Annotated in this window: 52 protein-coding genes and 1 CRISPR repeat array (1 of these 53 only partly in view); of the genes, 35 read left to right on the forward strand and 17 right to left on the reverse strand. The window is 54.4% G+C overall.

The features are described 5' to 3' along the window. The 5 genes from accD to ACOSDM_RS05630 all read left to right on the forward strand — a co-directional run. Positions 1–605, forward strand: the 3' portion of a protein-coding gene (gene accD, locus ACOSDM_RS05610) for an acetyl-CoA carboxylase, carboxyltransferase subunit beta (protein ID WP_420723509.1). Its footprint begins 385 nt before the window's first position; 605 of the gene's 990 nt are visible here — the last part of the coding sequence; the start codon falls outside the window, past its left edge; the stop codon is at positions 603–605. A gap of 42 nt (positions 606–647) precedes the next feature. Then, complete coding sequence (locus ACOSDM_RS05615) at positions 648–1,979, forward strand: bifunctional folylpolyglutamate synthase/dihydrofolate synthase (RefSeq protein WP_420723510.1); 1,332 nt, start codon at positions 648–650, stop codon at positions 1,977–1,979. A 68-nt stretch (positions 1,980–2,047) separates the two neighbouring features. Next, positions 2,048–2,560, forward strand: coding sequence for a universal stress protein (locus ACOSDM_RS05620; protein ID WP_420723511.1), 513 nt, complete (start codon positions 2,048–2,050; stop codon positions 2,558–2,560). 129 nt (positions 2,561–2,689) lie between these two features. Beyond that, positions 2,690–3,277 (forward strand): NifU family protein, encoded by a 588-nt coding sequence (locus tag ACOSDM_RS05625; RefSeq protein WP_420723512.1) that lies wholly within the window; start codon positions 2,690–2,692, stop codon positions 3,275–3,277. Between the two features lie 188 nt (positions 3,278–3,465). Continuing rightward, on the forward strand, positions 3,466–4,557 hold the full coding sequence (locus ACOSDM_RS05630; RefSeq protein ID WP_420723513.1) for a glucosaminidase domain-containing protein: 1,092 nt from the start codon (positions 3,466–3,468) through the stop codon (positions 4,555–4,557). A gap of 12 nt (positions 4,558–4,569) precedes the next feature. Here ACOSDM_RS05630 and ACOSDM_RS05635 read toward each other — a convergent pair whose 3' ends face one another. Beyond that, positions 4,570–5,661: a polysaccharide deacetylase family protein gene (locus tag ACOSDM_RS05635; protein ID WP_420723514.1), complete on the reverse strand. Its 1,092-nt coding sequence runs from the start codon at positions 5,659–5,661 to the stop codon at positions 4,570–4,572. Positions 5,662–5,899: 238 nt separating this feature from the next. Between ACOSDM_RS05635 and rimI the strand changes: the two genes are divergently transcribed. From rimI to ACOSDM_RS05680, 9 genes are all read left to right on the forward strand, one after another. Next, entirely contained in the window at positions 5,900–6,403 is a 504-nt protein-coding gene (gene rimI, locus ACOSDM_RS05640) for a ribosomal protein S18-alanine N-acetyltransferase (protein WP_420723515.1), read from the forward strand. A gap of 243 nt (positions 6,404–6,646) precedes the next feature. After that, a complete protein-coding gene (locus ACOSDM_RS05645) occupies positions 6,647–7,078 on the forward strand; it encodes a MucR family transcriptional regulator (RefSeq protein WP_420723516.1) in 432 nt (143 codons plus the stop codon). Between the two features lie 227 nt (positions 7,079–7,305). Further along, entirely contained in the window at positions 7,306–7,749 is a 444-nt protein-coding gene (locus ACOSDM_RS05650) for a Fur family transcriptional regulator (RefSeq protein WP_420723517.1), read from the forward strand. Beyond that, positions 7,746–8,591 carry a GNAT family N-acetyltransferase gene (locus tag ACOSDM_RS05655; protein WP_420723518.1) on the forward strand — a complete coding sequence of 282 codons (846 nt, stop codon included), beginning with the start codon at positions 7,746–7,748 and terminating at the stop codon, positions 8,589–8,591. The genes ACOSDM_RS05650 and ACOSDM_RS05655 overlap by 4 nt, the downstream gene beginning before the upstream one ends. Next, positions 8,566–9,465 carry a lysophospholipid acyltransferase family protein gene (locus ACOSDM_RS05660; RefSeq protein WP_420723519.1) on the forward strand — a complete coding sequence of 300 codons (900 nt, stop codon included), beginning with the start codon at positions 8,566–8,568 and terminating at the stop codon, positions 9,463–9,465. Before ACOSDM_RS05655 ends, ACOSDM_RS05660 begins: the two co-directional genes overlap by 26 nt. Positions 9,466–9,814: 349 nt before the next feature. Then, positions 9,815–11,284, forward strand: coding sequence for a tRNA (N6-isopentenyl adenosine(37)-C2)-methylthiotransferase MiaB (miaB, locus tag ACOSDM_RS05665; protein ID WP_420723520.1), 1,470 nt, complete (start codon positions 9,815–9,817; stop codon positions 11,282–11,284). Continuing rightward, positions 11,281–12,273, forward strand: coding sequence for a PhoH family protein (locus tag ACOSDM_RS05670; RefSeq protein ID WP_420723521.1), 993 nt, complete (start codon positions 11,281–11,283; stop codon positions 12,271–12,273). Before miaB ends, ACOSDM_RS05670 begins: the two co-directional genes overlap by 4 nt. Further along, positions 12,270–12,761 carry an rRNA maturation RNase YbeY gene (ybeY, locus tag ACOSDM_RS05675; RefSeq protein ID WP_420723522.1) on the forward strand — a complete coding sequence of 164 codons (492 nt, stop codon included), beginning with the start codon at positions 12,270–12,272 and terminating at the stop codon, positions 12,759–12,761. The genes ACOSDM_RS05670 and ybeY overlap by 4 nt, the downstream gene beginning before the upstream one ends. Before the next feature lie 20 nt (positions 12,762–12,781). Next, the gene (locus tag ACOSDM_RS05680; protein ID WP_420723523.1) at positions 12,782–13,750 is read left to right on the forward strand and encodes a hemolysin family protein; all 969 of its coding nucleotides are present in this window, start codon (positions 12,782–12,784) and stop codon (positions 13,748–13,750) included. Positions 13,751–13,769: 19 nt separating this feature from the next. Here ACOSDM_RS05680 and ACOSDM_RS05685 read toward each other — a convergent pair whose 3' ends face one another. Both ACOSDM_RS05685 and ACOSDM_RS05690 read right to left on the reverse strand, forming a co-directional pair. Continuing rightward, positions 13,770–14,675 (reverse strand): bestrophin family protein, encoded by a 906-nt coding sequence (locus tag ACOSDM_RS05685; protein WP_420723524.1) that lies wholly within the window; start codon positions 14,673–14,675, stop codon positions 13,770–13,772. 131 nt (positions 14,676–14,806) lie between these two features. Then, entirely contained in the window at positions 14,807–15,112 is a 306-nt protein-coding gene (locus ACOSDM_RS05690; protein WP_420723525.1) for a winged helix-turn-helix transcriptional regulator, read from the reverse strand. A gap of 3 nt (positions 15,113–15,115) precedes the next feature. Between ACOSDM_RS05690 and lnt the strand changes: the two genes are divergently transcribed. The 10 genes from lnt to ACOSDM_RS05740 all read left to right on the forward strand — a co-directional run bounded on the left by lnt (position 15,116) and on the right by ACOSDM_RS05740 (position 26,382). Beyond that, positions 15,116–16,705, forward strand: a complete 1,590-nt coding sequence (gene lnt, locus ACOSDM_RS05695; RefSeq protein WP_420723526.1) for an apolipoprotein N-acyltransferase — start codon at positions 15,116–15,118, stop codon at positions 16,703–16,705. Positions 16,706–16,901: 196 nt separating this feature from the next. Continuing rightward, the gene (locus ACOSDM_RS05700) at positions 16,902–17,348 is read left to right on the forward strand and encodes a helix-turn-helix domain-containing protein (RefSeq protein WP_420723642.1); all 447 of its coding nucleotides are present in this window, start codon (positions 16,902–16,904) and stop codon (positions 17,346–17,348) included. A 192-nt stretch (positions 17,349–17,540) separates the two neighbouring features. Continuing rightward, positions 17,541–18,728, forward strand: a complete 1,188-nt coding sequence (gene metK, locus ACOSDM_RS05705) for a methionine adenosyltransferase (protein ID WP_420723527.1) — start codon at positions 17,541–17,543, stop codon at positions 18,726–18,728. Between the two features lie 25 nt (positions 18,729–18,753). Beyond that, positions 18,754–19,443 carry a tRNA (guanine(46)-N(7))-methyltransferase TrmB gene (trmB, locus tag ACOSDM_RS05710; RefSeq protein ID WP_420723528.1) on the forward strand — a complete coding sequence of 230 codons (690 nt, stop codon included), beginning with the start codon at positions 18,754–18,756 and terminating at the stop codon, positions 19,441–19,443. Between the two features lie 187 nt (positions 19,444–19,630). Then, positions 19,631–20,152: a ribosome maturation factor RimP gene (gene rimP, locus ACOSDM_RS05715; RefSeq protein WP_420723529.1), complete on the forward strand. Its 522-nt coding sequence runs from the start codon at positions 19,631–19,633 to the stop codon at positions 20,150–20,152. 52 nt (positions 20,153–20,204) lie between these two features. Further along, on the forward strand, positions 20,205–21,791 hold the full coding sequence (gene nusA / locus ACOSDM_RS05720) for a transcription termination factor NusA (protein ID WP_420723530.1): 1,587 nt from the start codon (positions 20,205–20,207) through the stop codon (positions 21,789–21,791). 23 nt (positions 21,792–21,814) lie between these two features. After that, a complete protein-coding gene (locus tag ACOSDM_RS05725; RefSeq protein ID WP_420723531.1) occupies positions 21,815–22,546 on the forward strand; it encodes an RNA-binding protein in 732 nt (243 codons plus the stop codon). Further along, positions 22,543–25,110: a translation initiation factor IF-2 gene (gene infB, locus ACOSDM_RS05730; RefSeq protein ID WP_420723532.1), complete on the forward strand. Its 2,568-nt coding sequence runs from the start codon at positions 22,543–22,545 to the stop codon at positions 25,108–25,110. The genes ACOSDM_RS05725 and infB overlap by 4 nt, the downstream gene beginning before the upstream one ends. Positions 25,111–25,152: 42 nt before the next feature. After that, positions 25,153–25,614, forward strand: coding sequence for a 30S ribosome-binding factor RbfA (gene rbfA, locus ACOSDM_RS05735; protein ID WP_420723533.1), 462 nt, complete (start codon positions 25,153–25,155; stop codon positions 25,612–25,614). Between the two features lie 9 nt (positions 25,615–25,623). Further along, positions 25,624–26,382 carry a HesA/MoeB/ThiF family protein gene (locus ACOSDM_RS05740; RefSeq protein WP_420723534.1) on the forward strand — a complete coding sequence of 253 codons (759 nt, stop codon included), beginning with the start codon at positions 25,624–25,626 and terminating at the stop codon, positions 26,380–26,382. A 362-nt stretch (positions 26,383–26,744) separates the two neighbouring features. Here ACOSDM_RS05740 and zapE read toward each other — a convergent pair whose 3' ends face one another. Together zapE and ACOSDM_RS05750 are read right to left on the reverse strand one after the other, a co-directional pair. Next, complete coding sequence (gene zapE / locus ACOSDM_RS05745; RefSeq protein WP_420723535.1) at positions 26,745–27,917, reverse strand: cell division protein ZapE; 1,173 nt, start codon at positions 27,915–27,917, stop codon at positions 26,745–26,747. Positions 27,918–27,997: 80 nt separating this feature from the next. Beyond that, complete coding sequence (locus ACOSDM_RS05750) at positions 27,998–28,789, reverse strand: sterol desaturase family protein (protein WP_420723536.1); 792 nt, start codon at positions 28,787–28,789, stop codon at positions 27,998–28,000. A 114-nt stretch (positions 28,790–28,903) separates the two neighbouring features. Between ACOSDM_RS05750 and ACOSDM_RS05755 the strand changes: the two genes are divergently transcribed. From ACOSDM_RS05755 to fmt, 4 genes are all read left to right on the forward strand, one after another. Further along, on the forward strand, positions 28,904–29,662 hold the full coding sequence (locus tag ACOSDM_RS05755; RefSeq protein ID WP_420723537.1) for a gamma-glutamyl-gamma-aminobutyrate hydrolase family protein: 759 nt from the start codon (positions 28,904–28,906) through the stop codon (positions 29,660–29,662). A gap of 39 nt (positions 29,663–29,701) precedes the next feature. Then, positions 29,702–30,493 carry an exodeoxyribonuclease III gene (xth, locus tag ACOSDM_RS05760; RefSeq protein ID WP_420723538.1) on the forward strand — a complete coding sequence of 264 codons (792 nt, stop codon included), beginning with the start codon at positions 29,702–29,704 and terminating at the stop codon, positions 30,491–30,493. A gap of 97 nt (positions 30,494–30,590) precedes the next feature. Continuing rightward, positions 30,591–31,124 (forward strand): peptide deformylase, encoded by a 534-nt coding sequence (def, locus tag ACOSDM_RS05765; RefSeq protein ID WP_420723539.1) that lies wholly within the window; start codon positions 30,591–30,593, stop codon positions 31,122–31,124. 57 nt (positions 31,125–31,181) lie between these two features. Continuing rightward, positions 31,182–32,126 carry a methionyl-tRNA formyltransferase gene (gene fmt, locus ACOSDM_RS05770; RefSeq protein ID WP_420723540.1) on the forward strand — a complete coding sequence of 315 codons (945 nt, stop codon included), beginning with the start codon at positions 31,182–31,184 and terminating at the stop codon, positions 32,124–32,126. 272 nt (positions 32,127–32,398) lie between these two features. Here fmt and ACOSDM_RS05775 read toward each other — a convergent pair whose 3' ends face one another. Together ACOSDM_RS05775 and ACOSDM_RS05780 are read right to left on the reverse strand one after the other, a co-directional pair. Continuing rightward, positions 32,399–33,562: a GNAT family N-acetyltransferase gene (locus ACOSDM_RS05775; RefSeq protein ID WP_420723541.1), complete on the reverse strand. Its 1,164-nt coding sequence runs from the start codon at positions 33,560–33,562 to the stop codon at positions 32,399–32,401. 143 nt (positions 33,563–33,705) lie between these two features. Then, a complete protein-coding gene (locus ACOSDM_RS05780; protein ID WP_420723542.1) occupies positions 33,706–35,661 on the reverse strand; it encodes an acyltransferase family protein in 1,956 nt (651 codons plus the stop codon). Positions 35,662–35,976: 315 nt separating this feature from the next. Here ACOSDM_RS05780 and ACOSDM_RS05785 point away from each other — a divergent pair, with 315 nt between their 5' ends. The 6 genes from ACOSDM_RS05785 to acs all read left to right on the forward strand — a co-directional run bounded on the left by ACOSDM_RS05785 (position 35,977) and on the right by acs (position 43,484). Further along, positions 35,977–37,590, forward strand: a complete 1,614-nt coding sequence (locus ACOSDM_RS05785) for a phytoene desaturase family protein (RefSeq protein WP_420723543.1) — start codon at positions 35,977–35,979, stop codon at positions 37,588–37,590. Then, complete coding sequence (locus tag ACOSDM_RS05790) at positions 37,587–38,810, forward strand: multidrug effflux MFS transporter (RefSeq protein ID WP_420723544.1); 1,224 nt, start codon at positions 37,587–37,589, stop codon at positions 38,808–38,810. Before ACOSDM_RS05785 ends, ACOSDM_RS05790 begins: the two co-directional genes overlap by 4 nt. A gap of 22 nt (positions 38,811–38,832) precedes the next feature. Then, a complete protein-coding gene (locus ACOSDM_RS05795; protein ID WP_420723545.1) occupies positions 38,833–39,846 on the forward strand; it encodes an amidohydrolase family protein in 1,014 nt (337 codons plus the stop codon). A 50-nt stretch (positions 39,847–39,896) separates the two neighbouring features. Then, positions 39,897–40,565 (forward strand): glutathione S-transferase family protein, encoded by a 669-nt coding sequence (locus ACOSDM_RS05800; RefSeq protein ID WP_420723546.1) that lies wholly within the window; start codon positions 39,897–39,899, stop codon positions 40,563–40,565. A 21-nt stretch (positions 40,566–40,586) separates the two neighbouring features. Further along, positions 40,587–41,348, forward strand: a complete 762-nt coding sequence (locus tag ACOSDM_RS05805; RefSeq protein ID WP_420723547.1) for an SDR family NAD(P)-dependent oxidoreductase — start codon at positions 40,587–40,589, stop codon at positions 41,346–41,348. A gap of 195 nt (positions 41,349–41,543) precedes the next feature. After that, positions 41,544–43,484, forward strand: coding sequence for an acetate--CoA ligase (acs, locus tag ACOSDM_RS05810; protein ID WP_420723548.1), 1,941 nt, complete (start codon positions 41,544–41,546; stop codon positions 43,482–43,484). 210 nt (positions 43,485–43,694) lie between these two features. Here acs and ACOSDM_RS05815 read toward each other — a convergent pair whose 3' ends face one another. Next, positions 43,695–44,156: an ester cyclase gene (locus tag ACOSDM_RS05815; protein ID WP_420723549.1), complete on the reverse strand. Its 462-nt coding sequence runs from the start codon at positions 44,154–44,156 to the stop codon at positions 43,695–43,697. A 101-nt stretch (positions 44,157–44,257) separates the two neighbouring features. On the opposite strand from ACOSDM_RS05815, the gene ACOSDM_RS05820 reads away from it, so the two are divergent. Further along, on the forward strand, positions 44,258–45,220 hold the full coding sequence (locus tag ACOSDM_RS05820; RefSeq protein ID WP_420723550.1) for a LysR family transcriptional regulator: 963 nt from the start codon (positions 44,258–44,260) through the stop codon (positions 45,218–45,220). A 498-nt stretch (positions 45,221–45,718) separates the two neighbouring features. Continuing rightward, a CRISPR array of direct repeats spans positions 45,719–47,206; the repeat unit is 36 nt; unit sequence GTTGCGGTTGGACCGTGTTTCGAAGTCAGCTACACT. Positions 47,207–47,280: 74 nt separating this feature from the next. On the opposite strand, the gene cas2 is transcribed toward ACOSDM_RS05820, so the two are convergent. The 9 genes from cas2 to ACOSDM_RS05865 all read right to left on the reverse strand — a co-directional run bounded on the left by cas2 (position 47,281) and on the right by ACOSDM_RS05865 (position 57,644). Further along, the gene (cas2, locus tag ACOSDM_RS05825) at positions 47,281–47,610 is read right to left on the reverse strand and encodes a CRISPR-associated endonuclease Cas2 (RefSeq protein ID WP_420723551.1); all 330 of its coding nucleotides are present in this window, start codon (positions 47,608–47,610) and stop codon (positions 47,281–47,283) included. Beyond that, positions 47,607–48,515 (reverse strand): type II CRISPR-associated endonuclease Cas1, encoded by a 909-nt coding sequence (gene cas1 / locus ACOSDM_RS05830; RefSeq protein ID WP_420723552.1) that lies wholly within the window; start codon positions 48,513–48,515, stop codon positions 47,607–47,609. Before cas1 ends, cas2 begins: the two co-directional genes overlap by 4 nt. After that, the gene (gene cas9 / locus ACOSDM_RS05835) at positions 48,512–51,703 is read right to left on the reverse strand and encodes a type II CRISPR RNA-guided endonuclease Cas9 (protein ID WP_420723553.1); all 3,192 of its coding nucleotides are present in this window, start codon (positions 51,701–51,703) and stop codon (positions 48,512–48,514) included. The genes cas1 and cas9 overlap by 4 nt, the downstream gene beginning before the upstream one ends. 785 nt (positions 51,704–52,488) lie before the next feature. Continuing rightward, positions 52,489–52,806 carry a hypothetical protein gene (locus tag ACOSDM_RS05840; RefSeq protein WP_420723554.1) on the reverse strand — a complete coding sequence of 106 codons (318 nt, stop codon included), beginning with the start codon at positions 52,804–52,806 and terminating at the stop codon, positions 52,489–52,491. 504 nt (positions 52,807–53,310) lie between these two features. Then, positions 53,311–53,640: a hypothetical protein gene (locus tag ACOSDM_RS05845; RefSeq protein WP_420723555.1), complete on the reverse strand. Its 330-nt coding sequence runs from the start codon at positions 53,638–53,640 to the stop codon at positions 53,311–53,313. A 342-nt stretch (positions 53,641–53,982) separates the two neighbouring features. Next, on the reverse strand, positions 53,983–54,507 hold the full coding sequence (locus ACOSDM_RS05850; RefSeq protein WP_420723556.1) for a hypothetical protein: 525 nt from the start codon (positions 54,505–54,507) through the stop codon (positions 53,983–53,985). A gap of 217 nt (positions 54,508–54,724) precedes the next feature. Further along, entirely contained in the window at positions 54,725–55,087 is a 363-nt protein-coding gene (locus ACOSDM_RS05855; RefSeq protein ID WP_420723557.1) for a hypothetical protein, read from the reverse strand. 658 nt (positions 55,088–55,745) lie between these two features. Further along, positions 55,746–56,213: a hypothetical protein gene (locus tag ACOSDM_RS05860; RefSeq protein ID WP_420723558.1), complete on the reverse strand. Its 468-nt coding sequence runs from the start codon at positions 56,211–56,213 to the stop codon at positions 55,746–55,748. Positions 56,214–56,840: 627 nt separating this feature from the next. After that, positions 56,841–57,644 (reverse strand): hypothetical protein, encoded by an 804-nt coding sequence (locus ACOSDM_RS05865; RefSeq protein ID WP_420723559.1) that lies wholly within the window; start codon positions 57,642–57,644, stop codon positions 56,841–56,843. Between the last annotated feature and the right edge of the window lie 27 nt (positions 57,645–57,671).

Raw genomic sequence — 57,671 nt, forward strand, 5'->3', positions numbered from 1 at the left:
TTGACTTCATGGGCGGGTCCATGGGCATGGCGGTGGGTGAGGGCATGCTGGCTGCGGCCCGTCTGGCCGTGATGCAAAAGGCCCCGTTGATTGCGATTCCTTCCTCTGGTGGGGCGCGGATGCAGGAAGGGTTCCTGTCCTTGATGCAGCTTCCCCGCACGACCATTGCGGTGGAAGAGGTGAAAGAGGCGGGATTGCCCTATATCGTCATGTTGACCGACCCGACGACGGGCGGCGTGTCTGCCAGTTTCGCGATGCTGGGCGATATCCACATGGCGGAACCGGGCGCGCGCATCGGGTTCGCAGGGCGGCGCGTGATCGAACAGACGGTGCGGGAAACCCTGCCCGAAGGCTTCCAAACGGCGGAATATTTGCTGGATCATGGCATGGTCGATCTGGTCGTGCCGCGTGCGAAACAGCGTGAAACCCTGCATGGGCTGATCACGTTGCTGATGGCGGGGCGCACCATCGACACAGGCAATGGAAAAGCTGCGGATAAAGCGACGTCGGGCACGGGCCAGGATTTGGATATTCCAACGCCTGACGCGTCTCAGCCAACCGATCAAACAGCAAACCCGGCTGGAAAGTCTGTCGCCAAGACCTGACAGGCTTCGCACCCGTTCATTTGAAAAGGCGTTGCGTTCTCCATGATCGCCCCTGAACAAACCTCTCTGTCTGATGTCGGCGCGCAGGGCAGCGACGAGATATTGTCGCGCCTGATGCAGTTGCACCCCAAGGTGATTGATTTGTCCTTGGGGCGTACCCAGGACCTACTGGATCGGTTGGGGCGCCCCCAGGACCGACTGCCACCCGTCGTGCATGTGGCGGGCACCAATGGCAAGGGATCGACCATCGCGACCTTGCGTGCCATTGCACAGGCCGCAGGCTACCGCGTGCATGTCTATACATCCCCCCATCTGTCGCGGTTTCATGAGCGGATACGCCTTGCAGGGCGACTGATTGATGAAGAGGCATTGCAGGCCTTGCTGAGCGACTGTGAAACCGTCAATGAAGGCCGCCCGATCACTTTTTTTGAGATCACGACCTGTGCCGCCTTTAAGGCATTTTCGGAAACACCGGGGGATCTGTTGTTGCTGGAAACGGGCCTGGGGGGAAGGCTGGATTCTACCAATGTCGTCGACCACCCGGCCGCCACGATAATCACCCCGATCTCTATGGATCATATCCAGTTTCTGGGCGACAGCCTGGCAGCCATTGCGGGGGAAAAGGCGGCGATACAGAAATCTGGAACCCCATCGGTCATTGGTCCCCAGGACCCGGTCGCGCAGCAGGTTCTGACCGATTATGCACAACAGGTGGGGGCCCCCTTGCTGCGGCATGGGCTGGAATGGTCCGTCGCCGAAGGCCCGGATGGCGGCTATCGGTTTGACAGCGCGGCCTGGTCTGGCCAGTTGCCGCGCCCGAACCTGCCTGGTGCCCATCAACAGGCCAATACAGCCACCGCCGTCGCCGCCGCCCTGGTCCTGCGGGATCAGGGGTTCGATCTTCCGGATCAGGCGATTCGCGAGGGATTGCGCCAGATCGAATGGCCCGCCCGGCTGCAAACCTTGACACAGGGCCCGTTGAAGCGCGCCTTGCCCGACTGGACCGTAACGCTGGATGGCGGCCACAATGCCGCTGCTGGTCTTGCGTTGGCCGATGAAATCGCCCGTTGGGATCGATCCATCCCGGTTCATGTGATTTGCGGTATGATGAACAGCAAGGCGGCGGTGGATTTCCTGCAGCCCTTCGCACCGCTGATTGCCAGTTTCCAGGCCGTGACCATCCCGGGGGAGGAAAACAGTTTTTCCGCCACAGAACTATGCGCAATGGCAAAAGAAGCGGGATTGCCCGACCCGTCCACCGCCGGAAGCGCCTTGGAGGCGGCGGAAAGATTGGCAAAACACCAGCAAGGGGCCCATCTGTTGATCTGTGGGTCGCTGTATCTGGCGGGACGCCTTCTGGTGGAAAATTCTTAGGGCTTCCCCAAATCTAATGATAAGCTTTGGCCATAAGAAACAGCATTAATACGGCTAGTGGGGATGAAATGACGGAAAGCACGGACAGTGCCAGGCCGCCTGAGGACCTCCCGGATGATCGGCATCGGGTCTTTCTGGTTGTTGTCGATGACAGCGAAGAAATGCAGGTCGCCATGCGGTTTGCCTGCTTGCGGGCAAAAAACACGGGGGGTCGCGTGGCGCTGCTCTATGTTCAGGAACCCGCTGAGTTCCACCATTGGCTGGGTGTCGGGGAATTGATTCAGCATGAGCGTCGTGAAGAGGCAGAAGCCCGCTTGAGTGACCTGTCCAGCCGCGCGCAGGAAATTTCCGGCACCATGCCCATTCTGATCGTGCGTGAGGGCAAACGGGGTGAAGAATTGCTGAAGCTGCTGGACGAGGATCGCTCAATATCCATTGTCGTGCTGGCCGCCAGCACCGATACGGAAGGGCCTGGCCCCATCATAAATTATATGATGAAACAGGGCGCAACCAGCATGCGCGTGCCCCTGACCATCGTGCCTGGATCGCTGTCTGATGAGGAAGTGGCAAAACTGACGTGATCAGGGGTGCGATCTCCAGGGCTTGACGTCAGGTCAATAAAAGCCATCTATGCTGTGCACTGGATGGATAGAATTAGCCGGCGTGATTTCCAATCTGGAAACAACAGTCGGAGAGAGGCAAAAGACGCGATGTTTATTCAAACGGAACAGACCCCAAACCCGGCTACGCTGAAGTTTCTGCCGGGACGTGCGGTCCTGGACAAGGCCGATCCGTTGGACTTTCCCAATAAGGATGCGGCGGAAGGGGTTTCCCCTCTGGCCAGCGCTTTGTTTGAAATCGAGGGCGTCGCGGCGGTCTTTTTGGGCAATGACTTCATTTCGGTCAGCAAGACGGAAGACCGGGAATGGTACGTGATGAAGCCTTCAGTCTTGGGCGTTATCATGCAACACTTTACCGCTGGGCGGGATGTTTTATCAGCAGGTGCCGGACCCGCTGATGCCGCTACAGCGTCCTCAACGGCTGAAGCCACCTATGATCCAGAAGATGAGGCCGTTGTCGGTCAAATCCGCGAGCTTCTGGAAACCCGGGTGCGTCCTGCCGTTGCACAAGACGGGGGGGACATTGTCTTCCACGGCTTTAAGCAGGGCGTGGTCTTTCTGACCATGCGGGGTGCATGTGCGGGCTGCCCCAGCTCGACCGCAACCCTGAAGATGGGGATCGAAAATATGCTCCGGCACTATATCCCCGAAGTAACAGAAGTGCGCGCAACCGCCTGATTATTGGTTTCGCCGACTGTTTGGATGGGATTGGCTGACGGCATCGGGGTTCCTTTCGGATTGCCCTGAAACTGTCTCAATGATGACACCTTGGCACCCTGATTAAGGGCGATATGTATCGCTTATGATCGGGCTTGTGCTTTTTGTGGTCCGCAGTTGTGCGGGAAACGCAAAACAGAGGATGCGAGATGGTGGATACAACAATAGACACTAATACGGGCGGGCGATCCAACAGGTCCGACAACCGGGCGGCGCTTTTCGCAATGGGATTCGCCGCGGGTATTGGCGTCATCCTGGCCATGTCGACCCTCAGCGATCAGGGGTCTTTGACGGGATATCTGCGCAGCGACCGCCTGTCGGGGGATGAACGGCCCACGGCGCGGGTCTCGCTGTCTTTGTTGCCGACAGACTTGAATGCCCCCCTGGATACCGCGACGGATCAAACAGACGACGCGACGACCCAGCCGCGTGCAACGAACCGCCGCCTGTCGCCTTCTGGGGATGCGATGACGGTCGCCGACTTGGAATCGGAATTCACGGCGCTTAATTATCGTCTGGATGATATTCGCGCCCAGACAATGACTGTGCCCCGGGTCATTGCGGTCTCTGTTCCGGGCGATCTGGAAGAGATTCAGGAAATTGACCGTCGCAAGGCCGTTTTCTTCAAAATGCTGTTGCCGTTGGTGTTGATCACCAATGAACGCCTTGCAGTTGATCGCAAGCGCCTGCAGGCGTTGCGGGAGCGGGAGATGACAGGAAAATCCATCGCTGCAGATGATGCGGCATGGATGACGGCACAGTTTGAGTCGTATCGGGTTGAGGCCGGTCAATGGGATTTGCTGTTGCGTCGCGTGGACGAGGTTCCGCCCTCTCTGGCGCTGGCCCAGGCGGCTGTGGAAAGTGGCTGGGGAACGTCCCGCTTTGCCCGTGAAGGCAATGCTTTGTTCGGACAATGGGTGTGGGGCGAGGGCGCTGAAGGACTGGTGCCGGAACAGCGCAAGGATGGACTGACCCATAAGATTAAGGTTTTCGACACCCCGCTGGAAGCGGTCGCGGCCTATATCAAGAATCTGAATACGCATCGGGCCTATCGCAGTTTACGCGACATTCGTGCCAAAATGCGCCGGGAGGGAAGCACTTTGAATGGCGTTGCCCTGGCGGCTGGTCTGGAATCCTATTCCGAAAAGGGCCATGAATATATTGAACTGATCCGTGGGATCATTTCCGCGAATGAATTGCGCCCTCTGGATAAGGCAAAGCTGAGAAACCCGCAGGCTTAATATATTCGGGCTTTATTCGGGCGGAACGTAGTACTGCATCCCGAACCACCGCCATCGTCCGGAATGTCCCAGCATGGTGCAATTGATGCGGGTGCGACCCGGGGCAAAGGCGCCATCGAATCGTACTTCAAACCGGTTTCCCAATTGCTGGAAGTCTGAAATCTGGCTGGCATCAGAGTGATAGCATTTCAGGTCCGTCAAATTCTCTGAGACGCCTTCCACCGTAAAGCCAAAGGCTGGCGGATTGCCCGAACCTTCTGTGGGCAGGGTAGGGTTGCTGGGCGTCAGACCGGATACCGGCAGGGGCAAGGCGTTCACCAACCGCGTAAAACGCTCAACCCCGCCATAGTTCACATTGATCGGAAAACGGGGCAGATAAAACATATCGCTGGTGCTATTGGCGACCCCGGAATGTTGCCCAAAGGCTGCGCTATATCCCTGTTCCTGTGTCAGGGTCATAACATCACGGCTGGCCTCTCCATAGGGATAGGCGAATAAGGTCGGGCGTATACCGGTTTTTTCCTGCAGGCGGTTCGCAGATTGCGTCAGTTCTTCTCGGTTCCTGGCATTGGATTTCAAGGGCATATGGGGGTGGGTCACCGCCTGGCTGCCAATTTCGACAAGGCCGGATTCCTGCAATTCCACAAGTTGGTCCCAGGTCATGAAATCCGATGACCCCTGGTCTAAGGGTTCGGTTGCGACAAACAGGGTAAAGGGTATTCCTTCGCGCTTCAGAATTGGCCAGGCCCTGTCATAGACTGAGGCATAGGCATCATCGATTGTCAGGGCGATTGCACGGTCGGGCAGCGTGGTTCCGGCCTTCAGGGCCGCAACAATCTTGGAGAGCGGCATCACAGTATATTTTCCGGATGTCAGTTCCCTGACATGGGCTTCGAATTGTTCCATCGTGACGCTGGTGCTGGGATAATCATCCTCACCAAACCGGTGATACATCAGGACAACAGCAGAAGTCACAGTCTCTTGCGCCGATGCGGTCCGGACCATGCCAGGGCCGGAAGCCGCCAGGATTACAAGTAAAACCGGACCGATCAATCGGCACAAAGCCTGGGGCATGTGACCCCAAATGAAATTCCAAACGACCATACGTGTCTCCAGCTATTTACTTGCCAAATGCGGTTATCAATCCGCTTTGATTTTCAGCATGGCCCCCCGATATGTTCTAAGCATGGCACCACGATTGCCACAATCTTAAAAAGTGCCACACCGACAATGCCGCTAAAATCCCACCGGTCCTGTCAGGGGAAAGCCTGCCAAGTGCCGACTTGCCATTCACCTGAACCTGGGTCATTTTCTGTTTCTGTTCCATCCAAAGGTGTTATCCATGACCCGTCAGCCCCCTGACATGCCCAGAAAAGGCATTCGGATTACGCCAATTGGGGTAGAGGGTTTCCGGGTGATCGCGGCGCTTTATGCTCTAGCCTTTGATGATCCCTGGCCTGAACCCTCTGTACGCGAATTGTTGTCCGTTCCGGGGACTTGGGGGCTGATCGCGCTGCAATCTGTCCCGCCGAAAGTGGATCATCCTGACGATCCTGTTGGCTTTATCCTGGCCAGAATTGTCATGGACGAAGCTGAAATACTATCCATTGGGGTGCCACCGCAATGGCGCAAGGCAGGAATTGGTAAGGCGTTACTGAGCACCGCTTTGATCCGGGCGCAAGAGAATGGGGCAAAACAGGTGTTTCTGGAGGTCGGGAAAGATAACCCTGCCGCCCTGGCGTTGTATTCTCATATGGCGTTCAAGCAAGTTGGCTTGCGGAAAAAATACTATCGAAGAAGTGATGGCACATTTATCGATGCGCTTGTTATGCAAAAAAGGCTATAAAGATAAAGGGGTTTTAGTTTTTCTGGTTCAGATACTGGCATGCAAATAAATTAAAAGTTAAAGCACTTGATTCTTCTCTTGCAAAAATCAATATTTTTTTGCTAAGTCCAAAATCATGCTTGATGAATGATAATTCTATAATCAATGCATGAAGCTGGTTGTGTGATTAGTAAATGTCACTTGAGATTCGGTATTAGTTTGATCGATACAGGGTGATCAGGCTGCTAAAAGAAAGGTAAAGTCATGGCGGAAACTTCTGAAACAGATATTGGGTCCTCTGAATTGTTACAATTGACGTCCGATATTGTCGCGGCGCATGTATCCAATAACTCTGTTCCCTCCTCTGAGCTTTCCGGATTGATTGAGCAGGTCTATCGAACGCTGGAGCAGGTCGGTAAAGGGCCAGAGCCCGAAGCGGATAAACCAATTCCGGCAATTTCGGTTAAGAAATCAATTCATCCAGATTATCTGGTCTGCCTGGAAGATGGCAAAAAATTAAAGATGCTGAAACGCCATCTGAAAACCTCCTATGATATGTCACCGGAAGAATACCGGGAACGCTGGGGCCTGCCGGCAGATTATCCGATGGTCGCCCCGAACTATGCCAAACAGCGTTCCAAACTGGCCAAGGAAATCGGCCTTGGACGGCAAACCCGCAGCAACAGTAAAAAATAAGTTTGCAGAACGGCCTGTTTTCGATTCCCGCTGCATCATCACAATGATGATGGGCGGGTTTCTTTTTGCATGATTGGTTATGCACTATCATCACGCTGATTGGGCTGTGCTGTGGGTTTCATTCTGGAATTGGCATCATATAGAATTGATCCTTGGGGGCTGCACAGGTAGGGTTTGTTTAACAGCAATTGGTACGGCCAACTGTCAGAATAGAAGGGAACGCTGTAATGGATGGGACGGACCCTCTTCGCATTGAAAATCTTTGCGCAGAAAAAGGCTTGAAGATGACGGAGCAACGCCGGGTCATCGCCCGCGTGCTTTCTGAAAGCAATGATCACCCCGATGTGGAACAATTGCATCAACGCGCAACCGAAGTTGACTCAAAAATCAGCATCGCAACCGTGTATCGCACCGTTCGCCTTTTGGAAGAGGCGGATATCCTGACCCGTCATGACTTTGGGGACGGTCGTGCACGCTATGAAGAAGTTCCCGATGAACATCACGACCATTTGATTGATATTGAGACGGGAAAAGTGATCGAATTCCACAATGAAGCGATTGAGCGTTTGCAAGAAGCCGTCGCCAAGGAATTGGGGTATCAACTGGTTGATCATCGGCTTGAATTATTTGGTGTGCGCCTGGGCCGATCAGGGAAGAAGAGCCCATCGTGACAAGTACCAGTTCACTGAATGAGTCGTTAGCGCAGTTGACGAGCAACAATCTTGGAATTCGGCTCGCCAATGGGGATCCTGGTTTTGTTGATGCCTCCCAAGCGCTTCGATACCGGGTCTTCTATGAAGAAATGACGGCCCATCCCAGTCCGGAGACGGCACGCAGCAAGCGGGATGTGGATACATTTGATGACGTCGCCGATCATCTGCTGGTGGTTGATCGTAGTCTTGGGGACGGTCCGGAATCTGTTGTTGGCACCTATCGGTTGGTGCGGCGAGAGGCAGCGGCGCGCCATGGGCAGTTCTACAGCGTTGATGAATATGATATCAGCGCGATTGTAAACCAGCCGGGTGAAATTCTGGAACTGGGCAGATCCTGTGTTGATATCAATTATCGCACCCGCCATGTCATGGACCTGTTGTGGCGGGGCATTGCCGCCTATGTCTTCCATTATGACATTACGCTGATGTTTGGCTGTGCCAGTTTTTCCGGCGTGGATCCAGACGCCATTGCCCTGCCATTGAGCTATCTGTATCAGAACCATTTGGCCCCGATAGAAAAACGCCCGGTCGCCCTGCCGGAACGGTATGTTGAAATGAATCGCTTGCCCGCAGACAGTTATGAAAAGCGCAAGGGCCTGGCCGCTGTTCCACCGCTGATCAAGGGCTATCTGCGTCTGGGGGGCTTTATCGGCGACGGTGCCGTGATTGATCCACAATTTGATACGATTGATGTCTGCATCGTGGTCGAAACCGATCTGGTGACCGATCGATACTATAAACACTATGTCCGCAAGACAGGCGAAAGTGGCAGTGATGAGCGCAGTTCAAGCGAGACCTGAAAAGCCAGATCCCAGCCGCTATCGGCGACCGCGCGCCATTCCCCAACCCGGTGTTTTTAAGACATCTCGTTTTCTGGCGGGGTTGCGCGCAACAGGGATCGCATTGTGGACCCTGTGGCTGGCAGTTTTGAACCTGCGCAGTATTCTGGCGAAACGGGGCGTTACACCCGCTGTCACCATGCAATGGCACAAAATGACTCAGCGGATCGCCGCGATTGACGTGCGCGTGACCGGCACACCGATTCGGGACCGCCCCGTTCTGTTCGTTGCTAATCATGCATCCTATCTGGATATCGTCGTGCTGGGTGCCTTGCTGCCCTGTTCCTTCGTATCGAAGTCAGAGGTCCGCGACTGGCCGATATTTGGCTGGCTGGCGGTTCAACAGCGCACGGTTTTCATCGAACGCGATCCGCGTAAGGCGGACCGGCATCTGAGCGAAATGAAACAGCGCATCGAAGATGGCGGATGTCTGGTGCTGTTTCCAGAGGGGACAAGTTCGGATGGCAGTCGTGTTTTGCCCTTCAAGAGCGCGCTGTTCCAATCCGCCAGCATCGAATTCCCGAAAACCGGGCAGATCGAGGTGCAGACGGTCTCCATTGCGTATAACCGATTGGATGGCATGCCCATGGGGCGCGCCTTGCGCCCGCTATATACCTGGTTTGGCGATATGGAACTGGTGCCCCATCTGATGGGATGGCTGGGTCTGGGCACGGTTGGCGTGGATGTCGTGTTTCATGAACCCCTGCGCATGGCCGATGTCGGGGGGCGTAAAGAATTGGCGCAGGCGACGCAACGGGCCTGTACGCAAGGGCTGCAAACCGCGCTGCATAATGCGCCACAGCCCAGCAGCCCAATCGTCCAGGCTGCGTCGTGATCCTTGAAGTTGAAACAATCTTGCAGTAGGCTGCAAGAGCATCAGGCATCCCGTGACACGTTAGGAAATTGGCAAGCATTTCGCAGTATGGTCCTTAGCAATTGTCCGCCCTCTCCGGTTCAGGCATTCCACACGCGATTGCACGCGGCGTTGGATGGGCGCATATGACGGTCCACCGCAATAACAATCCTGCCCCCTGGTGCCGAATCACCGCACAGTTTTCAGCGTCTGGCGTATGTGATGCCGCATTGACGGCACCCCATTGTCTGTCCTATCAGGCGCGGGATTGTTGTATTTTCCCGCATACTGTGAAGCGAGCGTGTTGATGACCCATGGTGCCACTAATTCAATGAAGACCCCGGAACGCCAGTCGCAAGATCGATTGCGGAAGGTCCACATCAAGACCTATGGCTGTCAGATGAACGTGTATGACAGCGAACGCATGCTGGAGACACTTGCGCCAATGGGATTTGAAGTCAGCCCTGATGTTGAAGGGGCTGATCTGGTCATTCTGAACACCTGTCACATTCGCGAAAAGGCATCGGAAAAGGTCTATTCGGAACTGGGCCGCCTGCGCGAAGCACAGGCCCGAATGGCAGAAACCGGCGGGCGCATGATGCTGGCGGTTGCCGGCTGTGTTGCCCAGGCCGAAGGCGCAGAAATTCTGCGTCGCGCCCCCCAGGTCGATATGGTTTTCGGGCCCCAGACCTATCACCGCCTGCCAGCCATGCTGGCAGAGGCTGACAAGAATCTGGGCAAGGGTCAGGTCGATACGGACTTCCCGATTGAAGATAAATATGATGTCCTGCCCGAAGAACGCATTCCGGCTGGTATTTCTGCCTTTCTGACCATTCAGGAAGGGTGTGACAAGTTCTGCACCTTCTGCGTTGTTCCCTATACCCGTGGGTCGGAACAGTCCCGGTCTGCGATCGCCATTCTGAACGAAGCCAAACAGATGGTGGCCAAAGGGGTGCGGGAAATCACGCTGCTGGGCCAGAATGTGAATGCCTATCACGGGGATGGACCGGATGGGCGTGAATGGGGTTTGGCCCGATTGATCCGCGCCCTGGCGGAAATCGATGGCCTGGCCCGGATTCGCTATACTACCAGCCACCCCCGGGATATGGATGATGACCTGATCGCGGCGCATGGGGATGTGCCCGCCCTGATGCCCTTCCTGCATCTGCCTGTGCAAAGTGGGTCGGATCGCATTCTGGCGGCCATGAACCGCAAGCATAAAGTGGATGTATTCCGCAAGGTTGTGGATCGCCTGCGGGATGTGCGCCCGGATATGGCCTTCAGTTCCGATTTCATTGTCGGTTTCCCCGGTGAAAGCGATGCGGATTTTGCCGAAACGCTGAAGCTGGTGACGGATATCGGTTTCGCCGCCAACTTCTCGTTTAAATATTCACCCCGTCCCGGAACGCCGGCGGCGGATATGGGAAATGCGGTCCCCGACCCGGTCATGACCGATCGGCTGACGGCGTTGCAGCAATTGCTGGATGCCCAACAGGAAGCGTTCAACCGGGGCTGTATCGGCAAGACGATGCCTGTGCTGATGGAAAAATCAGCCCGCGACCCTGGGCAACTGGTCGGGCGATCACCGTATCTGCAGCCTGTGCATATCTTTGGGGGCGGGTCACTAATCGGTCATATTGTAAACTGCGACATTCAGGACCTTAAGGCTTATAGTTTGTTCGGGTCGTTGGTTTCTGGCGATCCCGCCTTGTTGCCATCCCACTCGTTTGTATCTCAATCGGGAGCCGCTGAAGTTGGGCAATCCCCGCCCATTGATCCCAAAGAAAGGGTCTGCGCTTGAACTCCATCCTGACAGAAGATATGGGCACCATCACCCATGTCATTGAATTCGAAGACAACCGCCTCCTACCCGAATTGTTTGGAGAGCATGATAAGAATTTGGTTCGGATAGAAGCACAGTTGGGCATAACGCTGATCAATCGCGGTAATCAGGTGGCGGTGACCGGCTCTAAAGACGGGGTTACATTGGCGGAAGAAGGCCTAAATCGCCTTTATAGCCGATTGCGCAGCGGCGAATCGCTGGAGGACGCAGATATTGATGCCGCCTTACGCATGGTGGGCCAGCCGACGGATCTGTTCGGCCAGCAGGAGCCGATCATCCGCACCCGCCGTCGCCAGATTTCGCCACGCACGCCGTTGCAGGCAGAATATGTCGATCTGATCCGGGGCAATGATCTGGTTTTTGGGATTGGCCCTGCGGGAACCGGGAAGACTTATCTGGCGGTCTGTATGGCGGTTTCCATGATGCTGTCCGGGCAGGTCGAAAAGATGATCCTGTCGCGCCCTGCTGTGGAGGCTGGGGAGCGTCTGGGCTTTCTGCCGGGCGATATGAAGGAAAAGGTCGATCCCTATCTGCGCCCGATCTATGACGCGCTGTATGATACGCTGCCAGCCGATCAGGTATCGCGGAAATTGGAGAATGGAGAGATTGAGGTCGCGCCTTTGGCCTTCATGCGCGGGCGAACGCTGAAAAACGCCTTCGTCTTGTTGGATGAGGCGCAGAATACCACCGCGATGCAGATGAAGATGTTCCTGACGCGGCTGGGGGAAAACAGCCGCATGGTGGTGACCGGGGACTTGTCACAGATTGATTTGCCCCCTGGTCAGATTTCCGGACTGGCCGAAGCGGTGCAGACCCTTAGCGGCATCAAGGGGATCGGCATGACGCGGTTCACCTCTGCGGATGTCGTGCGCCATCCCCTGGTCTCGAAGATCGTTCAGGCCTATGACGCCCGTGATGCGGCCAAGGCAGGAGGCAACCCGGCGTGACCACGTCTACCAATTGGGACATTCAATGCACCATATTAGCAGGGGATTGGACGCCAGCCGATGAATCCATAGCCCAGGCGGCCGCACAGGCGGCGCTTGCCGCCATGAACCCGACCCGGGATCTGGAATTGTCCCTTGCCCTGGCTGATGATGAAACGGTCCAGAAGTTGAACCGGGACTATCGTGGTCAGGACAAGCCGACCAATGTGCTGTCTTTTGAGTCTGGGGACGATGCCGATATTCCAGGTGAACCCCTGATGTTGGGTGATGTTGTCCTGGCACGGGAAACTTGTGCACGGGAGGCGGGGGAAGAGGGGAAGCAATTCGCCCATCACCTGAGCCATCTGACAATTCATGGCGTTCTGCATTTACTGGGCTTTGATCATGAGAATGAGGAAGAGGCCGAAGAGATGGAATCGCTTGAGATAAAGATTTTGGCTGACATTGGCATCGCAAATCCCTATCTCGAAGGCGCAGAAACAAAGTAAGGGCGTAAAAGGTAAAGATCATGGCAGACCATTCATCCTCCGGCACATCCAGTACCGGTGATCAGGGCCCTGGCGAACCCAGTTCTAGAAAGCCGAGTGGCCTGCGCGGTTTTCTGCGCACGCTTCTCGGCCGAAACGGAGAATCGCAACTTCGCGACAGTTTTGAAGAACTGTTGGAACAGCACGATGATCGCGCCACCCCGATAGATTCGGATGAACGGGCGCTGATCGACAATATTCTAAATGTCGGAGAAGAAACCGCCTATGACGTGATGATTCCACGGGCGGATATCGTCTCTGTCCCAGCGGACACGTCGCTGGATGAACTGGTCGCGATCATGTCGCGCCAGCCCCATTCCCGTTATCCGGTGCATCGCGACAGTCTGGATGACGTGCTGGGCATGGTCCATATCAAGGATGTCTTGGCGGCCACGACAGAGCCGAAGGAAAACTTTTCCGTCCGTGCTGTGATGCGCAAGGTCCTGTTTGTCGCGCCATCGATGCGGGTGCTGGATCTGTTGCTGCAAATGCGCATGAACCGGCTGCATATGGCCCTGGTGGTGGATGAATATGGCGGCATCGACGGATTGGTGACGATTGAGGATTTGGTCGAGGAAATCGTCGGAGAAATTGAAGACGAACACGATATTGATCGCGGTCCCAAGATTGAACACAAGCCCGATGGCACCTGGATCGCCGATGCCCGTCTGGATATTGAGGATTTGGAAAAGCGGTTGGGCCCGATCCTGACAGATGAAGAGCGTCAGGAAGATATCGACACCGTGGGCGGGTTGGTTTTCACGCTGGCAGGGCGCGTACCGATCCGGGGGGAATTGATCCCGCATGAGGAATCCGGGCTGGAATTCGAAGTATTGGAAGCTGACCCCCGTCGTATCAAACGGGTTCGCCTGCGCTATCGGCCCGCTGCCGTAGCGCCCGGTGTCGACGCAAAGCGCGCCGCTGACACGACCGCTAAGGCGGCTGAGTAACTCGCGCAGCCCCTTACAGTCATGTCAGGATATGATCCTTGGGCTCCAGGGGCATTGGTGGCGGGGTGTTCAGGGCCTCTGCCACGGAGATTTCGACGGTGCGGCACATGGCGTCCAGCGGGATCCCATTGACGGAATTCGTGAAGGGATGCTTCAACTCGTCTGTCACCGCAGCCAGCCCATAAAAGACATAGGCGATAATCCCGGCAAAAACCGGGGCCATCCAGCCTACGGATTCAATCAATCCAAACGGCACCAGGATACAATACAGAAAGATCGTGCGGTAGATCAGCAGGACATAGACATAGGGCATGGGGGTGCTGGAAATCCGCTCACATCCCGCCTGGGCCAATGAAATGGCCCCCAGTCGTTGGCTCAGAACGCGAAGGCCGAAGTCGCTGATCCCTCCATTTGCATGAATCCGGTGCAGCCGTTTCGCCATTTCATTCAAAGGACCGCAGGCCGGGTTGCGCATATCTTTAAAGGATTGGATCAATGCCGGATCGGCAAATTCCTGCACTTGCGCAGGGGGATCGGTTCGGCGCAGATTGGTGCGGTGCAGATGCAGGAAAACGCAGGCAAGCTTCAACAGTTCCGCGCGATCCTGAGTTTCGCCCATAAAAGTCATCGTTTCCCGTCCCAGGCTTCTGATATCTGCGATTAACTGGCCCCATAACATGCGTGCCTCCCACCAGCGCTCATAGGCGGCATTGTTGCGAAACCCCAGAAACAGGGACAGCGCCAGGCCGAAAATACTGGCGGCTTGAAAGTTGATATGGATGATCGGAACCCCGGTGTGGTCCAGCACCAGGATGATGACGGACAGGGCCATGAAGAACCCGATTTTAGGGGCTATTTTCGGAACAATTGACCCTTTTGTAATCAGGAACAGGGTCAGGAATGTAGGATTCTTGCGAACGATCATGGGGGGCGGGCCTTTAGAAAACTCTATGGATATTCAAGACAGGAGCATTCGACATGATCCCCTGATATGAAATCTGGGACCATGCTGTTTGCGACTTTCATTGCGTGAATAAATACTTGGCCTGCTTTTGTCTAACCGTACCGTTGTTCTGCCCATTTCAGTAAGGCATCCAGGGCCGGGCACAAGGATTGTCCCCAATCGGTCAAACAGTATTCAACTTTCGGCGGCACCTGATGGTGGACAATACGGCGGACGATGCCATCAGCCTCCATTACAGGGACCGAGTATGTTATAGATGGCGGAACTGTGCCTACGGCGTAAGGCGCGCTGACTGATGCGTTGCCCCTGGAGTTTTGTGTGAAAACATATATGCAAATAAGGATGCTGATCACAGCAGAATCGGCCAATGTTCCCCCATATTCAATCAAGGGAAACATGATATGACATGGGGTGGATTGGCGTCTCTTCCGGGCCAGTTGAATGCATGGGGTGGTTGGCGTCGCCGTGGAATTTTGTTTCTGGCGGGGGCAATCACGACGCTTGCATTGCCGCCCTTTAATATCTGGCCCGTCGCCTTTTTAACGCTGCCATTCATAGTTTGGATGCTGGAAGGTGTGACGCGACGACGGCAGGCCTTTGGTATTGGGTGGTGGTTCGCATTTGGGTATTTTTGTGCCGGATGGTATTGGATATCCAACGCGCTTTTGGTTTTTTCCACAGACCTATGGTGGATGATTCCCTTCGCCCTGGTCGGTTTGCCGCTTGTGATGGCAGTGTACTATGGACTGGCGACGCTGATCGTTGATTCAGTGGCGGGTCGTGCCACGGGTCAACGCCTGGGGCGGTGCCTGTTACTGGTGGTCGGGTTCGCAGGCATGGACATGCTGCGCGGTGTTCTGTTTACCGGCTTTCCCTGGAACACTTTTGGGTATCTGTGGTCCGGCGTTCCGGCCCTCAGCCAGGCCGCTTCCCTGATTGGCGTCTATGGCATGGGTGTTTTGGTGTTGCTGTCAGGTTTTCTGATTTCAATGATCGCGACGGAAGGAACAGACAATGCGCATGCCCAGGGCCGCGCGAGGCGACGTTTCAGCCTGGTCATTGTCGTCGCACTTCCGGCTCTGGTCTTCGCAGGCGGCACAATCCGACTGTCCCTTGCGCCCGATTTAACCCAACAGCAGGCGGACCCGGCGCTACCGGGTCTTCGCATGGTTCAGGCCAACATTCCCCAAACGGAAAAATGGGGCCGGGATTTTCGCCTGCGCAATTTTCAGACATTTCTGCGGCTCAGCAGTGCTGATCGACCCGATTGGGTAAGCACCGTGATCTGGCCGGAAACTTCGGCCGCCTTTTTTATTGAGGAAACACCGGATCTCAGAACCGCTGCGGGCGCTTTCGCGGCGCCGACCGGGGGGTATCTGATAACGGGCGCACCGCGCCGGGTGCAGGATCCGCTGACCCTATATAACGCTTTGTTGGCCCTGAACGATCAGGGGGACGTCAAGGCGCGATACGATAAGGCGCATCTGGTGCCGTTTGGGGAATATGTTCCATTGGGCGACTACCTTCCCTTTGGAAAAGTCACGATTGGGGCTGTAGATTATTCTCCTGGCCCGGGGCCTCGGACGCTCACCCTGCCGGGCCTTCCACCCTTCTCACCCCTGATTTGTTACGAGATAATTTTCCCGGGCCAAGTGATTGACAGCAACCACCGCCCCGAATGGATTTTAAACATCACCAATGATGCCTGGTATGGCCATTCCACTGGTCCTTATCAGCATGTCCAACACACAAGGTTGCGTGCCATCGAAGAAGGTCTGCCACTGGTTCGATCGGCCAGCACCGGGGTGTCCGTTGCTTATGATGGATATGGTCGGGAACTGGCCCGAATCGGGCTTGATTCAAGCGGCGTGCGGGACTTCCGATTGCCGCCACCCCTGGCTGAAACGCTGTTTGCTTCATATGGGAATATAATAGCGCTATTCTTGATCACAATTTCTGCTATTGCTGGAATGATGGCTATCCGACGTTGATTTATCCTAGAAATTCTGCGACTTGATCGTGTATGACTTGGAATGCACGACGTTATCGTGATTGTTGATATGTGGCAGAATAGGTTTCAGGGCAGTCGTCGCGCAACGCATGCTGTCTCTGGAAAGCCCGATCAGAATAGGAATTTGGTTTATGGCGAAGACTCCAATAGATGATCTGCCTTCGGGGAAATCCTCAATGGGTAATATTCCAGCAGGGCGTCCCGGTGTTCCCAATCCGGTTGATATTCATGTTGGCAGGCGGGTCCGTCTTCGGCGCACGCTCCTTGGGCTCAGTCAGGAACGACTGGGGGAGATGATTGGCCTGACCTTTCAGCAGGTACAGAAATATGAACGCGGTACGAACCGCATTGGGGCCAGCCGACTTTATGATCTGTCGCGGGTTTTGAATGTGCCGATACAGTTCTTCTATGATGACATGACGACAGAAACGGCGGGCCAGTCCCCCCGTCTGCGTGCCGGTCTGGAGGAAGCGCCATCAGAGCCCTATATCGATGAAGATCCAATGAAGCGTCGGGAAACCCTGGAACTCATTCGGGCCTATTACAAAATCAAAGATCCTGAAATCCGCCAAAAGATATTTGATCTGTGCCGCGCCATGGCCCATGCGACCGAAGAATCCTGAAGGTTTCCCGTTCCGCCCAAGGCAGCGACCAAGCACCCTCTTGACCTTATCTTAAAACCCTCGTAACAAACCGCGCGTTTAGGCGGTGAAAATGTATGCGCCGCCTGTGGGTTGACACATACGATCATGAACCGCGCACCGTCTTCTGATGCGCCGCCTCACGACAGCCGAGTATTCGAAGGGGATTTCAGCATGGCCAATTCGTTCTTGTTCACCAGCGAATCAGTTTCCGAAGGGCACCCAGATAAGGTCTGTGACCGGATTTCTGATGAAGTGGTGGATTTGTTTCTTGCCGCTGATCCCGGTGCGCGCGTCGCCTGTGAAACCCTAACGACCACCAACCGGATTGTGATCGCAGGCGAAGTTCGTGGGCCGGAAAGCGTCGTTTCCCCTGATGGTCTGGTGAATAAGGAAAAGATTGAGCAAGTCGCCCGTGCCGCCGTAAAGGATATTGGCTATGAGCAGGAGGGCTTTCATCATGCCCATGCAGAGGTGCAGATTTACCTGCATGGTCAGTCCAAGGATATCGCTGTTGGCGTTGACGCAGCCGGCAACAAGGACGAGGGTGCCGGCGATCAGGGATTGATGTTCGGGCATGCGCGCCGCGAAACCGATGTGCTGATGCCTGCCGCCATCCAATATTCCCACGACATTCTGAAAAGTCTGGCAGAATTCCGACACAGTGATCCCAATAGCGGCCTGGGTCCCGATTCTAAGAGCCAGGTGACGCTTCAGTACGAAGATGGAAAACCTGTTGGTGTCTCCTCTGTCGTTGTGTCGACTCAGCATACCCCTGATATGGAACAGCATGCGATCCGTGAATTGGTGCGTGAGCATGTTGAGAAAGTCCTGCCCGCCGGATGGTTCCCGTCGGAAGCGGAATTCTATGTCAATCCCACGGGAATTTTCGTCATTGGCGGTCCGGATGGGGATGCCGGTCTGACGGGACGTAAGATCATCGTCGATACCTATGGCGGTGCGGCCCCCCATGGCGGCGGGGCCTTTTCCGGCAAGGACCCGACGAAGGTCGACCGCTCGGCTGCCTATGCGGCGCGCTATGTTGCCAAAAACATTGTTGCCGCTGGCCTGGCAGATAAATGCACGATCCAGGTCGCTTATGCGATTGGCGTCTCAAAGCCGCTGTCGCTGCTGGTCGATACCCATGGCACCGGAACCGTTGCGGAAGATCGTTTGGTCAAGGCCGTCAGTGAAGTGATGAACCTGTCCCCGCGCGGTATTCGGGAACATCTGAAACTTGCCAATCCGATCTATGCCCCCAGCGCTGCCTATGGGCATTTTGGTCGCATCCCGACGGAACAAGGCCATTTCAGCTGGGAACGCACGGACCTCGTGGACGCGCTGACATCGGCGCTGACCTAAGGCATCGTGACGCGATACTGACGTGATGGACCCCCGATCGGACGAAGCCAGGCTTAAGTTTTTCGGCCGCCGAAAGGGGCGCAGCCTGAAACCTTCGCAACAGGGGATACTGGACCAGCGGCTGCCCGTCTATGCGCTGGATCCTGAGGCAATGCCTAAGAATCCAAGAGAGCTTTTCACCCCTTCGGTTGACTCTGTGCAGATGGAAATCGGGTTTGGCTCTGGTGAGCATCTGGTGGCCCAGGCCCAGGCCAATCCAACGGTTGGCTATATCGGGTGTGAACCTTTCATCAATGGTGTTGTGAAACTGGTTCGCGATCTGGATAAGGCCAAGGTCAATACTGTTCGCGTCTACCCGGATGATGCCCGTCATGTGTTGGATGTTTTGCCGGATAGGTGTCTGGATCAAGTGTTTGTTCTGTTCCCGGACCCCTGGCCCAAGGCGCGTCACCGGATGCGCCGCTTTATTGGACCGGACAACCTGCCCCGATTGGCCCGTGTGATCCGGCCAGGCGGGTATTTGCGATGCGCGACGGATCATCCCGATTACCTGGAATGGATGCTGCTGCATATTGGTGCAAGTTCGGATTTCATATGGACCGCGCAAAGGCCCGGCGATTGGTTAAATCGCCCCCAGGATCAACCGCCAACGCGATATGAAACCAAGGCACTGGCCGGACGTCCCCATTACCTGCAATTTCAGCGTCGGGATTAGGATACGATCCGGTCTGGCCGGTTGGTGACTGCGGACTTGATAGACAGGCCCAATTGGCGTATTACCCTGCGACTGAACTTTCATTATATCGCCTTGTACTGCAAGAGTGATGGATGGGGGTGGGCTGCGGCCCGCCCTTTTTTGTTGGAAAACCGGCATCGGCCGGAGAAGAGACAGGCACCTGTTAATGGCGATCGAAGACCGTATCGCAGCGATGATCGAACCAGCCCTGACCGATATGGGATACGGGCTGGTGCGCGTGCGCGTTTTGGGAACGAAACAGATCACGCTGCAGATCATGGCCGACCGTTTGGACGAGGCCGCGATCACGGTTGATGATTGTGCGGATATCAGCCGTGCGGTTTCTGCGCTACTGGATGTGGACGATCCCATTGAACAGGCGTACAGTCTGGAAGTGAGTTCTCCGGGTATCGACCGCCCGCTCACCCGCCTCAAGGATTTTGAGCGCTATGCCGGGTTTGAAGCAAAGGTCGAGTTACAGTCCCTGATCGATGGGCGTCGCCGATTTCGCGGCATCCTGGGGGGCTTGAACGGCACGATGGTTAAGATTGAGACGGACACAGGCGCGTTCGAAGTGCCATTTGAAGAAATTCGCGAGTCGAAGCTAGTACTGACCGACGCGCTGATTGAGGCGAGCCGCGCTGCGGCTGCTGGAACAACCGGAACCGCGGAGGGATCCGCCCTGTAAGGGCCCCTGCGCATCCTAAACGACTGACCAAAAGTTTAGAGGATCGAATACGATGGAAGGCATCACGATCACGCGCACCGATATGTTGGCCGTAGCCGACGCCGTTGCCCGGGAAAAAGGGATTGAGCGCGACCTGGTTCTGGAAGCCATGGAACAGGCAATTCAGAAGGCTGGGCGCTCTAAATACGGGATGGAACACGATATCCGGGCGACGATTGATCGCAAGACCGGCGAAATCGTGCTGGCCCGTTATATCGAGGTCGTAGAGCCCGATGCCGTGGAAGACGAGGTGAAACAAACCACCGTTGATCGGGCGCGCCGCAAGAAGCCCGATGCCGTTGTTGGTGATTTCATCATTGATCGCCTGCCCCCGATTGATTTCGGGCGCATCGCCGCACAGACCGCCAAACAGGTGATCGTGCAGAAGGTTCGCGAAGCAGAGCGTGATCGCCAGTATGAAGAATACAAGGACCGCAATGGCGAAATCGTCAATGGTCTGGTCAAGCGTGTTGAATATGGCAATGTGACCATCGATCTGGGTCGCGCTGAAGGTGTTCTGCGCCGGGATGAGATCATTCCGCGGGAACATTTCAAACGCGGGGACCGGGTGCGGGCCTATATCTTTGATGTGCGCAAGGAACAGAAGGGCCCGCAGATTTTCCTGTCGCGGACCCGTCCTGAATTCATGGCGATGTTGTTTGCCCAGGAAGTGCCGGAAATCTATGACGGCATTATCGAAATCAAGAAGGTCGCCCGCGATCCAGGCAGTCGTGCGAAAATCGCCGTTCTGTCCAATGACGGCTCCATCGACCCGGTCGGTGCCTGTGTCGGGATGCGCGGCAGTCGCGTTCAGGCCGTTGTAGCAGAATTGCAAGGTGAAAAGATCGATATCATTCCCTGGAATGATGAAGACCCGACCTTTGTCGTGAACGCCCTGGCCCCGGCGGAAGTCACCAAGGTTGTTATGGACCCGGACACCAACACGATTGAAGTCGTGGTGCCTGATGAGCAGTTGTCGCTGGCAATTGGCAGACGGGGTCAGAATGTGCGCCTGGCGTCCATGCTGACGGGCTGGAATATCGACATCATGACCGAAGAGCAGGAATCGGAGAAGCGCCAGCGCGAATTCGTCGAACGCTCTGAATTGTTCATGGAAGCCCTGGACGTTGATGACATGATTGCCCAATTACTGGTCACGGAAGGCTTTACTTCGGTTGAAGAAGTAGCCTATGTGCCGGTTGACGAAATGGCGACCATTGAAGGCTTTGACGAGGAAGTCGCAGAAGCCCTGTCAGATCGTGCCAGCGCCTATCTGGATGAACAGAATCGTCTGCTGGAAGAAAATCGTCGCAATCTGGGCGTGACCGATGATCTGGCTGCTTACACGGGCTTCACCAACAAACAGTTGATCAAGCTGGGTGAAGACAAAATCTGCACGATTGAAGATTTTGCTGGACTTGCAGCGGATGAGTTGACCGATCCGGTCGATGGTCTGTTGCGCGGCGATGATCTGACAGAGGCAGAAGCCAATGTCATGGTGATGAATGCGCGTGTGAAGGTTGGCTGGCTGACACAGGAAGAACTGGACCAGATGCTGGCCGAACAGGCTGCGGCGGAGGCTGCGGAGGAAGAGGCTTAAGGACGGTCCGGAGGACGGCGCCGATGGTGACGGACCAGAAAGACCTGTCTGCCCAGGCAAACGCTGCGCTGGCGGCTGATATACCGGACCTTTCGGTGGATGATGGATCTGTCAGGGCGGGGAAAGAACCGGTCCGGCGCTGTTTGGTTTCGGGTGAACGGCATCCAAAGGAAGCGCTGATTCGATTCGTGTTGGGTCCGGACGGTACAGTCGTTCCAGACCTGGCGGCGAAACTGCCAGGACGTGGATTGTGGTTGAGCGCGGATGCGCAAAGCATTAAGACAGCACTGGATCGTAAGCTGTTTGCCCGTGCGGCCCGGGCACCGGTCGTTGCATCGGTCGATTTGGTCGTGCAAATAGAGGCCTTGTTGGCGCGGCGTTGTGTTGAGACATTGTCTCTTGCGCGTCGGGCTGGTGAAGCGGTCTGTGGGTTTGAAAAGACCCGCGCAGCCCTGAATTCAGGTCGTTGCGCGGCGTTGTTACAGGCCCGGGATGGGGCCGCGGATGGGCGCGCTAAATTAGCGGGCCTGGCTCGGGAAACGGAAACCCGGGCATATGTGCCGGTTTTTGCCGTGCTTGACGCGGTGGAAATGGGAGAAGCCTTCGGGCGCGACGCGGCTGTTCATGCGGCGCTGCTTAAGGGTGGATCCGGGGGCGGATTAAGCCGTCGCTTCCAAATGGAGGCAGGGCGGTTAAAAGGTTTCAGAGAAACGGCACCCGACACGGGTCGGCTTGCCGGAAAGGACGATGAATGAGTGATGGGACTTCTAAAGGCGGTGGCAAGCTCTCTCTTGGGAAACCAGGAAAGCTGAGCCTCTCTAAGACGGTTGAAAGCGGTCAGGTACGCCAGAGCTTTAGCCATGGCCGATCCAAGACTGTGATCGTCGAAACCAAGAGCCGTCGGTCCTTTGAGCGCAATGACACCGGCGACATGAAGGTCGTGAAGGGGGGCGCTGCGGCACCGCGTGCCCCGCAGGAAAAGAACAAGCTGGTCTCGGAAAATCCGCTGGACGGCTTGTCAGAAGCCGAACGGCAGGCCCGGATTCGGGCGCTGGAAGGCGCTGCGCGTGATGAAGAACGCCGCAAGCAGGAAATTGAGGAAATTGAGCGTAAGGCAGCGGAAGCCCGCGCCCGCCGCGAGGAAGAAGAGCGCCTGAAGCAGGAAGAAGCTGCAGCGGCGGAAGAAGAAAAGACCGATGCTGCGGCTGCTGAAGCCAAGTCTGCTGAAAGCGCGGACGAACCGGCACCGGCTTCTGTAACGGAAGACACTGCGGTCGAGCCAGCGGTTGATCTGCCTATTCCGCCATCCGAAAAACCGGACGCAGCCGCCCGTGCGCGTGCTAAACTGGAACCGCAAGCCCCTGCGGATGACAAGGATAAGAAGAATAAGGGCACAATGCGCCTGCGCAGCGGCGAACAACGCCGCCGCAGTGGCAAGATGACGGTTACGCAGGCCCTGGAAGACGATGGCGAAAATCGCGGTCGGTCCATGGCGGCCCTGCGCCGTGCCCGGGAGCGTGAAAAGCAACAAAACCGGGAGCGCCTGTCACGGGGTGAAAAGGTTCTGCGCGAAGTCACCATTCCAGAAGCAATCTCTGTTGGTGACCTGGCCAACCGTATGGCAGAGCGCGCAGCAGATGTTATCAAGACGCTTATGAAAATGGGCGTTATGGCGACGGTTAACGAAGTTCTGGATGCCGATACCGCAGAACTGGTCGTGTCCGAATTCGGGCACCGCGCCAAGCGTGTGTCGGAATCCGATGTCGAAGACATCCTGATCCAACCCAAGAAAAGCGATGCAGCAGGCCTGCCGCGTGCGCCGGTCGTCACGATCATGGGGCATGTGGATCACGGTAAAACATCTCTGTTGGATGCCTTGCGCGCAACCGATGTTGCCGCCGGGGAAGCCGGTGGGATTACCCAGCATATCGGGGCCTATCAGGTAACCATGACGACTGGTGCCAGCATCACCTTCCTGGATACGCCTGGCCACGCCGCCTTCACCTCCATGCGTCAACGCGGCGCACAGGTGACGGATATCGTGGTCCTGGTGATCGCAGCCGATGATGGCATTCGCCCCCAGACGATTGAGGCGATCAATCACGCGAAAGCGGCGGAAGTGCCGATTATCGTGGCGATTAACAAGATCGATAAAGAAGGCGCGAATCCAAACAAGGCGAAACAGCAGCTTTTGGAACACAGCCTTGTGCCCGAAGACATGGGCGGGGATGTAATCTGCGTCGAAGTTTCGGCGACCAAGCGCTTGAATCTGGATGTGCTGGAAGAAACCATTCTTCTGCAAGCCGAAGTGATGGAATTGACTGCCGATCCGGCAGCGGAAGCCCGCGGCGCGGTGGTCGAGGCCAAATTGGAAATCGGTCGTGGCTCCGTTGCAACGGTTCTTGTTCAGAACGGTACCCTGCGGGTTGGCGATATCTTTGTCGCAGGCCAGGAATGGGGCCGGGTGCGCGCCCTGCTGGATGACAAAGGACGTGCGTTGACCGAAGCCGGTCCATCGGTTCCCGTTGAGGTTTTGGGCCTGCAAGGCACGCCGCAGGCTGGCGATGAATTTATCGTCCTGGCCGATGAGTCCAAGGCGCGTGAAATTGCCAGCTATCGCCAGCGCAAGGCACGGGAACAGCAGTTTACCATCAGCGGGCGGGGCACGTTGGAACAAATGTTCGAACGGGTTCAGGCGGGCGAGGCGGAACAGCTGCCAATCGTGGTCAAGACCGACGTGCAGGGGTCTCTGGAAGCCTTGGTTTCCGCCCTGGAAGGTCTTGCAACCGATGAGGTTAAGGTCCGCGTTCTGCATGGTGCCGTTGGTGGCATCACGGAATCGGATGTTACGTTGGCGGCGTCTACCGGGGGTGTGATCCTGGGCTTTAATGTCCGGGCGAACCCACAGGCACGGGATCTGGCCAAACGGGACGGCGTTGATATTCGATATTATTCAATCATTTATGATGCGATTGATGATATGAAATCCGTTCTGTCGGGCATGTTGGCACCGGAAGAACGCGAAGAATTCCTGGGCTATGCGGAGATCCGCGAAGTCTTCAACATCACCAAGGCCGGTAAGATCGCCGGGTGCATGATCACAGATGGTGAAGTCCGTCGCGGCGCGAAAGTGCGCTTGTTGCGCGATGATACCGTGATCTATGAAGGCGCGCTGAAACAGCTCAAACGCTTCAAGGATGATGTTAAAGAGGTCAAGAGCGGGTACGAATGCGGTATGGCCTTTGAAAACTTCGAAGGCATGCAGGTCGGTGATATCGTAGAATGTTTTGATATTCAGTCGATCAAGCGGAAACTCTAACCCAGTCCATTTGGGTGCAGACAGTGGAGAGGAGGCGATAGCATGAGCGACCGAGAGCCCTCTCAGCGGCAATTGCGGGTTGGCGAACAGATTCGTCATGCCCTGTCGCGTATTCTGTCACGGGGTGAGCTTCGGGATCCGGTCTTGACCAGCATTCCGATCACCGTGTCGGAAGTGCGCTGTGCGGCGGATCTGAAGCTGGCCACTGTCTATATCATGCCCTTGGGCGGCCAAAACATTGATGAAGTCCTATCGGCCCTGAAACGCGCAGGCGCGTTCCTGCGGGGTCAGGTCGCGCGGGAAGTTCAGTTGAAATATACGCCCGGCCTGCGCTTCATGGCCGACGAAACCTTTGCCGAGGCGGGACGGATCAATGAGTTGTTGCGCCGTCCAGAGGTTCGCCGTGATTTGGTGTCTCAGGATGATGAAGACACCAATGAAGAGCAAAATGACTCCCCAACCAGACAGTCAAGGGTTGCTGCCGGCGGGTCTTCAAAGGACTGATCCATCCCCATGCGTGATGATCTGACAGATGATGAATTAGAGCGTTATGCCCGCCACGTCATTCTGGAAGAGGTCGGTGAGGAAGGCCAGATCAAGCTGTTGGACTCCAAGGTTCTGGTCGTCGGGGCAGGCGGGCTTGGCGCCCCTGTCCTGATGTATCTGGCTGCGGCTGGTATCGGCACATTGGGCATTGTTGATCATGATGTGGTCGATCTGTCCAATCTGCAGCGCCAGATCATCCATTCCGTTGATGATATTGGCCGCCCGAAAACGCGCTCTGCGGCGGAACGCCTGGAAACGATTAACCCCGATATTACGATCATCGAACACCGCACCCGGTTGACCGCCAACAATGCGGCGGAGCTGTTTGCAGACTATGATTTAATCGTCGATGGCAGCGATAACTTCGCTGCCCGGTATCTGTGCAACGATACCTGTTATTCCTTAAAGAAACCCTTGGTCAGCGCCGCCCTGGTGCGGTTCGAAGGTCAATTATCGACCTTCAAAGCCTATGACGGCGGGCCCTGCTATCGCTGCCTTTTCCCGGAACCGCCGGACCCTGACATGGTGCCCCGGTGCGATACCGTTGGTATCTTCGGTGCTGTCGCGGGAGTCATGGGCAGCCTGCAGGCAACCGAGGTCCTGAAGGAACTGTTAGGATTGGGCACCAGCATGTCGGGCCAATTGCTGCTGTTTGACGCGTTGGACCAGACGTTTCGTAAAATCAAGGTGCCTAAAGACCCTGACTGTCCTACCTGCGGCGGCTGAGGACGGTGCGTTGATCCCCATTCTTGGACAGTGTTCTGTTTCTCCTTAGAGCAAATCCCAAACAGACGAAATCGTTTATGATGACGTATTTGATTAAAAAACAAGTGGTTAGAGTATCCTGTGTGAGCTCATGCGCGCGCACCACACTAGTATGAGCGCAGTGGTGTGCTCGATACCATCAACCTCTTACAAACCGGTCACCCCGGACGTGATCCGGGGTCCAGGGCCGCATAGTGAGATCACAGCGTTACGCCCTGGATTCTCGCTTGCGCGGGAATGAAGCGATCTTTCATCCGGTGCCTTATCTTGCGGCTGAGCCTCTGTTCTGCCGTCTCGCCTGTTAAGGGCAGGCGGGAAATCCCTCACTCCTGATCGCCGTTTCCAGAACGATGTGGCATTTCGCGATAGTCGCCCGATTGCATTTCCATCAGCCGGGACACGGCGCGTTCAAATTCAAATGCATGGGTGCCTTCCCGATATAAGTCGTTCGGGGCGGCATCTGCGGCCATGATCAAATTGACGTGATGTTCGTAAAGCGCATCGATCAGCGTCATGAAGCGCTTAGCCTCATTGCGGCGATCCTCTGTCAGGCGCGGGACGCCGTTCAGGATCAGCGTGTGGTACTTTCGTGCCAGTGTCAGATAATCTTCCGCCCCCAGCGGTTTACCGCATAGGTCATCAAACACCACCATGGCAACGCCGCGCGCCGCTTTCGGCACAGCGATTGTGCGGCCTTTGACCTTAAAGCTATCGGCCTCTGCCGCCGCCCCCTCGGTCAATTCGTCGAACGCCTGATTTAACGCCTTCGTCGCGGGGGCACCCAGCGGGGCATGATAGGTTTTCAGGGATTTCAAACGGATCAAGCGGTAATCGGTTGGCGATTCCAGATGCAGGATATCCAGTTTCTTGTGCATCAGCTTGATAAAGGGGATGAACTGTTCGCGTTGCAGCCCGTCTTTATACAACTCGTCTGGCGGCCAGTTGGATGTCGCCACCACGACCACACCCCGCTGGAACAGCGACTCAAACAATCGTCCCAAAATCATCGCGTCGGCGATGTCGGTCACATGGAATTCATCAAAACATAGCAGCCAGGTCTCATCGGCAATGCGTGCGGCAATTCTGGGCAGCGGATCATCCTCTTTCGTGTCGCGTGTCTTCTGCGCCTCGCGCCAATTATGGATGGCACCATGGACCTCAATCATAAATTCATGGAAATGGACCCGACGTTTGCGCTGGACCGTTGCCTCTTTATAGAACAGGTCCATCAGCATGGATTTGCCGCGCCCGACCCCGCCATACAGATACAAGCCCTGGGGCGGGTCTTCCCGTCGCCGCGCCAGGCCCAGCTTTGCCTTCCATCCCCCGGCATTGTCCGAAGGTCGATAGTCGGTCAGCGCTTTGAACAGGCCTTGCAGTTTTTCCGCCGCCAAGGCCTGGCAGGAATCAGCTTTTAGCTGTTCATCCCGAACCAGGGCCCGATATTTGAACAATGGACCGGCCGGATCATCATCTTGAGGGGTGTTATCAGTCAAATCCAGAGACTTACAGATTGCGATTGGGGACCTGAATCATGCGCCAGAATCGGCGCTGGTTCAATGCTGGGATCGCTGTTTTACGATCTGGATTCAAAGGGGCGCATGAACAATCGCAGGAAGGGTTTTTCCGGCTCCCGCTCGACGCCAATAGACATTGTCGGACTGCGGGGTGTTTTGTTAAAGGTGCGAAACAGCCGGTCCCAGAAACTGAACAGATTGCCATAATTGGAATCCGTGTCCCGTCGGATCGCATGATGATGAATCCAGTGAATAGCAGGGGTAATCACAATCCAACCCAAAGCCTTCTCAAGCCCGGGCGACAGTTTGACATTGGAATGGGCGAAAATCGCTGCCAGTAGAACCTGAGTTTCAAATACCAGAATGCTCTCCAGCGGAATATCAAGGCTGATGACGATCACGGCCCTGGCTAAGGCCGACAGCAGCACTTCACCCCAATGAAAGCGAAAGGCGGTTGTGCTGTCCAGGGTCGCATCCAGGTGATGCACCTCATGAAAGCGCCACAACAGCGGGAATTCGTGATTCGCGCGGTGCCAGAAGTAAATCAACATATCCAGAATCAGCAAATCTGCCAGCAGGCCGCCAATCCCGTCCCACCAGGGGGCGTAGGCACTGCGCCAGTCGGGTCCTGTTGTCGTCGCCCAGACGCTGATTGGAACGACAATGAATATCGATAGGATAACATTGGTGCCAAACAGGCCGCCATTGCTGAACAGCCGCCCGGCCTTCCCCTTCGCATCCAGGGGCACGATCGCGGCCGGGCGTAGCCGTTCCATGATGAAGAACAGAATAACCCACCCCGCCACAATGACGGATTTATATGCCAACAGGGTTTCGGTCACGGTTTCCATAAGCCATAATCTGTGTCGAACACGCCGCCGGGGCAAGACACGCCAATGGCGGCGCAGTCACACCTGCGTTACCGCCTATAACGTACCATCCCCTCCTGTATATGAGGATTCTTGATGTCAGTACCCTTGATTGGCGTTTCCGCCTGTATGTCGCAGAACGAAGCAGGCAGCGTGTATCATCATGTTGGCCATAAATACTTCGATGCGGTGGCATCGGCGTCAGAGGCGATCCCTGTGGCTATTCCAGCCCTGCCGGGGGCCTTGGACCTGGACGTTCTGGTGGCGCGCCTGGACGGTCTGTTCCTGTCGGGCAGTCCATCGAATGTCGAACCTCAGAACTATGGAGGCCCGGCCTTTCGGGCCGACACCAAGCGCGACCCCAATCGGGATGGCGTGACCCTGCCGCTGATACGCAAGGCGATAGAGGCTGGGCTGCCGTTGTTTGCGGTCTGCCGGGGTCAGCAGGAATTGAATGTCGCCCTGGGGGGAACCCTGCACCAGCATGTCCATGAATTGCCCGGCAAGCGGGATCATCGTGCGCGCAAGGACCTGCCTGTCCAGGACCAGTATGACGTGGCCCACCCGATTGATGTTCAGCCCGGCGGCATGCTGGCGGGGCTGAATGGCGCGACCGGGCAGGTGATGGTCAATTCGCTGCATGCTCAGGCGATCGACCGGCTTGCCGATGGCCTGTTTGTAGAAGCGGTCAGCGATGATGGCATCATTGAATCGGTCAGCCTGCCAGGCTCCAAAGGGTTCCTGTTGGCGGTTCAGTGGCATCCGGAACATCCGACCGCCCTGAAATGGCCGTTGAGCAAGGCCATGTTCCGGGCCTTTGGCGATGCTGCCCGTCAGCGCGCCCAATCCCGATAAAATTCACCCGATATCCTTACAGTTTGAAAGAGAGACCCGATGCGTATTGTGACCTGGAATATCAACTCTGTCCGCCTGCGCATGCCCATCGTGGAAAAGCTGGCCCAACAGGTTTCGCCCGACGTCATCTGCTTGCAGGAAACCAAGGTTCATGACGACCAGTTCCCGTTCAAGGATGTTCAGGCACTGGGCTATCCCCATATCGCGATCAATGGGATCAAGGGCTATAACGGGGTCTGCATCCTCTCCAAACACCCCTTGAAGGATATTGGATCCCACACCTGGACCGGTAAGGCGGATGGTCGCCATATCTATGCGACCCTGCCCAACGGGGTTGAGGTACATTCCCTCTATGTCCCCGCTGGCGGGGACGAGCCGGATCGGGCGATCAATGATAAATTCGGCCATAAGCTGGATTTTGTTGACGAAATGGCCGTTTGGTTCGGTCAGAACCGGAAGGCAACCGACAAGATCATGGTGATGGGCGATCTGAACATCGCGCCCCTGGAACATGATGTCTGGTCCCATAAGCAATTGCTGAAAATCGTCAGCCACACGCCGATTGAGGTCGAAAAATTCAATGCGGCCCAGACCGCCTTCGGCTGGATCGATTGCATGCGCAAATTCGTGCCGGATGAGGAAAAGTTATATACTTGGTGGAGTTACCGGTCCAAGGACTGGCGCGCTGCCAATAAAGGCCGCCGCCTGGACCACGCCTGGGCCACACCCCCGCTGGCCGATCAGGTCACCGCTATGCAGGTCCTAAGCGACGCCCGCGACTGGGAAAAACCGTCAGACCATGTGCCGGTTATCCTTGATCTGGCGGGGTAATGCCAAGACAGTCCACCCGGCACCCCCTTGACCCCGGCAGGTTTGCAGATTACCTAAAGTTCTAGATTTGTGCTGAAATGTAATGGAAGAATGAGACATGGCGATCCTGCCGATCTTGGTGGCACCGCATCCTGTGCTGAAGAAAAAGTGCACCCCGGTTGAGGCGGTGGACGGGCATATCCGGCGTGTGCTGGATGATATGCTGGAGACCATGTATGACGCGCCGGGTATTGGTCTGGCTGCGCCCCAGATTGGTTTAGCCAAACGGATGCTGGTGGTGGATTGTGCCGGGCGTGGGGAAACGCCGCAGCCGATGAAAATCATCAATCCGGAAATCATTGCGGCATCCGACGACTTGGCCAGCTATGAGGAAGGCTGCCTCAGTTTTCCGGAACAATATGCCGATGTGAAGCGCCCAGCCCGGGTGACGGTAAAATATCTGGATGAAACGGGCGCGGAACAGACGCTTGACGCAGACGGCCTGCTGGCGACCTGTATTCAGCATGAAATCGACCATTTGGATGGTGTGGTCTTTGTGGATCATATATCCTCGTTGAAACGGGGCATGATCATGCGCAAGCTGCAAAAACTGATGCGTGGGAAGCCCCGCCCGGACGTCGCGGCGGAGTAGTTCCGCCCCATCCAGCGCTGCGCCGCATTAAGGCCAGAACCCTGTCAGGAACCAAAGATGACGAAGCTGCGCGTTGCCTTTATGGGGACACCGGGATTCGCTGTACCCGCCCTGGATGCCATAAAACGGGCCGGACATGAGATTGAGGCTGTGTATACCCAGCCGCCCCGCCCCGCCCATCGGGGGAAGAAGGAAACGCCCAGCCCTGTGCATCAGGCGGCCTTGAAAATGGGCATTCCGGTGCGCCATCCCAGCAGTTTGAAAACGCAAGAGGCCCAGGCGGCGTTCAAGGATCTTGCCCTGGATGCGGCAATCGTCGTTGCGTATGGGTTAATTCTGCCTAAGACAATTCTGGATGCGCCTCGATTGGGCTGTTTGAACATTCACGCTTCTTTGCTGCCGCGCTGGCGGGGGGCCGCGCCGATCCAGCGGGCAATCCTGGCCGGAGACGACGAAACCGGTATTTCCATCATGCAGATGGACGAGGGGCTGGATACCGGCCCGGTCCTGCTGGAAGAACCAATGCCGATTTATCATCGCAGCACTGCCCAGAATTTGCATGATGATCTGGCGGCACTGGGGGCTCGTTTGATCGTTGAGGCCCTGGACAGTCGTGCCAGTGGTCAGATCACGCCCAAGCCACAGCCTGATGTCGGTGTGACCTATGCTGATAAGCTCCAAAAATCGGAAGGGTTTATCGATTGGACCCAGAATGCAGCGGATTTGGACCGCCGGGTCCGCGCCCTGACACCCTGGCCGGGCTGTTTCTTCGACTATGGCGGGGAGCGCATCAAGTTGCTGCAAGCGCTACCGGCTTTTCCGGATAGGCAAGCCCCGGCTGGAACCATCCTTGACCCCGACGCGGTTGTTGCCTGTGGCACAGGTGCGCTGAAATTGCTGCATCTTCAACGGCCGGGCCGAAGCCCGGTTTCTGGGGGGGATTTCTTGCGGGGACTGCGCCTATCTCCTGGTGATTGTTTGCTTGGTGATAAACAGGCCTGAAATACGAAACGGCGACGAGATAGTCTCGTCGCCGCCGTAACCGTTGAACCGAAACCGGATGGGAGGGGCAGGATTTTGGCCTCGGTTCTCCGGAACTTCCGAAGCGGCATCGCCTTTTGGACCCGCCGCCTTACACCCTTACAATAGGCCGTCCGGGCCCGTCTGGCTGTGATGGGTGTCACAGCCTGCGAAAAAAATTTATTTTTTTGCTTTTTTGCAGAATGGCACTTCAGGCGACGGTCAGCAGAAGGTTAAAAGGGATGGGTTGGGCCTCAACCCTCCTTCTTATATGGGCTGCCTTCCGCCAGTTCTGCCCGCAACCGCGCCTCATACAGGCGTTCTTTATTCAGGAATTGATTAACCGCGCTGCGGAAGCCCTCATTGGGCAGCAGATGGGCGGAATAGGTGGTGACGGGCAGATAGCCACGCTGGACTTTATGCTCTCCTTGGGTGCCTGCTTCGACGCGCCTCAGCCCATGGGTGATCGCATAATCAATGGCCATGTAATAACACAGCTCGAAATGCAGGAATTTATAGGTTTCCAGACAGCCCCAATTGCGCCCGAAAATCGCATCACTGCCCAGCAGGTTCAGGGCCCCTGCAATCGGGATATCGTCGGCATCAAATGCCAGCATCAGGACCACGCGGTCGCGCATGCGCGCATGCAGCAGATCAAAGAAATCCCGCGTCAGATAGGCGCCCCCCCATTTCCGGTCATAGGTATCGGTATAGAACTCATAAAATGCATCCCATAGTTCAGGGGTGATCGAATCCCCCGTCAGGGCTTTGGCGGTCAGGCCTGCTTCGGCCAGGGCGCGGCGTTCCTTGCGCACGGCCTTGCGTTTACGGGACGAAAACGCCTCCAGAAAGTGCTCAAAGGATGTATAGCCGTCATTGTGCCAATGGAACTGGTGACCGTGGCGGATCAGGAAACCGGCATCTTCCAGGGTTTCTGCTTGCGGCTCGGTGACGAAATTCACATGCAGGCTGGAGACGCTGTGCCGCTCCACCAATTGTGCCATGGCACTGATCAGATATTGGGTCGCAGCAGCCGGATCTGGTGCGGCGGCTGTCAACAGGCGCGGCCCTGGCACGGGGGTAAAGGGCACAGCGGACAGAAGCTTGGGGTAATACTGACCGCCTGCGCTTTCATAGGCATGCGCCCAGGAATGATCGAATATATATTCCCCCTGTGAATGACCCTTTAGATACAGCGGCATAGCTGCCAGCAAGCACCCTGCGGAATCGCGCAGCAGAAGGTGCTGGGGCAGCCAACCGGTTTCCGCCCGGACCGATCCGCTTTCTTCCAGGCTGGAAAGGAAGTCATAAGAAACAAAGGGGTTTTCCGCCCCGGCGCAGGCATCCCAGGCAGCCTTGTCGACTTCCTTTAAGGACGCGCAAACCTCTACCAGCAAACTGTTCTCGCCGTCGGGCATTTTGGGTCCTTGATCGCAAAGTGTCTTAAGGGAAGTTTGGCGCGCGCCATTCAGCTTTCAAGGGGAAGGCAAACAAGTTCTAATTAGAACTATTTCAGCGAGGTGCCTGCAGGCAGAGTCAGGATTTCACTTTAAACGTACCCTTAATTTACATTTTCAAGCAGTGGAGAGAGGGTGGAGCCGAAGTACTTTTGTCCTTCGAAGGTCCAATGGTTATCGTCCATAAATAGGGCGGTTCCCGATGAGTCAAAAACCATACATTCCTTAACTGTATCTCGGCATATTGTTGATAGGACATCATAATATCGTATGTCCCAGCGACGCGCTGCGTTACTTAAAGTCTCATTCAGTCGGATGCGCTCTTCTTGACCAAGATTATACAACATTCTTGCAACTTTTTGTGTTGGGCCTTTGGTCGTCAGAAGCGTCACGGGGTCAATAGGGAGTTCCAGTGCTCCCCATAAGATGATATCTGCGTTCGGGAAGGCCTTAAAAAACTTAACCGTTGGATCGAGATATTCAAGATTCGAAGAATGCCAACGGGAGGCCACGATGATTATATCTGCTTCCTGTGCGTATTTTAAGTTCAGCAGTTCCACCTTTTGTGCCTTGCAGCTCTCAGATATCGTGCTTGTCGTTATTCCATGAACCAAACGAGAGGCTAGGGATTGGCGAACAGATTCAGGCATATGGCAATGGATACTTAGATTAAATGTGTAAAAGACGTAATCATTCTGAAATAGGTCTCTGTTTTGTGAAAGTGCGTTAAATAGGTCTTTACTGTGACTATCACCAACAATCAGAACGCTTTTCTTGTTACTTGATTCTGCATCGACAGGAAGTTTGTTGTGGGTTTCAAAAAACGCCTCATTCGCTAAGGCTCCATCCTCAAGCTGGCGCTTTATTCTATCCGAATACGTTGATGAGAAGCGCCACCCCCAACCATTTGTATAAGAAGCGCTATATGCGAGAGCGGGAAACACAGCAAAGAAAACAAATGAACCCAATATTGTTATTAGTTTTAGGCGAAATTGATTGAATTGCAGGCGCGACCCGACAACTTTAATTTGGTTTCTTATCGGTATGTCAACAAACTTCGATAGTATAAAAGCCATTACAAAGCTGGCACTGATAAGAACGGTTTTTTCTAAAGGTGAAACAGGGCTGAATGTTGCATATTGAAAAAACACCAGAACCGGCCAATGCACCAGATAAAGCGGATAGCTGATTGTTCCGATACTCACGATTACCTTGTTCTCAAACATTTTTCTGACGATGGGCGGACATTTTGGGCAACTATGAATTACCAGAGCAGCGCCGACACTTGGTAATAATCCATAGCCTGACGGAAATGGCATAGTAGTTTTAAAAAAGAAAACACTTACTAGAATTAGTCCCAAACCAAAGACCAATAATGTTGTGTTTATCAGAGTGTCTTCTATTGTTTTCCGACTTACGGCGTAAGCTAAGGCGCCAATCATAAATTCATAGAACCGGAAAACTGGGACATAGTAGCTGGACAGACTTGTATCAAACGCCACAGCCCCAAGAATACTCGATAAGAATATGAGAACTAAAAAAAGAGGGCCAATAAACTTCTTAAACTTAAAGAAGAAAAATAATGTTATTGGCCAAATCAAGTAGAACTGCCACTCCACCCCAAGAGACCACGTATGTAGAAGTGGTTTTAGTTGGGCACCTAAATCAAAATACCCAACCTCTCCAATATAAAAGATATTTGATGCAAAAACCAATGCATACAAAGACGCTTCACTGAAGCGTTCAAAATGCAGAGGTGAAAAATAGATGGCTGCAAGCAGAAAACTTCCAAATAATACAATCAAATAACTTGGCAGCAAACGTCGGGCTCGGCGCAGATAAAATTCAACAATGTTAAATGACTTATTATGAACATTTTTAGTTATAATTCCCGTTATTAGAAATCCACTGATTACAAAGAAAATATCAACACCAACAAAACCACCACTAAAAAACCCAATATCATAATGAAATAAAATCACGAATAAAACGGATAAGCCGCGTAGACCTTCAATGTCTGTTCGATAGTTTTTTTCATGAGAATTTTCTAAGTATGTCATCTTTTAATATTATTTCGTGAAATATTTTTTGATATAACAAGTATTTGGCGAAAACGGTAAAATTCTCTCAAAAGATATCGCCTTCGTATTATTCCATCAACATTGTTATCAGGCTTTTGATAGTTTTGTCGTTAGCAAATTTCGACCTCGCCAATCGGCACCCCGTCAGCTATTTCCTATGGCTTGCATATAGCACAGGTCCAAATTTGGCTCGCAGGTTTGAGAGAATTTTCATGAATAGGGCTATCCTCCAGGCAACTGTTGATGCTTTAGCCGTGCTTAATGCAACACCGTGTAAGACGTGAGGTGATGATTATGAGCACATCTGAGAACAGGACCGATGCGATTGTTATTGGGGCGGGGCATAATGGCCTGTCTTGCGCAGGGTATCTGGCGCGGGGCGGGTTGAAGGTGACGGTACTGGAGCGGCGCGACGTGATCGGTGGCGCGGCCCTGACGGAGGAATTTCATCCCGGCTTCCGCAATTCTGTCTTTTCTTATCTGGTAAGCTTGCTGGATCAGCAGGTGATCCGGGACCTGGACCTGTTTCAGCATGGCCTGGAATTGCTGCAGCGTCCGGGGGGCAGTTTGTCTATCCTGCCTGGCGATCACCTGTATCTGCCCCGGGATCCCGCATCGGCCCAGCAGGCTCTGGCGCGGTTTTCCGCGGCAGATGCTGCGGCCTATCCCGAATTTGAAGATTTGCTGGAATCTTTGGGCGACGCCATTCGCGTGATCGCCACTCAGGTGCCCCCCAATTTTGGTGGCGGGTTGTCGGATCTATGGAAAGTATTGGGGCAGGCGAATGTTCTGCGCAAATTGCCCGCAGACCGTCAGGCCGACCTTGCGGAACTGATGACCATGTCGATTGGCGATTTTCTGGACCGCTGGTTTGAAAGTGATCCGATCAAGGGCCTGTATGGGTTTGAAGGCATCATCGGGAATTTTGTTGATCCCTATGCCCAGGGGTCGGCCTATGTCCTGTTGCACCATATCTTTGGTCAGGTGGATGGGCGCACCGGCGCCTGGGCCTATGCCAAGGGCGGCATGGGGGCGATCACCCAGGCGATGGCGCGCTATTGCCGCAGTCAGGGTGTTGATATCCGGACCAATGCGGCCGTTTCAGAGGTGATCCTGGATAAGGGGGTCGCGAAAGGCGTTGTTCTGGAGGATGGAACCGCACTTCATGCCCCGGTCGTCGCGGCCAATTGTCATCCGCAGATCCTGTTTGGTCAGTTGATTGATCCGGCCCTGACACCGGACCGGTTTGCCAAGCGTGTGGCGGGCTGGCGCAGTGAGAGTGCGACCTTCCGCATGAATGTTGCGCTGAGCGAATTGCCGAAATTCGATACGGTCGATCATGATGAAAACGGGTTGACCGCGATGAAGAATACCATCGATATCGCCCCGTCTTTGGATTATATCCGCGCCGCCTATGATGATGCCCGCATGCAGGGCTGGTCCAAGGCCCCCGTCGTATCAATGTGCATTCCAACGCTGATGGATGACAGCCTGGCCCCGCCGGGGGGACATGTGATGAGCCTGTTCTGTCAGCATTTCCGGCGTCATCTGCCAGATGGGCGCAGTTGGGATGATGTCCGGGAAGAGGTCGCCGATCACATCATCGACACGGTCGCGGCCCACAGTCCCAATTTCCGCCAAGCCATTGTCGGGCGTCAGATCAACAGCCCACTGGATATTGAGCGTAAATTGAATATGGTCGGGGGCGATATTTTCCACGGAACCCTGCATCTGGATCAGATTTTTGCCCTGCGCCCGGCACCCGGCCATGCCGACCATCGCATGCCGGTTCCCGGTGTCTACCTGTGTGGGTCCGGTGCCCATCCCGGCGGCGGCGTCAGCGGTATTCCGGGGCGCAATGCCGCACAGGAAATTTTAAAAGACGTTAAGCGAAGGAAAGTTGGATGAATTTCTGGAAAAAAGGCCGGGATCAATCCCTTCCTGAATTTATTGCCCTGATCGCTCTGCAGATTTCAATGGTCGCCCTGACCATCGATGCAATGTTGCCCGCCTTACCCGCCATTGGTCAGGAATTGGGTGTGGTGGAAGCCAATGATACACAATTGGTCATATCGCTGTTCTTTCTGGGTTTTGCCGTGGGTCAGTTTTTCTATGGCCCGCTGTCTGACTCTCTGGGTCGAAAGTCGATGATCCTGGCAGGGATTGCCATATTTGGTGTGGGCTGCATTCTGTCCCTGGTATCCTGGAATTATGAAACCATGCTGTTGGGTCGCGTATTGCAGGGGTTGGGTGCTGCGGGACCACGCACGGTGACGATCGCGGTGGTTCGGGATCGGTATGCCGGGCGCGGCATGGCGCGGATCATGTCCTTTGTGATGGCAGTGTTTATCATCGTGCCCGCCTTGGCACCCGCGATTGGGCAGGCGGTGCTGTTCGTTGCCGATTGGCGCGCGATTTTTCTGTTGTTGATGGCGTTAGGTCTTATCTGTGCCGTCTGGATGATGTTCCGACTGCCAGAAACCCTGGCCGATAGTGACCGGATGCCCCTGTCCCTGGCACGCATTGGTTCGGCGGTAAAAGAAACAGTCTGCAACCGACATGCCTTGGGCTACACGATCTCCGCAGGCTTCATTTTTGGTGCCTTTGTCGGCTATCTGAACAGTGCCCAGCAGATATTTCAGGATGTTTTTAACCTGGGGGATTTGTTTCCGCTGTTCTTTGGAATTCTGGCCCTTTCGATTGGGGCATCGTCGGTCGTGAACGCCCGCATTGTGATGCGGTTTGGGATGCGGTTTCTGTCATTTGCGGCGGTTTTCACCCTGACAGGTCTGTCGCTCGGTTTCCTCATTGTCGACATCGTGCTGGCGGGACATCCGCCGCTTTGGGCATTCATGCTGTGGGGCATGACCAGCTTTTTCTGTATTGGATTGTTGTTCGGGAACCTGAATGCCCTGGCGATGGAGCCATTGGGGCATATCGCCGGGACAGGCTCTGCCGTGGTCGGGGCGTTGACCACCCTGATTTCATTGGTCTTCGGAATTGTGGTTGGACAAGCCTTCGACGGGACTGTTCTGCCGTTGGTTATCGGGTTTGCCAGTCTGGGGGTCATTTCCTCAATCACGATGATGATCACCAATCGCGGCCTTCGCGGTGCGGGCGCTCAATAGGTTAAATTGAGGGGGAATTCATATGGCCAAGAATGATGCATGGCTGGCTTCCGGTGCAGAAGACGCGCTGGAACCGGAAATGGAGATTTGTGATCCCCATCATCACCTGTGGCTGAACCAGCCCCATCGGATCAGCCCGCGCTATGGCTTTGACGAGATTCACCGGGATGTCAGCGCCGGGCACACTATCACCAGCACGGTTTTTATCGAGGCCGCAACGATGTATCGGGCTGATGGGCCAGCGGTCATGCGCCCGGTTGGAGAAACAGAATTCGTCAATGGTATCGCCGCCATGGCGGCATCTGGTGACTATGGTCCGTGTCGGATTGCAGCCGGGATCGTTGGGGCCGTGGACCTGACCCTGGGGGGTGCAGTCGCGCCAGCGCTGGATGCCCATATCGCCGCGGCGGGCGGGCGGTTCAAGGGTATCCGCCATGGTGTTGCCTGGGATTCAGATCCGGCCCTGCCCGACGTGCGCACCAAACCCGGCCCGGAATTGTTGATGGATGCGCGGTATCGCGCCGGTGTCGCAGAGGTCGCGGCCCGGGGCTTGAGCCTGGATATCTGGTGCTTCCATCCACAAATCCATGAAGTGACGGATCTGGCCCGCCAGTTTCCGGACCTGACCATCATTCTGGATCATTTTGGGGTTCCATTGGGGGTCGGGGCCTATGCAGGGCGTGGGGATCAGGTTTTCACCCAATGGAAAGCCGATATCACCGAATTGGCGTCCTGCCCCAATGTAATGGCGAAGCTGGGGGGTATCGCCATGCCGGAAAACGGCTTTGATTGGCACAAGCAGCCCCGCCCGCCCACCAGCCTGACCCTGATGCAGGCAACCCGTCGTTACTATGAAACAACAATAGAATTGTTTGGTGTCGACCGGTGCATGTTCGAATCGAATTTCCCTGTTGATAGCGTCAGTTGCGGCTATAATACGATCTGGAACAGTTTCAAATTGTTGACGCAAGACTGGTCAAAAGCGGAGCGTCGCGCGCTTTTTCATGATACGGCGGCACGCGTTTACAGGCTTTAATACGAAAGCGCATTGCGGCACCGCTTATCCGGCGCTATATGCGAAGGGTCATGATGCTTCTCTATCACCTCTGGCTCTCGCCCCATTGTCGTAAAGTCCGGCTGATGCTGGGGGAAAAGCAATTGCCGTTTGAAACCCGGATTCAGAAAACCTGGGACCGGGACGAGGCGTTTCTGGCCATCAATCCAACGGGGGAAGTCCCTGTACTGGTTGATGAAGACGGGAACCGGGTCTGTGGTTCCCAGCCGATCTGCGAATATCTGGACGAAATGTATGGTGACCAGCCATTGATCGGCACCGGCGCTGTGATGCGGGCTGAGGTCCGGCGACTGATCGACTGGTTCGATATCAAATTCCACCAGGAAGTCGGCATCAATCTGGTCGAAGAAAAGATCATGAAGCGCTTTCTTGGGATGGGGGAACCCAGTTCTTCCGCGGTGCGTGCCGGGGGTCGGAACATTCACACCCATCTGGGTTATATTGGTTGGCTGGCAGAGCGACGGACCTGGCTGGCGGGGGAGGAACTGACCCTGGCCGACCTGACCGCTGCGGCACATTTATCCTGTGTCGATTATATCGGTGATGTGCCCTGGAACGATCATCCAGAAGCAAAGGACTGGTATGCCCGCATTAAGTCGCGCCCGGCCTTCCGCCCGATCCTGGGGGATCACATTCCTGGTGCGCCCCCTCCAAAGCATTATGCAGATCTCGACTTCTAGACAATAAAAAGGAGCAGACCGATGCAAATCGACGGCTTAGCCGCCTTGGTAACAGGGGCGGCCTCTGGCTTGGGCGAGGCGACTGCCCGCGCACTGGCAGCAAACGGCGCAAAAGTGGCCTTGCTGGATCGCGACGCGGATAAACTGAACGCCGTCGCGAAAGACATTGATGGATTGGCGATAGCCTGCGATGTCACCAGTGCGGAGGAAGTGGCCGCTGCTTTCGCCACCGCGCGTGAACGGCACGGTCTGTGCGCCATTGCGGTCAGTTGCGCTGGCGTTGCCCCGGCGGCAAAGATTGTTGGGCGCGATGGGCCAATGGATCTGGATGTGTTTCGCAAGGTGATCGACATCAATCTGATCGGGACCTTCAATATTCTGCGCCTTGCTGCTGCGGATATGGCCCAGCGGGAGCCCAATGAGGATGGGGAGCGTGGTATCATCATCAATACTGCGTCCATCGCCGCTTATGAAGGCCAGATCGGTCAGGCCGCCTATGCCGCGTCCAAGGCCGGGGTGGTTGGTTTGACGCTTCCCGCCGCGCGGGAATTTGCCCGCAGTGGTATTCGGGTCAATGCAATCGCGCCTGGCCTGTTTGGCACACCCATGCTGCTGGGCATGCCGCAAGAGGTTCAAGACAGCCTGACGGCCACCTTGCCTTTCCCGCGACGATTTGGGAAACCACAGGAATATGCATCACTGGTGCTTCATATGGTGGAAAATACTGTCATGAATGGCGAATGCGTGCGCCTGGACAGTGCTTTGCGCATGCAACCCCGCTGAGTCCCGAAACGGCGTCAAACGACGCAACGGGGCGGCTTTCGCACCATTGTATGAATTGATACCGCAGTCACGGTTGCAGACCCGCGTCTAAACCGGCAAAGTTAGAGGGAAATCTGCAGTCTCGGCCTGATGGACCGGACTTGAACCAACAAGCCCCCGATCAGAGGGGCCATGATCCAAAGGGAGAATGCCCAGATGAGCACCGATGTTTTTCCAGTCGCCGATGATATTGCCAATAATGCGCTGATCAATCGCGCGCAGTATGAAGAGATGTATGCCAAATCAATTAATGACCCAGAGGCTTTCTGGGGTGAACATGGCAAGCGCATCGATTGGATCAAGCCCTATAGCACGGTGAAGAATGTGAACTTCATGGTGCCGGATGTCTCCATCAAATGGTACGAGGACGGGACGTTGAATGCGTCCTACAATTGCATTGACCGGCATCTGGAAAGCCGGGGCGATCAGACCGCAATCCTCTGGGAAGGCGACGACCCCAAGGATGATGCGACGATCACCTATCGCCAACTGCACGGCCATGTCTGCCGTCTGGCCAATGCCATGAAGGACCAGGGCGTCAAGAAAGGCGACCGCGTCTGTATCTATATGCCCATGATCCCCGAAGCCGCCTATGCCATGCTGGCCTGTGCCCGCATCGGTGCGGTGCATTCCATCGTCTTTGGCGGATTCTCCCCCGATGCACTGGCGGGGCGCATCAATGACAGCGAATGCGTCATGGTGATCACCGCGGATGAAGGCCTGCGCGGGGCAAAGAAAATCCCGTTAAAGGCCAATACCGACAAGGCGCTGGAAAAATGCAAATCGGTGAAATCCTGCATCGTTGTGAAGCGCACGGGTGGCAAGATCGATTGGGTCGACGGGCGCGATGTCTGGTACCACGACGTGATCAAGGATGTGTCGGACCAGTGTGAACCCGCAGAAATGTCCGCAGAAGACCCGCTGTTTATCCTCTATACATCCGGGTCCACCGGCCAGCCCAAAGGCGTGCTGCACACGACCGGCGGCTATATGGTCTATGCCTCCATGACCCATGAATATGTCTTCGACTATCATGAAGGCGATGTCTATTGGTGCACGGCGGATGTCGGCTGGGTCACCGGTCACAGCTATATCGTCTATGGCCCGCTGGCCAATGGGGCGATCACGCTGATGTTTGAAGGCGTGCCGAATTATCCAGACGCCTCGCGCTTCTGGCAGGTCTGTGACAAGCACCAGGTCAATACTTTCTACACAGCACCAACAGCGATCCGCGCCCTGATGCGGGAAGGCAAAGGCCCGGTGGAGAAATGCAAACTGGACTCGTTGCGCCTGTTGGGCTCGGTCGGGGAACCGATCAATCCCGAAGCCTGGCTGTGGTATCACGACGTTGTTGGCAAGGGTCGCTGCCCGATTGTCGATACCTGGTGGCAGACGGAAACGGGTGGCATCCTAATCACGCCTTTGCCCGGCGCTACCGACCTGAAACCTGGATCGGCAACCAATCCTTTCTTTGGGGTGGAACCGGAAATCGTCGATAATGACGGCAATCCGCAATCCGGTGCGACATCGGGCAATCTGTGCATCACACAAAGCTGGCCCGGCCAGATGCGCACCGTTTATGGCGATCATGAACGCTTTATGCAGACCTATTTCTCCACCTATAAGGGGAAATATTTCACTGGTGACGGCTGTCGCCGGGACGAGGATGGCTATTACTGGATCACCGGTCGCGTCGATGACGTGATCAACGTATCGGGCCACCGCATGGGCACGGCAGAGGTCGAAAGCTCTCTGGTCGCCCATTCCAAGGTCGCAGAGGCCGCCGTGGTGGGCGCGCCCCACGATCTGAAGGGTCAGGGCATCTATGCCTATGTTACGCTGAATAGCGGTGTTGAGCCCAGTGACGAGTTGAAGAAGGAACTGGTCGCCTGGGTCCGCAAGGATATCGGCCCGATCGCCAGCCCCGATTGGCTGCAATGGGCGCCGGGCCTGCCAAAAACCCGATCCGGCAAGATCATGCGCCGCATCCTGCGCAAAATCGCCGAAGACGATTTCTCCAATCTGGGCGACACCTCCACCCTGGCCGATCCCGGCGTCGTCGACAGCCTGATCGACAATCGCCAGAACCGGAAGTAAGCGGTTTAGGGTGTGTCCTGTGTTAGGAATTTGAAAAGGCGGTGCTGATGGGCACCGCCTTTTCGATTATGCGCCGGGAAGGTTATTGCGAAGTGCACCAATGCCTGCAACGTGGCGCAGGCTGTTGACACTTGGTTGCGCTTGTTTATCAGGTGTAGTGTTCAGACATTGCGGGGCGAGAAAGCCGTGTTGGGCGTCTTTTGCGATCGCTCACTTGCCCGCTAGCTGTCTGAGCGCACTAGCCCAATCCTCGATATGATAAGTGCGGATGATCTTGTCGTCCTGCACTTCATGAATGTCGATGGTCATGATGTCGAAGCTCCTCCCCTGGCCGTCCACACCAAATAGCGGTCCAGTTGGGGTTCCGGTCGCACGGCTACGCACGATGACGAAGGCGCCATCCTGGTGCATGGCCTGCACAGCCCAATCGAGATCAGGGATAAGCTTGGCGAAATGACCCATCTGGCCAAGGAAGGCTGCGCGCGGCTTGTTCTTGCCCGAATAGTCGCCGACACTTTCCCAGGCGTCCGATGTGACGTCTCTGAACGCCGTGACGTGGACTTCGGACCCAGGATTACTCAGAAGGTCATAGAAGGTCTGCACGCTTGCAAGGTCGTCCGCCTGGGCTGCCTGGGCGAACCCAATGACGCATAACGAGGCGGCGGCGATCAAGTTTCGAATTCTCCACATAATTAATCTCCTCTGTGAGTATGAACCGGTATTGGCGATGCGGAAACAATCGAACCGTCACTTTGCCGAGGCGCAGACCGTCAATGCATCATCCGAGCAACAAGATAGACATTGCGATAGAAACGCATAAGATAGTTAAAACCTTTTTCATTGTTCTGGATTCTTTAATAATGATCGACCGGCTTCGACAGCTCGCTATCTTTGCTAAGACGGTCGATCACGGATCCTTCCGGGGAGCCGCCCAGCATCTGCGCCTCTCCCCTTCCGTTGTCAGTCATCATGTCTCACAGCTTGAAGCGAGCCTTGGGGTGGCTTTGCTCTACCGCTCGACACGTCAGCTATCGCTAACGCGTGATGGTGAGCGTTTGCTCGCCGCGACGCAAAAGTTGCTCGAGGCCGTGGAAAATGAGTTGGCCGCCATGTCGTCCTTGGCACCGAGCCCGAGCGGGGAACTCCGTGTGATGATTGCATCGGTGCTATCGGCCTCCGAGGTTACCGCAAGGATCGCGCGGTTTGCGCGGCGCTTCCCTCTCGTCAGGCTCACTCTGGATTATTCGGATGCGCGTCGCGACTTGATCGCTGCAGGCTTCGATGTCGCGATCCGTATCGGCCCCAAACCCACAAAGAGCCCCACCACGCAGCTGCTTTTCGAGGCACCCCGGGTGATCGTCGGCTCAACCGAGTATCTCGCCGGGCGGACGCCTCCAAGGTCGCCGAAGGATCTGCTGCAATTCGATTGGTTGAGCCTGACACCGGCGCGTTCCGTGCCCTTGATGTTTTCTTGTCCGGGGTGCCAGCCAATCACAATCAAACCGGATCCTCAGATTCACTGCAGTGACGCGCAGGCTCTTTACCGGCTGATCCGGGCAGGCGCAGGCGTCGGCAGCATCCCGAGATTCCTTGCTGACGACGACGTTGAGAAGGGGGATGTGGCGGAGATTTTGACCGATTGGCGTATCGCGCCAATCCATGCCCATGCGGTTTGGCCAGCGAATGCGCCGAAGAACGGTTTGATTGCCTTATTCTTGGGTGACCTGATTTGCTGATCGTCGCCTCCGTCCCGTCCGGTCAAGACGGAATAGCCTGCGTCAGAAACTTTATGGGGCTGTCTTTTTTTAAACATCACCTTCCAAGCCACTACGCTTATACTGAGCAAAAATAGGGCTTCGTGGGCGACACCTCCACCCTGGCCGATCCCGGCGTCGTCGACAGCCTGATCGACAATCGCCAGAACCGGAAGTAAGCACATTTGGATGCGCCGCACATGTGGCGAAACTGAAAGGGCGGTGCCGATGGGTGCCGCCCTTTTTGTCCGGGTGACTGGTGAGGAAGGGGTCGCCCTCACGCGGTTCTCATGGATCCGGCTGCCCCGTTTGCTCAGTCACAGACTCCTCATACTGCTAAATTTACTATTCGTCCATTGGACATGCCTGGCCATAGCTCGGAGACACATTTACCGGTCCGAGGCTTGCTGAGTCGCTTACTTTTTGACTGATTTTTTGAGTTGGCAACATTAACTGCAATCTTTCATTCGGGCGAAGACTGTTGCGGTTGGACCGTGTTTCGAAGTCAGCTACACTGCGTGGCTGTGGCTGGTTGCGAATGCACGAGTTGCGGTTGGACCGTGTTTCGAAGTCAGCTACACTACGCCAACCGCCTGTATGGCGACGGAACACGTTGCGGTTGGACCGTGTTTCGAAGTCAGCTACACTGCATTACTGCCGACAACATCAAAGAGGCACGTTGCGGTTGGGCCGTGTTTCGAAGTCAGCTACACTCGCAAGGGATCTATGACCCGGATCGTGGCTGTTGCGGTTGGACCGTGTTTCGAAGTCAGCTACACTCCCGTCCGACGATACCCAATAACCCCACATGTTGCGGTTGGACCGTGTTTCGAAGTCAGCTACACTAATGCTACAACGCGGTGCGGCTGATGAACTGTTGCGGTTGGACCGTGTTTCGAAGTCAGCTACACTGCGCGCCTGCGGGTCCTGTCGATGTGGAAGGTTGCGGTTGGACCGTGTTTCGAAGTCAGCTACACTGCGCCATGTCGCGCGGCCCGACCCTGACGAGTTGCGGTTGGACCGTGTTTCGAAGTCAGCTACACTCTATGGGCCGGGGTCTATCGGCTATGGCGCGTTGCGGTTGGACCGTGTTTCGAAGTCAGCTACACTAGGGTTGAGGCCTTGCTGACCTGGCGGCGGGTTGCGGTTGGACCGTGTTTCGAAGTCAGCTACACTCACCACGAAGCACGGGCTGTCCATGACACTGTTGCGGTTGGACCGTGTTTCGAAGTCAGCTACACTAAAGGGATAAAAGCCGCCGTCCGGTCTAACAGTTGCGGTTGGACCGTGTTTCGAAGTCAGCTACACTCCAAGTGATGGTTGAACCCCAACTTGTTGCGTTGCGGTTGGACCGTGTTTCGAAGTCAGCTACACTGGCGGCGGATCTTGCCATTGCCGAAGGCATGTTGCGGTTGGACCGTGTTTCGAAGTCAGCTACACTACCGCAACTTCAGACGGTTTCCAGGTCTTCGTTGCGGTTGGACCGTGTTTCGAAGTCAGCTACACTCGGAACCTATTCAACGACCTTCACAACGGAGTTGCGGTTGGACCGTGTTTCGAAGTCAGCTACACTCAAGGTGCAGAACGAGATTACCGGAGCAGAGTTGCGGTTGGACCGTGTTTCGAAGTCAGCTACACTCTCAGCCAACCAGGACATACAGGACATTACGTTGCGGTTGGACCGTGTTTCGAAGTCAGCTACACTGGAGGTTCGCGCCACTGAGGTTCGCGCCAGTTGCGGTTGGACCGTGTTTCGAAGTCAGCTACACTGCTGTCCTATGCCGAAAGGCCCTATGGTTTGTTGCGGTTGGACCGTGTTTCGAAGTCAGCTACACTGAATACCTATCGCAAACGTCATTTTGAATTGTTGCGGTTGGACCGTGTTTCGAAGTCAGCTACACTATAATTCAGTCCGGGGTCTCTCGCGATGCCGTTGCGGTTGGACCGTGTTTCGAAGTCAGCTACACTCGGACGTGGGGTAAGTTCCTGAAATAAAGGAATTTACCCCACGCGTCGTTTCAAGAAAGCCTGCGGAATTCCAGTTAAAAAAGAACAAATTGGTCGGGATTCTTGGGGCTTGATTTTGACTTACCCCGATAGCTGACGATGTTTTCATACTGTTTGTCCGTAAATTGCAGAATGTCGACCTTTCCACCGGGTGGCACATTCGGCTCGACGACCTTTAAAAGTCGTTCCACAGCTTCCTTTCCCGATGTGAAGCGCACGTAAACCGAATATTGAGCCTGCTCAAATCCTTCATCCAGAAGGAAATTCCGGAACCTTGTATAGGCGCGTCGTTCTTCTATTTCCGTGACCGGCAGATCGAATAGAACCATTACCCACATGATACGATATCCACTGAGATATGTCATGAGCCTGATGCATCGAGCCCGAACGGAGGTGCCGGAATTTCTAGTGACTTTTGCTCCCCGGTATAGATTTGTGCCAAAGACACAACCAGAGCGTCCAGGCAGGATTGCAAAGGCCTTGCACCGCGCGGGCCCTCCAAATCCAATGTCAGAACTGCGGCCAGCTTTGCCTTCATGTCCCGGGTCAGTTCCTCGGTGTCCGGTTCCAGCATTCGGTGGACGGTGAGGTCGATATAGGGGCGAAACGGTTCCATAAGGTCATCGGCTAGGCGTAGCGCATCTCCCCGACTTTTATGATGGACGGAGAGAGAGGGATGTAAACCTGCCGCTAATATTGATCGGGCGGTTGCAGCCCGCAGCACGGTATAGCCATAATTCAACGCCGCGTTTTGCCCTCCCTCGGATCGGTTGCGTCTGAAGGTTTCACCGAACAACCGGGGCCAATAGTATCGCGCGGCCTGTCCTTCGATATTGTCTGGATCTCCGGATTTCACAGAGCGGGCATATTGTTTCAGACGTTCTGGCGATTCTTGGACAGCTTTCAGCACATAGGCCTGTGCTGATATCTTGGCCACCACAATGTCACGCCACAGGCGCTTCCTCAGGGGGCGGGACGCCTCCGCCTGCGCTTGCATCCGTCGGCCCTGTTCAAAATGGCCTTTTATCGGCCATAGCAGAGTGCTGGGTGATTGATTCGAATCGCACAAGACCGTTGGAATGCCGGACTGCGATAGACGGGAAGCGAGATTTAATGAAATGGTGGCGCCATAACCCCGGACGATCAAGGCTGAAATATCTGCAATGGCAACTCGGCCTAGCGTCTCTTTCTGATGACTGACCGTCATGAAACCACGGTCAACGGAGAGATGGGCGCCGTCGGTGGCGACCTCAATCACGCGACCGATCATGACAGTAGTCCCCTGTATTTGATTTGGCCGGACGGTGTTAGAACTAGCATGACAGCATTAAGTTGCTGCAAGCGCGACGGGGCGACGGTCAGATATTTAAAGGAATCCTCCTTGTCAGAGTCCCTTGCTTTCAAACTGCCTGCCTCATGGTGTTCGGCTAAAACTATTTGACCGGTAGACATTTTGACGACCCGCATAATGCGTCGCCCATTGTCTCCGTCGAGTTCCAACATGTCATTTATCCGCAATCTCAGAAGCAGCGGCTTTCCATCGGGCGTGAAGCGCGATTTCGGATTGAAACTTTTCTGATTGGCTTCAAATCTGGAGATAATGGACCCGGTCCATTTCGCCTTCTCATCCAGAAAGATGTCATAGCAGTAATTGGCGTCTCCCTTATAGGCCTTATAGGGCTTACCGTTTTCATCAGTTAATGGAATGACCGACAACGCTTCACAGATGCGCACGCGTCGAACCGGGGGGGTCATTTCTTCCCCGATCTGTCGCAGGGCCTCTGACAAGTCTTTGCCATCGGCAATACCATCGGTGCGCAGCAGGAGATGGTCGCGCAGGGTCTCATCCCTTATGCTTTCCATATCCGCCCGTTTGCTGATGCTGTCTAAGGGGACGCGGTGGACAACGATTGGCTTTTGCTTTGCTTCTGCTGGACTCTGAACCAAGCCATAGGCGGTTTCGTTGTGCAGCGCGCCCTGCACGCCATGGTCCGGCTTATGCGATACGATCAGTCGCTCCAACGCCTGGCGCACGTCATCCCGGAATGTAGGCCAGGGTGGATCGAGTTTCGGCAGCAGACGGGTGGAGGCAATATCTTCCTGATGGGCAGCAAGGGTTGCGGCTCTTTGCAATAAGCTTCTATCCGTTAGGGCAATGACCAGCGCATCGACCGCATGATGTCGATGATCGTTGCGATTCTTTGGGGCCTCTCCTCCTTCTACGCGATTGTGTCCGGGCAGAATGTCATTCAGGCCGAGAGCCCAGCGCAGATCGGCGGTAAGCTTTCCGGGTGACACCCAGACATCGGCCCCTGTTGCTTTCAGATAGGCGGTGACGATCCGCGCCATGTATTGCGTATCGACCAATTGCCGAGCCAGAAAGTCACGCTCCTCATTGTCGTAACGTTCCATAGCATCCGGTGCGAAGCGCTTTTGTTTGGATTTGGGCATATTACTGATGCGTTGAGTGATCTCAGCCCAGGAATAACCTGTTGGATTGTGAGCGAAGGCTTCATATGGGGTCCAACGTCCCTTCTCTCGGTTTGCTTGCCGTGTAACCAGCGTCTTATTGCCGATACTGTCATCCAAAGTGCGGGAAAATGGCAGGATATGATCGATTTCAACGCGGTCAGAGAACAGTGTGTCGATGGAAATCTGGGTGCCAGTATAAACACATCGCCGGTCCAGTGGGTCAGAAGGGTTCAATTCCTCCCACAATCTCAGGCGCAGCCGATTCTCATAGTTGTCCGACTGACCAAAGCGTTTCAGTTCGACGCTCCTTTTTTCGTTTTCTAACTGGTTGTTGCGGCGCTTTTTATCATCTTCTTTCTGTCGGATTGCTGAAAGGGGCAGATCCCTCGCCAATTCAACGATGATTTCAGATGGCGGCCCGTGACGAGCAATCAGATCATTTACCACATGACGCACCTGATTTAAGGCGACATGCACTGTGGGATTGGCAATCTTGCCATAGCGAACCTCATCTGAATCAGAGGCGACGCCACTACCGAAAGCAACATGTCGGGTCAGAATTTTCCCATAGTAGGGAAGACCGTTTTGAAATCTTTCGTCTCCGGCAAGGTCCGAATGGCTGTCATACCCCGCAGCGGCGACGGCTTTGTCATAGGATATGACATCGGCTTCCAGATGAGGCAGTAAACGTTGTGTGACTTCTCGGCAGAAGGCACCGTGACCGGCAGGCAGACGCTTGCGAGCAACTTTTTGCGCGATCTCATCCGTCAGATTGAATTCATTCTTAAGCCATTGGATTAGATTTTCCTCATTTTCTGCCGCCAATAGTCTTTCGACCACACTATCTTGGGTCGCAAGTGGCAAGTCGTGCCAGGACGGTCCCCAGGTCCCTTTCGCCGCTAGTTCCGCCGCAGTTTTGTCACCATCTAAGTGACTTCGACTTTCGCTTTCCAAATTAAACTTGATTTCGCTGGGTAGTTTCAGTGCCTTTCGCAATTGATCGAAAGTCCGTTTTGCCGACTTTTCCAATCCTGACAGTATGATGTCGCGCTGATCCTTTGTAATCGCTAATGCCGCTTCTCCCGGAGCTTGCAGCGTTAGGTGATTAACTTCTTGCAGCATGCGGAGTCTTTGAACACTGGGCAGCGCTTTCGGTGCGCGTTCTTGTTCCGGATCAAGTGTGCATCGCCCCACTGGTTGCGGTTTCAGGGGATGCTGGAAGGCTAGCGTTTCCCTTATTAGACTGTAGGCTTCATCTGTCAGGATATCTGAATGCCAACGTTTTTGGGATGCCCAGATCTGATCGAATTCGTTCAGGATCAGGTCGCGGGTGGGATAGAATTCATAATGCGCATGAGCTCCTTTGCCGCGCAGTCGCACGCGAGTCTGCGGCAGCGGCATCCGATCCCCCTTGGCTCTTTCCTGATTTTGCTGGATGACCTCAATCCTTGGGCGACCTAACCACTCGCCAAATGTTCGGCAATCTGATTTTGCCAAAAGGGCTTTGGTGGCTTCCGATGCAGATTTGATTTTTCCTGTGTCACTGTCTGCGCCATCGGTCTTACGATTGGATTTAAAGCCCCGGCGCTTCAATTGAAACAGTGCGCGACCTATCTCAAAAGGTTCCAGTGCCTCATCCAAGGCGCGTGTTCTCAGGATATAGGGATCAAGGTTGCCAAGGCTTTGTCGAAGTTGCTCATAGTTCTCCTTCGACAATTGGTCAGGATCCGGCATAAGGTCGAATTGGCGCAGTTCTTTAAGATATCGCTCGTTTCGATTGTGGGCTCTATCGCGATTTCGTCGCATCCCTCTTGGAATTCTGCGCTTTGCTGCAAGCGATTCTCTATCTTTGGGGTCGCGCCCGTCACTGAAGATGCGAACGCCCAATTCCACTCTGGGGTCTCGTCGGCTATCGCTCGTGTAGTCATCCAGAACCGCCATACCAATTGAATTTGTGCCAATATCAATGCCCAACCGCCATGCCATGCTCACCCCCTCTAAGTGTTATAATTTACCTTTTCTACTTGACGATGGCATGAAATGATGAGATCAATCAAATACAAGCTGTAGCTGGCTTTGAAACACGGTCTTTCCGTTAACAAGGTTTAAGACCACAAAATGACACGGCGCTCTCGGGCGCCGTGTTTTTTTTGGGGCGGCGATTATGCCTTAATTCATTCGTTAAGCTCTTACTTTCATAGCTTGTCTCAAAATTTCAAGGGCGAAAAATTTCTCACGAGGTGCTGCATGAGCCTCAAACCTTATACTGAGTAGAAAAGGGCATTTGACCCCGGCAATAGACCGGCACACCGCCGACGCATTCGAGGGTATGCGGAAATCCGCCGTGAAATAGCATCCTGACCTATGCAGCGTTTGGGCTCTTTCCCGGAAACCTATTCTATTGGGCAGAATTTTTTGTCTTAAAGCGCCTGTCTCCCAACGCTGGAATTGTCGGTATTGTCGGGTAATTGGTATTGGCCCTGTATAAGGATGTCCATTCAAGCAGCCAGAGCGTTGGCACCATCCCCCTCATCTGATGCCGCCAATCTCTAGGACTTCGTCTTACCTTCACGTTGTATCTCGTGATGCTCCTGAATTATCTCGTGATGCTCCTGAATATGGAGAGCAAGATCGTCACGAAAGTGTTTCAGATTCTCTAAGTTCGGGTGTTAAATGCCAGGCACGATATGATTTCTGGGGCAGGCGGTTATGTTAAAAGGATGCTTGAGGGCGCATCGTGACTTTTCGAAGCGCCCTCGAAGCATTGAAGATCAGGCAGCGCATGCCTCTATGAAAACGCTTAGCGCTCCGCGAGCAGCGGCTCGTGAGAGTGCATCGAGCGTGTCTTCATCATAGTCATAGCCGATGAGATCATAGACACTTCCTGATACTTCAGGACTATCTGGTCCCGGCTCTTTGAAGAGTCGCGCAAAATAGTCGAACGTGAGCGGAATATCGCATTCCTCGAGACTCATTAGGCGGGATAGCTGGGAGAATGTAGCTTGGTTTCTGGCCCATTCTCTGCCCTTTTCTTCCACGCTCGTTATGAGACTTATTTTCGACAGCTGGAGTCTTGCGGTAGTGTCCATGATTCTACTTCCTTTCACTGCTGTTGGTATTCAGGATCGTCCTCATCACGCGGACGCGTTTTGATCGATCCAATAACATCATAGCGAGATGCTATTTCTTCCGTAGGGCATTTTTAGGCCTGTTTTAGGGTTATTATGCTGTTATTAATGGGAAATATTTTTTTCAGGGTTAGTTAAATAGTCCTAAAAAAGCACCAAATTACAAACATAGATTGTATTAATTAAATTAATACGACTGAGTTATCTGTGCGCCAGAATACAACGAATTAAGCTGATTCTGGTTGGTTGATCCGGCAGAAAAATCAACCTTCAAATCAATCGAAAACGGCGTGGACTTTTGAGATTGTGATATACGCACGCTGACAGTTTTAAGATACCTTATAAAAAGCAGTTCAGAGGTGCCGAGGATGAGGACAAATAATTGCTTTGGTATTCAAAGCAAAAGCAGCCCACCCAGATATGGGGGGCTGCTCGCTTCTTTAATGGCGTCGTGGTTGCGGAGTGCTAGTCGAAGAAGGCAGATAGGTCCGAGCGCACTCTGGCGCAGAATGAAGCCCGTCCGCTCTCGGTGTCGGTTAGCATCTGGATCCGGGACATATTGGTCCGCATCTCGGGCCAATGCTCTCCCCCGGGAGCGACGCTATCTACTGAGCCAAAGGTCGACTGAACTGCGATCTGCAAGATGTCCTGATTGACCGTAAAGCCACACACCTCCTGCGCTGCCATGACTGACGCGATGTTTTCCAGCGCATCGCTTTGATTCATCGCGCTGGCTGTGTTGGCTGATGCAGCCAGACCAATTGTGATGGCGGCTGCGAGTATGGATCTTTTCATGGGCATTGTTCTCTCCTTTGAGGTTAGTGAGAGAGCCAAGAAAGGCGATCGGTTGAATCGGAGCAAGGAGGGACTGGCATCCGGATGAGGATATCTGATTGATGCGGGGCACTGGTGTCTGAAGTAGCCCTGTAAGCGACAGAGAAGCCCACTGGTGCGCTTTGAACGTGATTCTGCTGTTGGGGGGTGCGAAAAGCAGTCAAGATTCACCAATGAAGCTCTGAGGCGCTAGAATGCAACCCATGTCAATGTTTGGAGTCGGAAAATGCTGTTAAGTAGCTTTCGACGGATCTTTTAATTTGCAATTTGGTTTTCTAACGTTGTTTCGAACTAATTTAGAGTTCAGAACTTTAACACTTCGCCGTTGTCAAAAGCTATCCCAGTGATAATAGTAACGACCTTTCCTGTGTTCCCGCTCACCATAGGCAAGAGCTTATCGTATGGCTCACCCGAAATAAATTGATTGTCCTCGAATACGTAGAAGACATCAGCTTTTGAGGTTTTTCCTGCCTGAATACGCTCACTTAAATCGCCGTCAAATCTGAAAACTTCTTCTCCGAATGCATCTTGGAAAGAAGCTGAAAACCGAACGCCAGCTACGATATCATCAGTGATATTTTTTACCTTTGGAATGAACCTGACTGATTTTTGTTTGTATATGCTCACATGATGCTCAAATAATGGCTCTCCAATAGACAGGTATTTTTCACTTTCTAATGTGTTATCAGCCTCAATCGCATAAGTGCCATCTTCGTTCAAAATGATTGTTCGTCCATCGGTAGTGGTGACGGTTTCACCATGAGATGCGGTTGACCATGAAAATACGGCCAACAATGAAACCACCAATATCCTTCGCAAAGCATTCATAACCTTCGATCCATATGTTATTTTGTCCATAACAACACTATACTTGGAAAAAAATAGTGCATCAAAAAATTTACTACCGAATTGCACCCGTATGCTCACTTCTCACTTAATTTCGGGGAGTCAGAGTATCACTTCAACGCCTCATAATCCTGGTGTATCCTGCGCTTTCCGGCGATTCTCAGCATAAGTGATTTCAGTCTCGTCGATAAGCTAGTCATCAAGATTCGCTGGTAGGCTTTATCGTCTCGCTATTCGGCTTACTGATACACCCAAGCACTATGGTGAGTATATGCATAGCGGTTGGAACCACTGGTATGAAAAACAGGACCACATCGAATACCCCAGCTACAATTGGAAATGCAGCAAGCCAAGGCTTTTCAATTCGGCGTCCTCGAAAAAACGCGATCAACGCTAAGATCAAAAAACAAGCAATCATCATTAAGCTAGCCGCATTGCCGATATTACTTATATCTTGCTCAGAATTCGTTGACTGGACCGCCGCACTAAACGCTGCAAAACGAATGAGATACGTTGGAATCATGAAAATTATGTAGGTTAAGAGAAATGCGAAAATGTTCATTTGTATTCTCCCCTATCAAAAAGCCGATCTCCCTAATGGTGCTGTTTTTTTTGAACACCCCTATAGGTTAAATTTTGCAAATTCTAATTGGGCAGACAAGGATAAGTTTATGCTCAATTGAAGAGAGATTGAAAAAATGGCAAGTTTTCTAATTTTAACGAGCCTATTCATATGGGATCACTCTTTACTTTATGGTTTGATGTGGCGATCTGATATGGAGCAAGGAGGGACTGGCATTCGGATGGGGATATCTGATTGATGCGGGGCACTGGTGTCTGAGGTGGCTCTGTGGGCGACAGAAAAGCTCACTGGTGCGCTTTGGGTGTGATTCTGTTGTAGGCGTGCGAAAATCAGCTAGGATTCACCAGTGAAGCTTTCTGGCGCCGAGAGTTAAATCCCTATCAGAAGCCGCCGGTGTCATCCACAGTGATGATTTCCAATCCGCGTTGCTCTGATTGATTAATCATGTTGGTGGTCCCACGATGACCAGGAAAGTCAATGATCAGATCGGGCTTTCCTGCGATCTTGATCTCGAACGCAAATCACAAACCTCCCGATTAAAATGGAAGATAACCTCGGCTCCCTAACCGCATCACACCAAACCCAATCCCCAAAAAATCCGGCAGCCGCCAATAATCCAGCCTTTATAATACTGACATCACTTATTCAGTGAGTCGAACCTCGGATGCTTTAAGATGGTTACGACGCCAAACTGATCACTGAAATCAAAAGCTGGGGTGCGCCGGACGACAGCGTAAGCATCCCCCGCAATCTTGGCGCTCATCAATTCATACTCGTCACCCCCAAGAGGGTTGAAACTGCAAAACACCACCCCCTCTAAAGGCTCACCGCCCTCAAGAAGCTGAGCCTGAAACAGTGCCTCAATCGATTCCTCCCCATCAAACATGTAGCGATGCCCCTCAAGCAACTCAAAACTCTCCCGCCTTTGTAGGGTCGGGCGTATCTTGTCGATGCAGCGTTGAACGAGGGGATCAACAATACCCAGCGATGCTTCGAACCTAGCTTGGAGCCGTTTCATATCGCGAGGGTTGTTGGCAAAATAAGCAACACTGGCCCCAATGGCGATCGCAAGCACTGCTGAACTTGCTAAAATCCACTTTCGCATTGAACGTCCTCAAAGGTGATCTAACATTGGGAGTTATCATATCGAAACACTTATGATCGAGTGTTGAAAGGGCCTTGTGATCGGCACAGAAGCCCACTCGTGCGCCTTGAAGGCGATCGTGCTTGGGTGGGGGCTTACGGCGCATAAGATTCATCAGTAAAGACCTGAGGCGCTTATGGCAGGGAAGATCACAGGGCGGCGCCTCAATCCAAACCATCCGGGACATATCGAACCACTCGGCAAGAGATGCGAAACAGGGCTACTCAGTCAACAATGAAGATTGCCATATGTCTCGATCTGTCCGGATGGGTTAATGGGTGACGGGATGTCGTTAATCCGGCGCTGAATATTGTGCTAATTCCTGATGCCATCTCTGTCTGTCTCCAAGAGCCGCAAGAGAATAGCGATTGGCATCTGGAAGGTTGATTGCGTGCTGCGGGAAATGCTGGGGTTTAGCATGTGTCTATAAGCGCCGTGAAAGCTCACAGAGGCGCTTTGGGTTCGATTTCGCTTTAGGGCGCGCATAAATCATCGATGAAGCCCTGAGACGCTTAAAATGCAAATCGTTGAAATGCGAACAATCTCTCCCGGCAAATCAGCCGCCGCATGTTCAGTTCAAAATTCTTTTCAGGCTGATTTCCGTCTCGCCTCAAGCTTCGCGAACTTATGAACCTCATCCCAGAGCGCCCGAGAGTGGGTTCTGACTGCATTGGATGCGGAAATCACCTGTCGGGTCTGGATATCTTCCTCCGCCAAGAAGCGACGTGTGGTGGCTGGGTATTTGGTCATATAGCGTGCCCATGCAGCTCTCTTCCCGCCATTGTTGCGAACATCAGTCTGAAAGGATTTACCTTTTTGATCGACCCATTCTCCCATAGCCACATTCAGAGATTTTCGAACGAAATCCCGATCATCGCTTTGAACACGAATGAGCCCATGAACGTGAGGTTTGTGATGGCGGAGGTCTTTCTCGAGCTTAATCACATAGTCAACTTCTAAGCCACGACGCTGGAAAGTTCTGCGCAATTCATTCCCTAAAAAAGTCGGTGGCGATTCCTCATCGCGCAACCTATCAAGCTTTAGTTCATCAAGGTGACTGGTAAACAGCCACCAGTTCCTTGGGCCGGGTAGCGTTATGATGCCGTAAGCGAACACCAGCATTTGCTCATAATGTCCTAATGTCTCCCATGCTGTTGGCTGCTCATTTGCGTAGCGTGCTTGGTAGCTATTGTAGAAGCGGGTGTCTGTATAAAAGAGGGGGAAGGGCTTGTTGCTCTTATATACTGTAGATGACCATTCTCCGAGTCGAACTGCACATGCAAAACCGTTGATAGCCGCGAGGTTTCGACGGATAGACCCACGTCGTTTCGGGCTGCTTAAGTGATACTTTTTCGGTGGTTTTGCTTTTAAAATTGGCGTGATCTCTTTCATGTTCTGCTTACTTTTTTTGATCTTTAA

Origin of the sequence: Hwanghaeella sp. LZ110, assembly GCF_048892525.1 — a bacterium.
In the GTDB taxonomy this organism is placed as follows: Bacteria; Pseudomonadota; Alphaproteobacteria; order UBA8366; family Aestuariispiraceae; genus Pacificispira.

Coding starts and splice junctions, on each gene's coding strand:
- ACOSDM_RS05865 (WP_420723559.1), bottom strand. CDS start 57,644: ATGAAAGAGATCACGCCAATTTTAAAAGCAAAACCACCGAAAAAGTAT.
- rimI (WP_420723515.1), top strand. CDS start 5,900: ATGACCCGTCAGCCCCCTGACATGCCCAGAAAAGGCATTCGGATTACG.
- ACOSDM_RS05785 (WP_420723543.1), top strand. CDS start 35,977: ATGAGCACATCTGAGAACAGGACCGATGCGATTGTTATTGGGGCGGGG.
- miaB (WP_420723520.1), top strand. CDS start 9,815: ATGAAGACCCCGGAACGCCAGTCGCAAGATCGATTGCGGAAGGTCCAC.
- ACOSDM_RS05635 (WP_420723514.1), bottom strand. CDS start 5,661: ATGGTCGTTTGGAATTTCATTTGGGGTCACATGCCCCAGGCTTTGTGC.
- metK (WP_420723527.1), top strand. CDS start 17,541: ATGGCCAATTCGTTCTTGTTCACCAGCGAATCAGTTTCCGAAGGGCAC.
- cas9 (WP_420723553.1), bottom strand. CDS start 51,703: ATGGCATGGCGGTTGGGCATTGATATTGGCACAAATTCAATTGGTATG.
- acs (WP_420723548.1), top strand. CDS start 41,544: ATGAGCACCGATGTTTTTCCAGTCGCCGATGATATTGCCAATAATGCG.
- ACOSDM_RS05795 (WP_420723545.1), top strand. CDS start 38,833: ATGGCCAAGAATGATGCATGGCTGGCTTCCGGTGCAGAAGACGCGCTG.
- rimP (WP_420723529.1), top strand. CDS start 19,631: ATGGCGATCGAAGACCGTATCGCAGCGATGATCGAACCAGCCCTGACC.
- ACOSDM_RS05700 (WP_420723642.1), top strand. CDS start 16,902: ATGGGTAATATTCCAGCAGGGCGTCCCGGTGTTCCCAATCCGGTTGAT.
- ACOSDM_RS05775 (WP_420723541.1), bottom strand. CDS start 33,562: ATGCCCGACGGCGAGAACAGTTTGCTGGTAGAGGTTTGCGCGTCCTTA.
- ACOSDM_RS05860 (WP_420723558.1), bottom strand. CDS start 56,213: ATGCGAAAGTGGATTTTAGCAAGTTCAGCAGTGCTTGCGATCGCCATT.
- ACOSDM_RS05780 (WP_420723542.1), bottom strand. CDS start 35,661: ATGACATACTTAGAAAATTCTCATGAAAAAAACTATCGAACAGACATT.
- ACOSDM_RS05690 (WP_420723525.1), bottom strand. CDS start 15,112: ATGTTTCCCTTGATTGAATATGGGGGAACATTGGCCGATTCTGCTGTG.
- ACOSDM_RS05800 (WP_420723546.1), top strand. CDS start 39,897: ATGATGCTTCTCTATCACCTCTGGCTCTCGCCCCATTGTCGTAAAGTC.
- ACOSDM_RS05805 (WP_420723547.1), top strand. CDS start 40,587: ATGCAAATCGACGGCTTAGCCGCCTTGGTAACAGGGGCGGCCTCTGGC.
- ACOSDM_RS05750 (WP_420723536.1), bottom strand. CDS start 28,789: ATGGAAACCGTGACCGAAACCCTGTTGGCATATAAATCCGTCATTGTG.
- ACOSDM_RS05755 (WP_420723537.1), top strand. CDS start 28,904: ATGTCAGTACCCTTGATTGGCGTTTCCGCCTGTATGTCGCAGAACGAA.
- ACOSDM_RS05630 (WP_420723513.1), top strand. CDS start 3,466: ATGGTGGATACAACAATAGACACTAATACGGGCGGGCGATCCAACAGG.
- ACOSDM_RS05840 (WP_420723554.1), bottom strand. CDS start 52,806: ATGGACACTACCGCAAGACTCCAGCTGTCGAAAATAAGTCTCATAACG.
- ACOSDM_RS05680 (WP_420723523.1), top strand. CDS start 12,782: ATGGCAGACCATTCATCCTCCGGCACATCCAGTACCGGTGATCAGGGC.
- fmt (WP_420723540.1), top strand. CDS start 31,182: ATGACGAAGCTGCGCGTTGCCTTTATGGGGACACCGGGATTCGCTGTA.
- infB (WP_420723532.1), top strand. CDS start 22,543: ATGAGTGATGGGACTTCTAAAGGCGGTGGCAAGCTCTCTCTTGGGAAA.
- ACOSDM_RS05650 (WP_420723517.1), top strand. CDS start 7,306: ATGGATGGGACGGACCCTCTTCGCATTGAAAATCTTTGCGCAGAAAAA.
- ACOSDM_RS05850 (WP_420723556.1), bottom strand. CDS start 54,507: ATGAATGCTTTGCGAAGGATATTGGTGGTTTCATTGTTGGCCGTATTT.
- nusA (WP_420723530.1), top strand. CDS start 20,205: ATGGAAGGCATCACGATCACGCGCACCGATATGTTGGCCGTAGCCGAC.
- def (WP_420723539.1), top strand. CDS start 30,591: ATGGCGATCCTGCCGATCTTGGTGGCACCGCATCCTGTGCTGAAGAAA.
- ACOSDM_RS05725 (WP_420723531.1), top strand. CDS start 21,815: ATGGTGACGGACCAGAAAGACCTGTCTGCCCAGGCAAACGCTGCGCTG.
- ACOSDM_RS05645 (WP_420723516.1), top strand. CDS start 6,647: ATGGCGGAAACTTCTGAAACAGATATTGGGTCCTCTGAATTGTTACAA.
- ACOSDM_RS05620 (WP_420723511.1), top strand. CDS start 2,048: ATGACGGAAAGCACGGACAGTGCCAGGCCGCCTGAGGACCTCCCGGAT.
- cas1 (WP_420723552.1), bottom strand. CDS start 48,515: ATGATCGGTCGCGTGATTGAGGTCGCCACCGACGGCGCCCATCTCTCC.
- ACOSDM_RS05820 (WP_420723550.1), top strand. CDS start 44,258: ATGCATCATCCGAGCAACAAGATAGACATTGCGATAGAAACGCATAAG.
- ACOSDM_RS05685 (WP_420723524.1), bottom strand. CDS start 14,675: ATGATCGTTCGCAAGAATCCTACATTCCTGACCCTGTTCCTGATTACA.
- ACOSDM_RS05790 (WP_420723544.1), top strand. CDS start 37,587: ATGAATTTCTGGAAAAAAGGCCGGGATCAATCCCTTCCTGAATTTATT.
- ACOSDM_RS05660 (WP_420723519.1), top strand. CDS start 8,566: ATGAGCGCAGTTCAAGCGAGACCTGAAAAGCCAGATCCCAGCCGCTAT.
- cas2 (WP_420723551.1), bottom strand. CDS start 47,610: ATGACATATCTCAGTGGATATCGTATCATGTGGGTAATGGTTCTATTC.
- ACOSDM_RS05740 (WP_420723534.1), top strand. CDS start 25,624: ATGCGTGATGATCTGACAGATGATGAATTAGAGCGTTATGCCCGCCAC.
- ACOSDM_RS05855 (WP_420723557.1), bottom strand. CDS start 55,087: ATGAACATTTTCGCATTTCTCTTAACCTACATAATTTTCATGATTCCA.
- trmB (WP_420723528.1), top strand. CDS start 18,754: ATGGACCCCCGATCGGACGAAGCCAGGCTTAAGTTTTTCGGCCGCCGA.
- rbfA (WP_420723533.1), top strand. CDS start 25,153: ATGAGCGACCGAGAGCCCTCTCAGCGGCAATTGCGGGTTGGCGAACAG.
- ACOSDM_RS05845 (WP_420723555.1), bottom strand. CDS start 53,640: ATGAAAAGATCCATACTCGCAGCCGCCATCACAATTGGTCTGGCTGCA.
- ACOSDM_RS05615 (WP_420723510.1), top strand. CDS start 648: ATGATCGCCCCTGAACAAACCTCTCTGTCTGATGTCGGCGCGCAGGGC.
- xth (WP_420723538.1), top strand. CDS start 29,702: ATGCGTATTGTGACCTGGAATATCAACTCTGTCCGCCTGCGCATGCCC.
- lnt (WP_420723526.1), top strand. CDS start 15,116: ATGACATGGGGTGGATTGGCGTCTCTTCCGGGCCAGTTGAATGCATGG.
- ACOSDM_RS05625 (WP_420723512.1), top strand. CDS start 2,690: ATGTTTATTCAAACGGAACAGACCCCAAACCCGGCTACGCTGAAGTTT.